Source organism: Streptomyces sp. NPDC056738 (assembly GCF_042790435.1).
Taxonomy (GTDB): domain Bacteria; phylum Actinomycetota; class Actinomycetes; order Streptomycetales; family Streptomycetaceae; genus Streptomyces.
The window spans coordinates 55,794-113,300 of sequence record NZ_JBHTZF010000021.1; the positions used below are offsets into that span (position 1 = coordinate 55,794).

Genomic DNA, 57,507 nt, shown 5'->3' on the forward strand with positions numbered 1-57,507 from the left:
TAGTAGCCGGACGAGAAGTCCACGGCCTTCCGGCGCTCGGAGCTGATGGACACCTGGTTGATGTCGAAGTCGAAGGTCTTCGCACCGGGGGCGAAGGCCTTGTTGAAGGGCACGCTCTGCCAGACGACATCGGCATAGGCATAGCCGAGCCGCTTCGCCACGGCGTAGGTCACCGCGGACTCGAAGCCCTTCCCGTTGGCGGGCTTGTCGTCCTTGAACCACGGTTCGTACGCCGGTTCGTCGGTGGCGACGGTGAGCTTGCCGGCGGTCCGCGTGCTCAACGAACCCTTGGCGCAGCTCCCGGCGGTGCTTCCGGAGGCTTTGCCGGAGGCCTCGCTCTCGGGCTGCGGGGCACAGCCGACGGCGAGGGCGAGCAGGGCGACGGTGCAGGCGGAGGCGACGGGGCGCAGGGCGCGCTGGGGTCGGTACATGGCCGGAGAGTGGCAGCGAACGAGGCCAACTGTCCAGGTCACAGCGGTAATTGTCCGCATGGTGGGAATGCGTGTTGCGGCAGTGTGAACTCCGCGGCCACAGCCGTCCCGCGCACCTGGGTCCGGTCACCGCCGAGGGCGGGGGGAATGGGGCCGGGGCCGCCGGCCGAGGGCGGGATCGGGGGCCGGCGGCCCTGCCGCCCAGGAGCCGTCATCCTGCGCGGGGCCGCCTCCAGTGGACTGCACCGGTGAAGGACGGGGGAGCGCGCGTGGGACATCAGCGTGTGCGCTCGGTTCACACGGGGCGCACGCGAGGCTTCACGCCCCGCGTGCGTCCGTGCTCGTGTTCACCACCCGCGCGCGTGCCACTCCGGCAGGTGCGGGCGCTCGGCGCCCAGCGTCGTGTCGTCGCCGTGGCCGGGGTACACCCAGGTCTCGTCCGGCAGTACGTCGAAGATCCGCGTCTCGACGTCGTGGATGAGCTGTGCGAAGGCCTCCGGGTCCTTGCGCGTGTTGCCCACACCGCCGGGGAAGAGGCAGTCGCCGGTGAACACGTGCGGGTGACCGTGGGGGTCGTCGTAGACGAGGGCGATCGAACCCGGTGTGTGCCCGACCAGGTGGCGCGCGGTGAGTTCCACGTTGCCCACCCTGACCGTGTCGCCGTCCTGGAGGGGGACGTCGGTCGGTACCGGGATGCCGTCGGCGTCGTCCCGGCCCGCGTAGGTGCGCGCGCCGGTGGCGGCCACGACCTCGGCGAGCGCCTGCCAGTGGTCGCCGTGCTGATGCGTGGTGACGACGGACGCGATGCCGTCGTCACCGATCAGGGTGAGCAGGGTCGAGGCCTCGTTCGCCGCGTCGATCAGAAGCTGCTCGTCGGTGGCCCGGCAGCGCAGCAGATACGCGTTGTTGTCCATGGGGCCGACCGCGACCTTGGAGATCATCAGGTCCTGCAGCTCGTGCACGTCGGCCGGGCCGCCGACCGTCACCGCTCCGCTGTACGTCATGACGGCAGCCTATAGCGGAGGCAGCGCCGGAAGACGGCCGCCGCGAACCGTCAGCGCGGAGCCGTCACGGCGGCCGCAGAGCCAGCCGAGCAGATCGGCCGCCGGGCCCTGGACCTCGACCGGTCCGCCCTCGGCGCCGCCGCCCGTGGTCCACGACCGGCCGTCGCCGGCGCCGAGCGTGGTGGAGGGCACGTCCTTGTGGCCGGCGAACCGCTCCGCGAGGAAGTCGATCTCCCGGTTCACGAATTCCTCCGGCAGATCCTCCAGCTCGTAGCCGATGCCCAGATCCACGTGGTGCAGGTCGACCTCGACCCAGCGCCGGAACGGCACCCGGGCCGCGGAGTCGGTGACGCCGTTGCGCAGGGCCACCGTGCGGGACCAGTCCGCGGGAGCGGCTCCCGTCGCGTCGAAGCGGGCCGCGCTCTCCCGCAGGTCGGCGAGCTGGGTCTCCAGCGGGCGCGGGGCGTCCCGCTCGATGTCGGCGTCCCGGGTGCTCGCGGAGGCGTACATGGGCCGCCCCTCCAGAACGTTCACCAGGGCGTCCGCGTTGCGGGACAGGTGGGCGAGCACATGCCCACGGCTCCAGCCCGGAAGCCGTGACGGCTCGGCCACGGCGGCGTTGTCCAGTTTGGCGACCGCGGTGAGCAGTCGTTCCGTCGCGTCACGTACAGACGCCAGGTCGCGCACATGATCCATCATGAGGTCGACCCTAGCCCCGCCACACGTTCGGGTGAAGCTGGTCGGCCGCCCCCGTAAATCGAATGCGCGTGCTATAGGCTCGACGGTGGCGTCGGGCATGCTGGATGGTCCGGGATTGTTGTGAACCAGCGAAAGCAACCGGCGCTGTCAGTGGCTCGCCCTAGTCTGAGAAGACGGGGGCCCGCGGCCCCTGTCACTTCTCTCAAGAAAGGTACGGACCGGCGTGGCCGACCGTCTCATCGTCCGTGGAGCGCGCGAGCACAACCTGAAGAATGTCTCGCTCGACCTCCCGCGCGACTCGCTCATCGTCTTCACGGGCCTGTCGGGGTCGGGCAAGTCCTCCCTCGCCTTCGACACGATCTTCGCCGAGGGCCAGCGGCGCTACGTGGAGTCCCTGTCCTCGTACGCCCGGCAGTTCCTCGGCCAGATGGACAAGCCGGACGTGGACTTCATCGAAGGTCTCTCCCCGGCCGTCTCCATCGACCAGAAGTCGACCTCGCGCAACCCGCGCTCGACGGTCGGCACCATCACGGAGGTCTACGACTACCTCCGCCTGCTCTTCGCGCGCATCGGCAAGCCGCACTGCCCCGAGTGCCGCCGTCCCATCTCGCGGCAGTCGCCGCAGGCCATCGTCGACAAGGTGCTGGAGCTTCCGGAGGGGAGCCGCTTCCAGGTCCTGTCGCCGCTGGTGCGCGAGCGCAAGGGAGAGTTCGTCGACCTCTTCGCCGACCTCCAGACCAAGGGGTACAGCCGTGCCCGGGTCGACGGCGAGACGATCCAGCTCAGCGAGCCGCCGACCCTGAAGAAGCAGGAGAAGCACACCATCGAGGTGGTCATCGACCGTCTCACGGTGAAGGACTCCGCCAAGCGCCGTCTCACCGACTCCGTGGAGACCGCCCTCGGGCTGGCCGGTGGCATGGTCGTGCTCGACTTCGTCGACCTCCCCGAGGACGACCCCGACCGCGAGCGCATGTACTCGGAGCACCTGTACTGCCCGTACGACGACCTGTCCTTCGAGGAGCTGGAGCCCCGCTCCTTCTCCTTCAACTCGCCGTTCGGCGCCTGCCCCGAGTGCACGGGCATCGGCACGCGGATGGAGGTCGACCCCGAGCTGATCGTCCCGGACGAGGACAAGTCCCTGGACGAGGGCGCCATCCACGCCTGGTCGCACGGACACACCAAGGACTACTTCGGCCGGCTGATCGGCGCCCTCGCGGACGCGCTGGGCTTCCGGACCGACATCCCGTTCGCCGGGCTGCCGCAGCGCGCCAAGAAGGCCCTGCTCTACGGCCACAAGACACAGATCGAGGTCCGCTACCGCAACCGGTACGGCCGCGAGCGCGTGTACACGACGCCCTTCGAAGGGGCCGTCCCCTTCGTCAAGCGGCGCCACAGCGAGTCCGAGAGCGACGCCAGCCGCGAGCGCTTCGAGGGCTACATGCGCGAGGTGCCCTGCCCCACCTGTGAGGGCACGCGCCTGAAGCCGCTGGTCCTCGCGGTCACGGTCATGGAGAAGTCCATCGCCGAGGTCGCCGCGATGTCCATCAGCGACTGCGCGGACTTCCTGGGGGAGCTGAAGCTCAACGCCCGCGACAAGAAGATCGCCGAGCGCGTCCTGAAGGAGGTCAACGAACGGCTGCGCTTCCTGGTCGACGTGGGCCTCGACTATCTGTCGCTGAACCGCGCGGCGGGCACCCTCTCCGGCGGTGAGGCCCAGCGCATCCGCCTGGCCACCCAGATCGGCTCCGGACTCGTCGGCGTCCTGTACGTCCTCGACGAGCCATCCATCGGTCTGCACCAGCGTGACAACCACCGGCTGATCGAGACCCTCGTCCGCCTGCGCGACATGGGCAACACGCTCATCGTCGTCGAGCACGACGAGGACACCATCAAGATCGCCGACTGGGTCGTCGACATCGGTCCCGGCGCGGGTGAGCACGGCGGCAAGGTCGTGCACAGCGGCCCCTTGAAGGAACTTCTCGGCAACACCGAGTCGATCACCGGGCAGTACCTCTCGCGCAAGCGGCAGATCCCCACCCCGGACATCCGCCGCCCCGCCGACCCGGGCCGCAGGCTCACGGTGCACGGCGCCCGCGAGAACAACCTCCGGGACATCGACGTGTCCTTCCCGCTGGGCGTCCTCACCGCCGTCACCGGTGTATCGGGTTCCGGCAAGTCGACCCTGGTCAACGACATCCTGTACACCCACCTGGCCCGCGAGCTGAACGGCGCGAGGAACGTGCCGGGGCGCCACACGCGCGTGGACGGCGACGACCTCGTCGACAAGGTCGTGCACGTCGACCAGTCGCCCATCGGCCGCACCCCCCGCTCCAACCCGGCGACGTACACCGGAGTCTTCGACCACGTCCGCAGGCTGTTCGCCGAGACCACCGAGGCGAAGGTGCGGGGCTATCTGCCCGGCCGCTTCTCCTTCAACGTCAAGGGCGGCCGCTGCGAGAACTGCTCCGGCGACGGCACCATCAAGATCGAGATGAACTTCCTGCCGGACGTGTACGTCCCCTGCGAGGTCTGCCACGGGGCGCGCTACAACCGGGAGACCCTGGAGGTCCACTACAAGGGCAAGTCCATCTCCGAGGTCCTGGACATGCCCATCGAGGAGGCGCTCGGCTTCTTCGAGGCCGTGCCCGCGATCGCCCGCCACCTCAGGACGCTCAACGACGTCGGCCTCGGCTACGTCAGGCTCGGCCAGTCCGCGCCGACGCTGTCCGGCGGCGAGGCGCAGCGCGTCAAGCTCGCCAGCGAGCTCCAGAAGCGCTCCACCGGCCGCACCGTGTACGTCCTCGACGAGCCGACCACCGGCCTGCACTTCGAGGACATCAGCAAGCTCATCACGGTGCTGTCCGGGCTGGTCGACAAGGGCAACACGGTCATCGTCATCGAGCACAACCTCGATGTCATCAAGACCGCGGACTGGGTCATCGACATGGGACCCGAGGGCGGCAACGGCGGTGGTCTCGTGATCGCCGAGGGCACGCCCGAGGAGGTCGCCGGCGTTCCGGCCAGCCACACCGGCAAGTTCCTGCGCGAGATCCTCGGCGCCGACCGGATCAGCGACGCCGCTCCCGTGAAGGCCCCGCGCAAGGCGACCGCCAAGAAGACGGTCGCCGCGGGGACGACGGCAAGGAAGACGGCCACCAAGACCGTCAACAACACGGCCACCAAGAAGGCGGCCGCGGCGAAGAAGACCGCCACGACTGCGGCCAAGAAGACCGCCACCACGGCGGCCAAGAAGGCGGCTCCCGCGAAGAAGACCACGCGGGCCCGTAAGGCCTGACCCGGCCGCTCCGGCACACCCGACCCGGTCCGGTGTGCCGGACGGGTGTGGTGCGTGCCGGACAGGTGCGGTGCCATGTCTCGACAGGCGGTGCCCCGCGGGAACTCCCCGCGGGGCACCGCCTGTCGAGGATCCGGCCTAGAGATCGCCGAGCTCGCGGGCGTACGGCGGTTCGGCTCCGGCGCGCGAGCAGGTGACCGCCGCCGCGCGGGCCGCGAAGCGCAGAAGCTCGGTCCAGCCCTTGGGACTCAGTTCCGTCAAGGCTGGCGCGGACAGGGCGTCACGGGTGGCCAGGCCGTGCAGCAGCGCCGCGTTCACGGTGTCACCGGCACCGATGGTGTCCACCACGTCCACCGGTTCGCCGGGCACGGAGTGCACCGCGCCGTCCCGGGTGAAGGCGGTGAGTCCGTCACCGCCCCGGGTGATCACTACGGCGGAGGGACCGGCCGCCAGCCATTCGCTCGGGGTGCCGCCGAGCCACCGGGCGTCCTCCTCGGACAGCTTGAGCAGGGACACCGACGGCAGCCAGCTCTTGAACCGGGCACGGTAGGCGTCCGGGTCGGGGATCAGCCCGGTGCGGATGTTCGGGTCGAGCGCGGTGAAGACGCCCCGCGCCGCGGCGGTCCGCATCAGCTCCTCGTACGCGCTCGCGCCCGGCTCCAGCACGAGCGAACAGGTCCCGAAGGACACCGCCCTAGTCCCGTCCGGGAGTTGGTCCGGGGCGGCGAAGAGACGGTCCGCCGTGCCCTCGACGTAGAAGGAGTACGCGGCCGAGCCGTCCGTGCCGATCGTGGCGACGGCCAGCGTCGTCGGCTCGCCGCCGCGCTCGACGGAGGACACGTCGACGCCCGCGGTGACGAGCCCGCCCAGGAGGGCCTCCCCGAAGGCGTCTCGGGAGACGCGGGAGCAGAAGGCCGTGGGGGAGCCGAGACGGCTGAGCGCCACCGCCGTGTTGTAGGGGCCGCCGCCCAGGCGCGGCAGCAGTCCCGCCAGGGCGCCGGAGCCCTGCGGCACCAGATCGATCAGAGCCTCACCGGCGACGACGATCACGACTCGGGTCCTTTCCTCGGTATCTCGTTCTCGGAGCCTTCGGAGCCTTCGGAGCCTTCGGAGCCTTCGGAGCCTTCGGAGCCTTCGGAGCCTTCGGAACCTTCGGAGCGTGCAGTGCGCGCGGCGCCCGCGGGGCAGCCACACGAGGTGCGGTGGACGAAGGCGCAGGGAAGCCGGACGGTGCGGCTCTCCAGGTGCGGGGACGCCAGCCGTTCCAGGAGCAGCCGGACGGCCGTGGCCCCGATCTCCTTGCTCGGCTGGGCGATCACGGTGAGCCTCGGCGTGAACAGATCCGCCCAGGAGAAGTCGTCGAAGCAGCACAGCGCCAGGTCGCCCGGCACGGACAGACCCCGGTCACGCAGGGCCCGGAGCGCGCCGACGGTCATGGCGTTGTTCGCGGTCACGAGCGCGCTCGGCGCCGCTCCGAGCGACAACAGCCGCCGGGTGGCCTCCTCGGCGGCCTCCGCGCGGGAGTCGCCGTGCGCCACGAGCCGTTCGTCGTAGGGAAGTCCGGCCTGTGCGAGGCCGTGCCGGTAGCCGGTGATCCGCTCCGAAGTGGTGCTGAGTCCGGGCAGGCCCGCCACCAGCCCGATGCGCCGGTGGCCCCGCTCGGCGAGGTGGGTCACCAGGCTCGCCATGGGGGCGGTGTTCTTGGCACACACCTGGTCGTGGCGGAAGCCGCTTCCGGCGGGCGTGTTCACGAGCCGGTCCAGGAAGACCGTCGGTACGTCGTGCTGCTCCAGGTAGCGCAGGAGCGCGTCGGGAGCCGCCGACGGCGCGATGATCATTCCGTCCACGCGCCGTTCGTGCAGCAGGCGGACGACCTTGCGCTCGTGTTCGGGGTCGTCGTGCGGATCGGCGATCAGCAGGCCGTAGCCGTGTTCCAGGGCTCCGGCCTCGACGCCCTGGAGGATCTCCGTGAAGAAGGGGTTGCTGATCGCCGACACCGCGAGCCCGATGGACCGCGTACGGGAGGTGACGAGCGAACGGGCGAGGGTGTTGTGCGTGTAGCCCAGCTCGTCGATCGCGTCGAGAACGGCCTGGCGCGTCCCGGGCAGCACCGGACGGGTGTCGTTGAGGACGTGCGAGACGGTCGCGATGGACACACCCGCCCGCCGGGCCACATCGGCCATCGTCGCCATGGCGCTCCCTCCTGGGTCCCGGATGCCCGCCTGGGAGCCGCGGGCCCGGTGCCGGCCGGTGCACAGTGTGGACGCCGGACCGCGACGCCGAACGGAACCCGCCGCTCGCGGGTGAACGTATCCCATCCACCGGCGGACGTAAACGCTTACGCATACGTTTGCGCAAGCGTTTACGTGACGAGCCGCACGGACCGGCACACAGGCCGGCACGCGGGCCGGAACACAAGCCGGAACACAGGCCGGCACGCGGGCCGGTCAACGAACCGACCCATGGATCGGCCCCGGCAACGGCGGAATGATCTGTACCGGTATGGTCGGTGTGCGGCGCCCTCGCCGTTCAGCCCCGGCGCCGTCGGCGCAGTGTCCGCCGGCACCCTCGACCAGTGGAGATGCCATGTCCGGCCGTCCGTCCGCGAGCCGTCGTACCGTCCTGCGGGGAGCGGCGCTGACCCCGGTGGCCGGGCTCGGCCTCGCCGCGTGCTCCGGCGGCGGCAGCGGAGGCGGGACTCCCGCCACGCCGACCGCTCCCGTCGTCCTCGGCGCGGCGAGTGACGTGGCCAAGGGCGGTGCCGAGCTGTACGAGGACCACAACGTCGTGGTCAGCCGTGCCGACGACGGTGCGCTCAAGGCGTTCAGCTCGATCTGCACGCACGCCGGGTGCGCCATCAACAAGCTGCAGGGCACGACCCTCGTGTGCCCGTGTCACGGCAGCGAGTTCGACGCCGAGACCGGCAAGGTGCTGCGGGCACCGGCCACCGTGCCCCTGCACCCGTTGTCCGTCGAGGAGCGTGGCGGGAACATCGTCGCGGGGCCGGGCGCCTGAGACGGGAGCGGCCGAGAGGTCACTCCCAGTCCCAGCCGATCCCGACGATCCCCGACCGCACGCGCGGCTCCACCAGGTGCACCGAGCGGTGCCGGCCGCTCAGCGGCAGTTCCTGCCGGCCGCTGCGGGGCGCGGCGGCCGAGTGCTGGGTGAAGCGGTGACAGCGCACGGGCAGCGCGTTCTCGGCGAAGTGCACCTGGAGCGCGTACTGGCCACCGGCGAAGCCGAACCCGCGGACGTACTCGCTGGACGCCCCGGCCGTGCCGTCCTCGAAGGCGTAGCGGAAGAGGAACGTCTCTCCCGCCCGCAGTCGGGTGTCGAAGAGCAGTTCCGCGACGAGCACGCCGGTGTCGCGGTGCCAGCGCACCCGTCCCGTACGGCAGTTCTCCAGCGCCCGGACCGTCGTCTGATCCGGCGCGCATCCGGGGTCGCCGTGATGGATGGCGACATAGCGGTCCACGCCGTCCTTGTGCGCGCGCACGATGTGGTGCGACTCGCGGCCCAGCAGTTCGCGACGTGCGCCTATGCGGACCCGTTCGTGATGGCCGAGGGTGTGCAGACCGCCGTCGAGGGGGGACTCCAGTTCGGCCAGCAGCCGTTCCAGGACACCGGAGGCCTCGACGAGGGAACGGTAGGAACGCCCGGTGGGCCGTTCCGGATCGGAGCGCTCCTCTGCCTCGGCCAGCAGTCTGATCAGGGACTCGTCGGGCAGTTGGAGGATCTCCTCCAGGGCCCGGACGGCTCTCAGCGACTCGGGGCGCTGGGGCCGGCGGGCGCCCTGCTGCCAGTAACTCAGGCTCGTCACCCCGACTCTGACGCCGTATCGCGACAGATGGTGCTGCACGCGCTGCAGCGGCAGCCCGCGGGCGGTGATCGCTGCGCGCAGTGCGACATGGAAGGGGCCGCCCCGCAGGGCCGTATCCAGTTCCGCCGTGGCGACGTCCGCGTGCTGTGTGCCGGTCCGCATGCAGGGGCCTTTCTGTGGATGTTCACTACGGCTGGTCAGGCCGTGAGAGCGGTTCATCGGCGCCGCCCGGTGGGCGCGCGGGGGCTGTACACGCGCGGGTTTCGCCGTTCACGCCCCGAGTTCCCCCGCATTGAAGCGTGTTGACCAAGCCCCGACAACACCTGATGCTCAACATGGCTCACCGCAGCCCCCCGGACGCGCTCCGTCCCTCCTGGCCCCCACTCGGAGGCCCGGCACCAGGTCACGGGGGTGGCCGGAAACGGCGCGTCCCCGGACCCGCACGCGCCCCGGCGCGGCGGTCGGCGCCGCGAGGTTTTCCACAGGCGTACCGGGAGCCGACCGCGGTGTCGGCCCGCGCCAGTAGGGTGTGTGACATGGCCGACCCCTCCAGCTACCGCCCCAAGCCGGGACAGATCCCGGACTCCCCAGGGGTGTACAAATTCCGCGACGAGCACCGCCGGGTGATCTACGTCGGAAAGGCGAAAAGCCTGCGTCAGCGCCTGGCGAGCTACTTCCAGGACCTGGCGAATCTCCACCCGCGCACCCGCACGATGGTCACCACGGCGGCGTCGGTGGAGTGGACGGTCGTGTCCACGGAGGTCGAGGCCCTTCAGCTCGAGTACTCCTGGATCAAGGAGTACGACCCCCGGTTCAACGTGAAGTACCGCGACGACAAGAGTTACCCCCACCTCGCGGTGACGATGAACGAGGAGTTCCCGCGCGTGCAGGTGATGCGCGGGGCCAAGAAGAAGGGCGTCCGCTACTTCGGTCCGTACGGGCACGCGTGGGCCATCCGCGACACCGTCGACCTGCTGCTGCGCGTCTTCCCGGTCCGCACCTGCTCCGCCGGAGTGTTCAAGAACGCCTCCCGCACCGGCCGGCCCTGCCTCCTCGGCTACATCGGCAAGTGCTCCGCCCCCTGTGTCGGCCGGGTCTCGCCCGAGGAGCACCGCGACCTGGCCGAGGAGTTCTGCGACTTCATGGCGGGCCGTACGGGGACGTACATCCGCCGGCTGGAACAGCAGATGACGGAAGCCGCCGAGGAGATGGAGTACGAGCGCGCGGCCCGGCTGCGCGACGACATCGAGGCGCTGCGCAAGGCCATGGAGAAGAGCGCGGTCGTCCTCGCGGACGCCACCGACGCCGACCTCATCGCCCTCGCCGAGGACGAGCTGGAAGCCGCGGTGCAGATCTTCCACGTGCGCGGCGGACGCGTGCGCGGCCAGCGCGGCTGGGTCACGGACAAGGTGGAGGCGGTCACCACGGCCGACCTCGTCGAACACGCGCTCCAGCAGCTCTACGGAGAGGAGACGGGCGACTCCGTCCCCAAGGAGGTGCTCGTCCCGGCGCTGCCCGAACCGGTGGAACCGGTCCAGGAATGGCTCACCGCGCGCCGTGGCTCGAACGTGTCCCTCCGCATACCGCAGCGCGGCGACAAGAAGGCCCTGATGGAGACCGTGCAGCGCAACGCCCTCCAGGCGCTCGCCCTGCACAAGACCCGGCGTGCCTCCGACCTGACCACGCGCTCGCGCGCCCTGGAGGAGATCGCCGAGGCGCTCGACCTGGACAGCGCGCCGCTGCGGATCGAGTGCTACGACATCTCGCACCTCCAGGGCGACGACGTGGTGGCCTCGATGGTCGTCTTCGAGGACGGGCTCCAGCGCAAGGGTGAGTACCGGCGCTTCCAGATCAAGGGCTTCGCCGGCCAGGACGACGTCCGCTCCATGCACGAGGTGATCACCCGCCGCTTCCGGCGCTATCTCGTCGAGAAGGAGAAGACCGGGGAGTGGACGGACGGCGAGGACGGCGTTCCGGGAGCCGCGGAGATCCTGGCCGACGGGATCCCGCTCTCCGGGAGCACCCTCGCGGAGGACGACGGCCGGCCCAAGCGTTTCGCCTACCCGCCGCAGCTCGTCGTCGTCGACGGCGGCCGTCCGCAGGTCGCCGCCGCCCAGCGGGCCCTGGACGAGCTGGGCATCGACGACATCGCCGTCTGCGGGCTCGCCAAGCGCCTGGAGGAGGTGTGGCTGCCCGGCGAGGACGACCCCGTGGTCCTGCCGCGCAGCAGTGAGGGCCTGTATCTGCTCCAGCGGGTCCGGGACGAGGCCCACCGCTTCGCGATCACCTACCAGCGCGCCAAGCGGGCCAAACGCTTCAGGTCGGGCCCGCTGGACGACGTGCCGGGCCTGGGCGAGTCCCGCAAGCAGGCACTGATCAAACATTTCGGCTCCGTGAAGAAGCTCCGGTCCGCGACGATCGACCAGATCTGCGAGGTCCCCGGCGTGGGGCGCAAGACGGCGGAGACCATCGCCGTGGCCCTCGCCCAGGCGGCTCCCGCGGCACCCGCCGTGAACACGGCCACTGGAGAGATCATGGAAGACGACGAACACGCGGCGCCCGAGACGACGGCGGGCCCCGCGGAGGAGCCCGTGACCGCGGGCGCCTCGGACGAGCGACGGGGGCAGGAGACATGACCGAGAACGCGCGCGAAGAGGAACGTCCGGCGCAGGGCCGGGAAGCACACAGCGAGACGAGTGAAGAACAGGCGGAGCGCGAAGCCCCGCAGGAAGTCGGAGAACAGGTGGGTACGGGCATCGAGACAGCCGGGGCGGGAACCGCCGACGCCGTCATCCCCGAGCTGGTGATCATCTCCGGCATGTCCGGAGCCGGCCGGTCCACGGCCGCCAAGTGTCTGGAGGACCTCGGCTGGTTCGTCGTCGACAACCTGCCGCCCGCCCTGATCCCCACCATGGTGGAGCTCGGCGCCCGCTCCCAGGGCAACGTGGCACGGATCGCCGTCGTCGTCGACGTACGCGGCCGGCGGTTCTTCGACAACCTCCGCGAGTCCCTCGCCGACCTGGAGTCGCGCAACGTCACGCGGCGGATCGTGTTCCTGGAGTCCTCCGACGAGGCCCTGGTGCGCCGCTTCGAGTCGGTGCGCAGGCCGCACCCCCTCCAGGGCGACGGCCGCATCGTGGACGGGATCGACGCCGAGCGCGAGCTGCTGCGCGAGCTGCGCGGCGACGCCGACCTGGTCATCGACACCTCCAGCCTGAACGTGCACGAGCTGCGCGCCAAGATGGACGCCCAGTTCGCGGGCGAGGAGGAGCCCGAGCTGCGGGCCACCGTCATGTCCTTCGGCTTCAAGTACGGCCTCCCGGTCGACGCCGACCTGGTCGTGGACATGCGCTTCCTGCCGAACCCGCACTGGGTCCCCGAGCTGCGCCCCTTCACCGGCCTGAACGAAGAGGTCTCGGCCTACGTCTTCAACCAGCCGGGCGCCAAGGAGTTCCTCGACCGCTACGCCGAGCTGCTCCAGCTCATCGCCGCCGGATACCGGCGCGAGGGCAAGCGCTATGTGACCATCGCCGTCGGCTGCACCGGCGGCAAGCACCGCTCGGTGGCCACCGCCGAGAAGCTCGCCGCCCGCCTCGCCTCCCAGGGAGTGGAGACCGTGCTCGTCCACCGGGACATGGGGCGCGAGTGACCGGACGTACTGCCCTGCGGCTGAGCCGGCTGCGCCGGGAGACCCCCGGGGACCGGGCGGGCCGGCCGGCCGCGGCGCGCGGAGCCAAGCCGCGCCGCCGCGGCGCACAGCCCAAGGTCGTCGCCCTCGGCGGCGGCATGGGGCTGTCCGCCTCGCTCGCCGCGCTGCGCCGGATCACCGGCGACCTCACGGCCGTCGTCACCGTGGCCGACGACGGCGGCTCCAGCGGGCGCCTGCGCGACGAGCTGGGCGTCCTGCCGCCCGGTGACCTGCGCAAGGCGCTGGCGGCGCTGTGCGGCGACGACGACTGGGGCCAGACCTGGGCCCGCGTCATCCAGCACCGCTTCCAGTCCAAGGGCGACCTGCACGAACACGCGGTCGGCAATCTGCTGATCGTCGCCCTGTGGGAGCAGCTCGGCGACCACGTGCAGGCGCTCGACCTGGTCGGCAAGCTGCTCGGCGCGCACGGCCGGGTGCTGCCCATGTCCGCCGTGCCCCTGGAGCTCCAGGCCCTGGTCAAGGGCCACGACCCCGACCGGCCGGAGGAGGTCGGCACCGTCCGGGGCCAGGCGAACGTGGCGCTCACCCCCGGTGAGGTCCAGTCCGTGCACGTCGTACCGCACGATCCGCCGGCCGTGCCCGAGGCCGTGGCCGCGGTCCTCGACGCGGACTGGGTGGTTCTCGGCCCCGGCTCCTGGTTCTCGTCGGTCATTCCGCATCTTCTGGTGCCCGAACTGCTGGACGCCCTGAGCCAGACCCGGGCGCGCCGGGTACTCTCCCTGAACCTCGCACCGCAGCCCGGAGAAACCGAAGGCTTCTCCCCGCAGCGTCATTTGGAGGTTTTGGGACGACACGCCCCTAAACTCGCCCTGGACGTGGTGCTGGCCGACGAGGCTGCCGTGCCCGACCGCGAGTCTCTCGCCGACGCCGCCAAGCGGTTCGGTGCCGCGGTCGAGCTGGCGCCGGTGGCCAGGCCCGATGGATCTCCGCGGCACGATCCGGAGCTGTTGGCCGCCGCGTACGACCGTATTTTTCGGATGCATGGAAGGATCGGCCCATGGCGATGACGGCAGCGGTGAAGGACGAGATCTCCCGGCTCCCCGTCACCCGGACCTGCTGCAGGAAGGCGGAGGTCTCGGCCATCCTGCGGTTCGCCGGCGGCCTCCACCTGGTGAGCGGCCGGATCGTGATCGAGGCGGAGCTGGACACCGCGATGGCGGCGCGCCGCCTGAAGCGGGACATTCTGGAGATCTTCGGCCACAGTTCCGAACTGATCGTGATGGCGCCCGGCGGACTGCGCCGCGGCTCGCGCTACGTGGTGCGCGTGGTCGCGGGCGGTGACCAGCTCGCCCGCCAGACGGGCCTCGTGGACGGGCGGGGACGCCCGATCCGCGGACTGCCGCCGCAGGTGGTCTCGGGGGCGACCTGCGACGCCGAGGCCGCCTGGCGCGGGGCCTTCCTGGCGCACGGCTCGCTCACCGAGCCCGGCCGCTCCTCGTCCCTCGAGGTGACGTGCCCGGGACCGGAGGCCGCGCTCGCGCTCGTCGGTGCCGCCCGCCGGCTCTCGATCGCGGCGAAGGCCCGCGAGGTGCGCGGCGTGGACCGGGTCGTCGTCCGCGACGGCGACGCGATCGGCGCGCTGCTCACCCGTCTCGGCGCCCACGAGTCGGTGCTGGCCTGGGAGGAGCGGCGGATGCGCCGCGAGGTCCGCGCCACGGCGAACCGGCTCGCCAACTTCGACGACGCCAACCTGCGCCGCTCGGCGCGCGCCGCCGTCGCCGCCGGAGCCCGTGTCCAGCGCGCCCTGGAGATCCTCGCGGACGAGGTGCCGGAGCACCTGGCCGCCGCCGGACGGCTGCGCATGGAGCACAAGCAGGCATCCCTGGAGGAGCTGGGCGCGCTCGCCGACCCGCCGCTGACGAAGGACGCGGTCGCGGGCCGTATCCGCCGGCTGCTGGCGATGGCCGACAAGCGGGCGCAGGACCTCGGGATCCCCGGGACGGAGTCGAGCCTGTCCGAGGAGATGGCGGACAACCTCGCCGGCTGACCCGGATCGCGGGGCGACGTGAGAGACGTGTGCGAGGTCCGGACGTGCGCGCAGGACGTGATCTGCCTGCCGGATGATCTGACAGAAGCTCAATATGCCGGTGCCGACGCCCACTTGGGAGGTCGGCACCGGCTCGTGTCGGCCCGCGAGGCACCCTTGACTTGACCTTGAAGTGTCATGAGCCTGGCATCCGTTCGCTGCTGTGGCGGACCCGTGCAAGGGGGACTCATGAGACGAAGAGCGAGCGCGATCCTCGCTACCGGCGCGCTCCTGCTGGGCGGTGCGGCCGTGGCGCCGGTCGCCCGCGCGCAGGACGGCAGTTCACCCAAGCCCGACGCGAACGCCGTGAAGGTGTTCCGCGCGGAGGTCACGAAACAGCAGGTACCCCTGCTGCTCGCGGCCGGCCAGGACAGTCACGAACTCGGCGACACGACCTGGAAGAACGGCAAGAGCACCGTCGAGGTCTACGTCACCGACCAGCAGGCCCGGAAGCTGGAGAAGCAGGGCGTCGACCTCACCGAACACACCCTCTCCGCCAAGGCGGAGAACCGCGTCGCGGACGCCGCCCAGGGGGTGTTCCGCCCGTACAGCGGGAAGGGCAACCTCCAGGAGGAGATCGTCGAGGCCGGCCGGGCGAACCCCGGCCTGACGAAGGTCGTCTCCATCGGCAAGACCCTGAACGGCCAGGACATCCTCGCGCTGAAGCTGACCAAGGGCGCCAGGAAGACCAAGGACGGCTCCAAGCCGTCGGTGCTGTACATGTCCAACCAGCACGCGCGCGAGTGGATCACGCCCGAGATGACCCGGCGGCTGATGCACTACTACCTGGACAACTACTCCACGGACAAGCGCGTCAAGAAGATCGTCGACTCCACCGAGCTGTGGTTCGTCCTGTCGGCCAACCCCGACGGCTACGACTACACCTTCAAGGACGCCGACACCCGCCAGTGGCGCAAGAACCTGCGGGACGTGAACGGCGACGGCGTCATCTCCACCGGTGACGGCGTCGACCTGAACCGCAACTTCGCCTACAAGTGGGGCTACGACGACGAGGGCTCGTCCCCCAACCCCACCAGCGAGACCTACCGGGGCGCGACTCCCGGGTCCGAGCCCGAGACCAAGGCGCTCGACGCCTTCGAGAAGCGCGTCGGCTTCACGTACGGGATCAACTACCACTCCGCCGCCGAACTGCTCCTCTACGGGGTCGGCTGGCAGGTGGCGACGCCGACCCCCGACGACGTGCTCTACAAGGCGCTCGCCGGAACTCCGGAGAAGTCCGCGATCCCGGGCTACCACCCGCAGGTCTCCTCGGAGCTCTACACCACCAACGGCGAGGCGGACGGCCACGCGGGCAACGTCAACGGCATGGCGATGTTCACCCCCGAGATGTCGACGTGTGAGACCGCCTCGGACCTCGACCCGAACGACGGCTGGAACGCCGCGGACTGCGCCTCGGTCTTCACCTTCCCGGACGACGAGAAGCTGATCGAGCAGGAATTCGAGAAGAACGTGCCGTTCGCGCTCTCCGTCGCCGAGACCGCGGCCCACCCCGACCGGCCCTCCTCCTCGGTCGGCCTCGACGCGCCCGACTTCACCCCCTCCGCCTTCACGACGTCGTACGCCCGCGGCGCGGACCAGAAGGTCTCGGTCGTCGTCCGCAAATCCGTACGCGACAAGAAGCTCAAGTACCGCGTCGACGGCGGCCGTACGCACGCCACCTCGCTCAGGCCCTGGCGGGGCGGCGAGACCTACGGCGGCACGGACAACCTCTACTTCGACGAATACCGCGCCAAGGTCGAGGACGCGGAGCCCGGCGACACGGTCGAGGTCTGGTTCACCGGCGAGACCCGGAGCGGGAAGCCCACCTCCAGCACCCACTTCACGTACACCGTGGCCCAGCGGCCGCGCGCCGACGTGCTCGTGGTCGCCGAGGAGGGCGCGGCCGCCACACAGGCGCAGACCTACGTCGACGCGCTGAAGGCCGACGGGAAGAAGGCCCTCGTCTGGGACGTCGCCACCCAGGGCGCGCCGGACGCGCTCGCCGTGCTCGGCCACTTCGGCACGGTCGTCCACTACACCGGCGCCCCGCGGCCCGGCAACGCCACCCAGCTCCAGCTCCGCGCCTACCTCAACGAGGGCGGCAAGCTGGTCGAGGCGGGCGAACTGGCCGGCGGCAGCGTCGACCTCGGCGGCGGCACCCTCTCGAACGACTTCAGCCAGTACTACCTCGGCGCCTACTCCCGTACGTCCACCCCCGGCGCCAAGGGCTTCACCGGCTCCGGCGGGCTCGGCGGAGCCGGCGGGACCCTCGGAGACGCGCCCGGCAACCCGCTGAACGCGGCCGGCACCTACGGCGTCACCTCGGACTCGCTCTCCGCTGCGCGCTACCCGCAGTTCGCCTCCAGCGCGGGAGCGGGACAGTTCAGCGGGACCGTCAACCCGTACGGGCCCTACGAGGGCTCCTACATGGCCGCCGCGGTGCACACCGACGACGCCTACAAGCGGCTGACCCGCACCATCGACCTCACCGGCGTCACCGCCGCCGACCGGCCGACGCTGCGCTCCCAGATGCTGTGGGACACCGAGCCCGGCTACGACCACGCGGTCGTCGAGGTCCACACGACCGGGGCCGACGACTGGACCACCCTCCCCGAGGCGGGCGGCGCCAGTTCGGCCGCGGTCCCGGCCGAGTGCGAGGCCGGCTTCCTCGCCCGGGAACACCCCTGGATCAAGCACTACCTGACCGTGAGCGCGGCCGGCTGCACCGCCACCGGCTCCAGCGGCCGGTGGAACAGCCTGACCGGCGCGTCCAGCGGCTGGCAGCCGGTCGCCTTCGACCTGAGCGCGTACGCCGGCAGGTCGATCGAGGTGTCGATCGGCTACATCACCGACCCGAGCACGGGCGGCCACGGTGTCCTCGTCGACAACACCGCCCTCACGGTCGGCGGCACCAGCACCGGGACCGAGGGCTTCGAGACCTCCCTCGGCCCCTGGACCGTCGCCGGTCCGCCCGCGGGCAGCCCCGCCGTTCTGCGGGACTGGGCCCGCACCGGCGAACTCTTCAAGACATATGGAGCGGTCACCACGGACGACACCGTGCTGCTGGGCTTCGGCCTGGAGCACGTCGCCACCGCGGCCGACCGCGCGGCCCTCATCGGAAAGGCACTCTCGGCACTTGAGGACTGACGGTCCGTGACAATCGCATGATCGACACGGGCGATCCGTACCCCTACTGGCGGGTACGGATCGCCCTGCCGTGTATGGCCGTGCTCGATGTCACTCCGGGGCCTTGGGGGAGGTAGGGTCGGAGGCGGTCGGGGACATCCCATACAACTCGCCGACACTTGAGTCGGCGTACCTAACGAGGAGATCGGTTCGTGACGATCCGCGTAGGCATCAACGGCTTTGGCCGCATCGGTCGTAACTACTTCCGCGCGCTGCTGGAGCAGGGTGCTGACATCGAGATCGTGGCTGTCAACGACCTGGGTGACACCGCGACCACCGCCCACCTTCTGAAGTACGACACCATTCTGGGCCGCCTCAAGGCCGAGGTGTCGCACACCGCCGACACGATCACCGTCGACGGACACACCATCAAGGTCCTGTCCGAGCGCAACCCCGCCGACATCCCGTGGGGCGAGCTGGGCGTCGACATCGTCATCGAGTCGACCGGCATCTTCACGAAGAAGGCCGACGCCGAGAAGCACATCGCCGGCGGCGCCAAGAAGGTCCTCATCTCGGCTCCGGCCAAGGACGAGGACATCACCATCGTGATGGGTGTCAACCAGGACCAGTACGACCCGGCGAACCACAACATCATCTCCAACGCCTCCTGCACCACCAACTGTGTGGCGCCGATGGCCAAGGTTCTCGACGAGAACTTCGGCATCGTCAAGGGCCTGATGACGACGGTTCACGCGTACACGAACGACCAGCGCATCCTGGACTTCCCGCACTCGGACCTGCGCCGCGCCCGCGCCGCCGCCGAGAACATCATCCCGACCACGACCGGTGCCGCGAAGGCCACCGCCCTGGTCCTCCCGCAGCTCAAGGGCAAGCTGGACGGCATCGCCATGCGCGTCCCGGTCCCGACCGGCTCGGCCACCGACCTGGTCGTGACGCTCCAGCGCGAGGTCACCAAGGACGAGGTCAACGCCGCGTTCAAGAAGGCCTCCGAGGACGGCGCGCTCAAGGGCTTCCTGGCGTACACCGAGGACCCGATCGTCTCCTCGGACATCGTCAGCGACCCGGCCTCCTGCACCTTCGACTCCTCCCTGACCATGGTCCAGGAGGGCAACACGGTGAAGATCCTCGGCTGGTACGACAACGAGTGGGGCTACTCCAACCGCCTCGTCGACCTCACGGTCTTCGTCGGCGACCAGCTCTAGTTTCCAGAGCAGGCACCTCGATGTGAGCCAGGGCTCGGGCAGCGCGACGCCGCGCTGTCCGGGCCCTGCGCCACGTAGTGACCGACCGCCCGGATCGGTCACCTCTCGCGGATCTGAAGAGCCTTCCCCAGGAGTCCCTTTCATGAAGACGATCGACGAGCTGCTCGCCGAAGGCGTGGCCGGCAAGCGGGTATTCGTCCGCGCCGACCTCAACGTGCCGCTGGCGAACGGCCTCATCACCGACGACGGCCGCATCCGCGCCGTCCTGCCCACCGTCAAGGCACTGGCCGACGCGGGCGCCAAGGTCATCGTCGCCTCGCACCTGGGCCGCCCCAAGGGCGCCCCGGACCCGGCGTTCTCCCTCCTCCAGCCCGCCGAGCGACTCGGTGAACTGCTCGGCGCGCCCGTCGCGTTCGCGCAGGACACCGTCGGCCCCGCCGCCCACGAAGCGGTCGACGGCCTGGAGCCCGGCCAGGTGGCGGTCATCGAGAACCTCCGCTTCAACGCGGGCGAGACGTCCAAGGACGACGCCGAGCGCGGCGAGTTCGCCGACCGGCTCGCCGCCCTGGCCGACGTCTACGTGGGCGACGGCTTCGGCGCCGTGCACCGCAAGCACGCCTCCGTGTACGACCTTCCGGCCCGGCTGCCGCACTACGCCGGCTACCTCATCGCCACCGAGGTCGGCGTCCTGAAGAAGCTCACCGAGGACGTCGCGCGGCCCTACGTCGTCGCGCTCGGCGGCTCCAAGGTCTCCGACAAGCTCGCCGTGATCGACCAGCTCCTCGGCAAGGCCGACCGCATCCTGATCGGCGGCGGCATGGCCTTCACCTTCCTCAAGGCCAAGGGCTACGAGGTCGGCTCCTCCCTGCTGCAGGAGGACCAGATCCCGGCCGTCACCGAGTACATGGAGCGCGCCGACAAGCTGGGCGTCGAGCTGGTGCTCCCGGTCGACGTCGTCGTCGCCCCCGGGTTCCCGGACCTCAAGGCCAAGGCGCCCACCGAGCACACCGCCGTCGACGCGGACAAGATGCCCGAGGGCCAGCTCGGCCTGGACATCGGCCCGAAGACCGGTGCCCTCTACGCAGCCAAGCTCGCCGACGCCGAGACCGTGTTCTGGAACGGTCCCATGGGCGTCTTCGAGCACCCCGACTACGCCGAGGGCACCAAGGCGGTCGCCCAGGCCCTCGTCGACTCCAAGGGCTTCACCGTCGTCGGCGGCGGAGACTCCGCCGCCGCGGTGCGCACCCTCGGTTTCGACGAGAACGCATTCGGCCACATCTCGACCGGTGGCGGCGCCTCCCTCGAATACCTCGAGGGCAAGACGCTCCCCGGCCTCGCCGCACTGGAGGACTGACCTAGATGAGCACGCGCACGCCGCTGATGGCGGGCAACTGGAAGATGAACCTCAACCACCTCGAGGCCATCGCGCACGTCCAGAAACTCGCCTTCGCCCTGGCCGACAAGGACTACGAGGCCTGCGAGGTCGCCGTCCTGCCGCCCTTCACCGACCTGCGCTCCGTGCAGACCCTGGTCGACGGCGACAAGCTCAAGATCAAGTACGGGGCCCAGGACCTGTCCGCGCAGGACTCCGGCGCCTACACCGGCGAGATCTCCGGCTCGATGCTGGCCAAGCTGAAGTGCACGTACGTGGCCGTCGGTCACTCCGAGCGCCGCCAGTACCACAACGAGACCGACGAGATCGTGAACGCCAAGGTCAAGGCCGCCTACAAGCACGGCCTGACCCCGATCCTGTGCGTGGGCGAGGAACTGGACGTCCGCGAGGCGGGCAACCACGTCTCCCACACCCTCGCCCAGGTCGAAGGCGGTCTGAAGGACCTCCCCGCCGAGCAGGCCGAGTCCGTCGTGATCGCGTACGAGCCCGTGTGGGCCATCGGCACCGGCAAGGTCTGCGGCGCCGACGACGCGCAGGAGGTCTGCGCCGCGATCCGCGCCAAGCTCGCCGAGCTGTACTCCCAGGAGCTGGCCGACAAGGTCCGCATCCAGTACGGAGGCTCCGTGAAGTCCGGCAACGTCGCCGAGATCATGGCGAAGCCCGACATCGACGGCGCTCTGGTCGGCGGCGCGTCGCTGGACGCCGACGAGTTCGTCAAGATCGTCCGGTTCCGCGACCAGTAAGTATGCGGTAGCGGCGATTCGTCGTACCCTTGCGGGGGTCTGGTGCACTCGCACCGGGCCCCCGCAGTCCATCCAGTTCCGAGGAAGTTGGTCCAGCCGTGGTTTTGGGGTTCTCGATCGCCCTGATCGTCTTCAGCCTGCTGCTGATGCTGCTCGTGCTGATGCACAAGGGGAAGGGCGGCGGCCTTTCCGACATGTTCGGTGGCGGCATGCAGTCGTCCGTCGGTGGCTCCTCGGTCGCCGAGCGCAACCTCGACCGCATCACCGTGGTGCTCGGCCTGCTCTGGTTCGTGTGCATCGTCGTGCTGGGTGTCCTGATGAAGATCAACAACTGATCGCCGATCGACATCGGTACGACAGCACAACTGCACATCTCGCAAGCACATTCCGCACGTAAGGCCCCATGTCCGGTACGCGCCTCCAGGCGCCGCCTATCATGGGGCTTGCGTCTAGGGGTGGGGATGTAACTCCAATCACTGGACGCGCGTTGGGCCTTACGTAGACTGAGGCGCTCGCAACGAAGCGACACGCCGACTCGCTTCGCGGCACCATCACGCAGGGAGTTACACCGTGGCAAGTGGCAACGCGATCCGAGGAAGCCGGGTCGGGGCGGGGCCGATGGGCGAGGCCGAGCGCGGCGAGTCCGCGCCGCGGCTGCGCATCTCCTTCTGGTGCTCCAACGGGCACGAGACGCAGCCCAGCTTCGCCAGCGACGCGCAGGTTCCCGACACCTGGGACTGCCCGCGCTGCGGCTTCCCCGCCGGACAGGACCGGGACAACCCGCCGGACCCGCCGCGCACCGAGCCCTACAAGACGCACCTCGCGTACGTGCGGGAGCGGCGCAGCGACGCGGACGGCGAGGCGATCCTCGCCGAGGCGCTCGCCAAACTGCGGGGCGAGATCTAGGAGTTGAGAACCGGCCGGGCATCCCATGGGTGTCTGGCCGGAACGGTTTCACGACGACGCCGACACCGGATCCGGCCCGTTGCCGGGTCATCGTGTGTGTCTGTCTGTCGTGTCTGCCGTGGCCGGCGCCTGCCATGCCGGCCATGTCCGGATGCCCGCGGTGCGGGCGGACCTCCCTGGCGGGGCTTCCCTGTCCCTCGTTCGCATGCCCGGGGCGAGCTGAGCCGTGCCACGCCCTGCCGTGCGGAGGCCCGCTGAAGCGGGGGAGCGGTCGGCGGGTCACGCCGATGCAGCAGTGCGGGCCGGAATTCGTGCCGGCCGCGGATGGCCGTGATCCCGTACGGACCCGGCCGCCGAGCCGCGTGGTGCGCCCTGCCCCGCCCCTGCCCCGCTCTGCGAGGCGAGCCCGGCGGTTCCCTTTCCGTGTCACCTCGCTGACACCTGGGGGCCGGCCGGACGTATCTGTTGTTGAGCCGGTGGACGCACTACGACAGCTCGTGTCCAGCCCTGATCAATTAGGTTGGGACCGGCAGCGGGGCAAGGTACGCAGCAGCACAGGCAGGAAAGAAGGCGGAAGTCCGAGATGAACGCAGAAAGCCGTACCAGGCTCAACCAGACACCCGAGTGGACCGCTCTGGCCAAGCACCGCGAGGAGCTCGCCGGCACCCATCTGCGCGACCTGTTCGCGGCCGACGCCGGACGCGGCTCCGGCTACTCGCTCCAGGTCGGCGATCTGCACGTCGACTACTCCAAGCACCTCGTCACCGACGAGACACTCCGGCTGCTGCGCGAGCTGGCCGCCGCCACGGACGTGTCCGGGCTGCGGGACGCGATGTTCCGGGGCGATCGGATCAACACGACCGAGGACCGGGCGGTGCTGCACACCGCGCTGCGGGCGCCGCGGGACGCGGTGGTCGAGGTCGACGGGGAGAACGTCGTGCCGGCCGTGCACGCGGTCCTGGACAAGATGGCGGACTTCGCCGGCCGGGTCCGTTCGGGCGAGTGGACCGGGCACACCGGCAAGCGCATCAAGAACGTCGTGAACGTCGGTATCGGCGGCTCCGACCTCGGCCCCGCGATGGCCTACGAGGTGCTGCGCTCCTTCACCGACCGCTCGCTGACGGTGCGGTTCGTGTCGAACGTGGACGGCGCCGACCTGCACGAGGCCGTGCGGGACCTGGACCCGGCCGAGACGCTGTTCATCATCGCCTCCAAGACGTTCACCACGATCGAGACGATCACCAACGCCACCTCCGCGCGTGACTGGCTCCTGACCGGTCTGAAGGCGGGTCAGGAAGCGGTCGCCAAGCACTTCGTGGCGCTGTCGACGAACGCGGAGAAGGTGTCGGACTTCGGCATCGACACGGCGAACATGTTCGAGTTCTGGGACTGGGTCGGCGGCCGCTACTCGTTCGACTCTGCGATCGGCCTGTCGCTGATGATCGCGATCGGCCCGGACCGCTTCCGCGAGATGCTGGACGGGTTCCACCTCGTCGACGAGCACTTCCGCACCGCGCCCGCCGAGGCCAACGCCCCGCTGCTGATGGGCCTGCTGGGCATCTGGTACGGCAACTTCCACGACGCCCAGTCGCACGCCGTGCTGCCGTACTCGCACTACCTGTCGAGGTTCACGGCCTATCTCCAGCAGCTCGACATGGAGTCCAACGGCAAGTCCGTCGACCGTGACGGCAACCCGGTGGAGTGGCAGACCGGACCGGTGGTGTGGGGCACGCCCGGCACCAACGGCCAGCACGCCTACTACCAGTTGATCCACCAGGGCACGAAGCTGATCCCCGCCGACTTCATCGGCTTCGCCGAGCCCGTGGCCGACCTGCTGCCGGGTCTGGTCGCCCAGCACGACCTGCTGATGGCGAACTTCTTCGCGCAGACGCAGGCGCTGGCCTTCGGCAAGACCCCGGACGAGGTCCGCGCCGAGGGCGTGCCGGAAGAGCTGGTGCCGCACAAGACGTTCGAGGGCAACCACCCGACCACCACGATCCTGGCGAAGGAGCTGACCCCGTCCGTCCTGGGCCAGTTGATCGCCCTCTACGAGCACAAGGTGTTCGTCCAGGGCGCGGTCTGGAACATCGACTCCTTCGACCAGTGGGGCGTCGAGCTCGGCAAGGTGCTCGCCAAGCGCGTCGAGCCCGCCCTGACCGAGGGCGCCGACGTCCCCGGACTGGACGAGTCGACCAAGGCCCTGGTCGCCAAGTACCGCACCCTGCGGGGTCGTTGAGCCTGATTGAGGGGAAGCGGGCGGCGGGAGTCCGCCCGCTTCCCGTAGCATCCCTGGTGATCACGATGGCGATCGTTCGGGGGAGCGGAAGTGGCCGGATCACGTGAGCGGTGGACGAGGGAAAGACTGACGGTCCGGACCTTCCTCAAACCGAGACGGATGGCGAGGGCGCTGTTCCATCCGGCGTGGATTCCCGAGCCCGTCGATCCGTCGGTGGAGCGCCTCAAGCGCGTGCGGGTCGTCGCCGGAGCGGTCGCGGCGTTCGGTGTCTACACCTTCGTGCAGCACAAGTTCGACACCACGGAGATCCTGGGAAACGTCCTGACGGCGGCCGTGGTCCTGCTGTTCATCACGCCGCTGACCGTGGGCGTGATGCTCCTCGTATGGCGGCGCACCGGCACCGTCCGGCAGTTGCGGCGCCCGCTCCTCGGCTCGCTCAAACTGCTGCTGCTGTTCATCGGCATGGCCGTGACCGCCGTACTCCTCATGCAGCTCGCGACCGCTGTCGGAGGCGTCGCGCTGGTTCCGCTGGGTTTCGTGGCGCTCTGGCTGATCGGCGTCGTCGCCTACGGGGCGGTGCAGTTGTCCGGGAACTACTTCGGTTCGGCGGCCGTGCACCGCTGTCTGCCGCCGCTGCTGGCCGCCGTGACGACCTGGCTCATGGCCATTCCCGACCTGGTCACCGGCGACCTGCACGGCCTCAGCCTCACGATGGGCGTCGTCTTCATCCTGGGCGCCCCGGTGACGGTCACCGCCATCGCGGCCCTGGAGATGAACCGACTCCGCCGCCACCACGGAATCAGACTCCGCGCCCACCCCGCGACCCTGCCGCTCCCCCGGCCCCTGCTTCCGCCGCAGGGGACGCCGTTCCCGCCGGCGAACCCGTACGCCCCGTATCCCCACGGCATCCCCCGGGGCCCGTATACCGGAGGGTGAAGCCCGAGCCTGTCAAGGCGAAGCGGGTGCCACCGCGTTCACCCTCACGACTTGTGTTCGATTTCTTCACAACAAGCGCATATCTTGTCGGTGATCTTCGGTGTGCCGGAACAACCGAGCTGATAGGGAGGGAGTTCCAGGGGGGCCTGAGAGGGTGGCCACCCCTGCGCATGGCGCCCAGGAGGTACTCACCGTATGCCCGATCAGTCCCGAACCGTGTCCGCCACGGTCAGCGATCCCGGCCTCGACCGGCTGAAGGCCGTTCTGGACGGCTGGCGCAACTCCCTGCTGGACATGGGCGGGCGCAACCGGCTGCTGAACTTCCGGCACACCAGAACGGCGACGCTGGAGATCACCACGCCGTCCGCCGGTGTTCTGCTCTCCGACCTCGCCAAGGGCTGGGACTTCGCTCCCGTCGTCGAGCAGGCGGACGCGGAACCGGTGAAACTCGATCTGGCGAAGGGCGGCTCCACCAGCGGCGCGGGAGCCGTCGCCGCGGACCGGCGGCCGAGGACCGGGCTGGTCACACAGAAGGCCACTCAGGCCTCCCTGGACAGCTCGCTGTACCAACTGCGGCAGAAGTCCGGCCAGATGTACAACGACTACGGTCTGTGGGTGCTGTGGCTCGGTGTCGGCATGCTCGACTGGAGAGAAGCCGGCGCCGACCAGGGCAGCGCGGCTCCGCTGCTCCTCGTGCCGGTCGAACTGCGCAGGGACGGCAACCGGCGCACCCGCCTCCACCTGGCCGACGACCAGGACCGCATCCACAATCCCGCGCTCGCCGTGAAGCTGGAGCGGCTCGGTGTGGACTGGAGCCGGGTCACCGCCGCGGACGTGACGGACCTGCCCGCCGTGATCTCGGCCGCCCGGTCGGCGGCGGCCGGCCAGAAGGGCTGGTCGGTGGACGAGCGGGTGGTGCTCGGACTGTTCGCCTCGCACCGGGAGGCCATGTACCAGGACCTCCAGCAGAACGAGGAACAGGTCCTCGGCCATCCGCTCGTACGGGCCGTCGCCCTCGGCCCCGACGCCGGTCTGCCCGACGACCTCATCGGGTTCGAACCGGCGGACCTGGACCGCATCGACGAGGTCCAGCTCCCCGAGCGGACCCCGCTGGTCCTCGACGCCGACGCCTCGCAGCGGCAGTGCATCGCCGCCGCCCTCGACCAGCGGTCGTTCGTGATGAGCGGCCCGCCCGGCACCGGCAAGAGCCAGACCATCACCAACATGATCGCCGCGCTCATGCACGCCGGGCGCAGCGTGCTGTTCGTCAGCGAGAAGGCCGCGGCGCTCGACGTCGTACGCAACCGGCTGCGCGGCGTGGGCCTCGGAGACTTCGTGATGGCGCTGCACAGCGGTGACACGAGCAAGAAGGCGGTGGCCACCGAACTCGCGCGGGTGCTCACCACCGAGGTCCGCGTCACCGGTGCCGCCGAGCACGAACTGGAGCGGGCCCGAGGGCTGCGCGAGGAACTGTCCGCGTACGCCGCCGCCATGAACGAGACCCGTGCTCCCCTGCAACGCACGCTGCACGACGTGCTCGGGCGCTTGGTCCTGCTGGAGCAGGCCGGCACCCCGAAACTGCCGCTGGCCGCGGAGAACGGCAAGGTCGTGCGGGGCCTGACCGCGGGCGCGCTGCAGGAACTGGCCGCCGCCTCCCGGACGATCGGCCGTGCCTGGCGCCCGGCGGCCGAAGGGGAGTCCTTCCCCTGGCGCGGACTGACCGGCACCTCACCGCACCAGGTGGTCTCCGAGGCCGCGGAAGCCCTCGACGCCCTGATGACCGCCACGGCCCGGCGCCCCTTCGCGGCGACGCAGGACGAACCCCGGTCGGTGCGCGAGGTCCGGCAGACCGTGCGCTCCCTGAGGGAGGGGCTCCCGGACCAGGAGACCTCGCCGGCGGGGGCGGCCCAGGCGGACGGAGGCCTGCCCGACGACGTGTCGGCGCAAGTGGCCCAGCTCGCGGACCTGTTCGGCCTGCCGAAGGCGGACCGCGCCGAGACCGCGTTCGCGCTGTGCGAGCTCGCCGACCTGACGAGCGGCGGCCACCGGCCGCCGCGTGGATGGTTCGACGCCGACGTCCTGCGCCGCGCGCACGCGGCGACCGCGGAGCTGCGCCGTGCCCACGACGCCGAGGCCTCGGCCCGCGGCGAGGCCGCGGACGCCTTCGGCGAACAGGTGCTCTCCTGCACCGAACTGCCGGAGCTGGTCGCCCGGTTCGCCGCTCGGCACGGTGGTCTGATGGGGCGCTTCTCGGGCCAGTACAAGGCCGACCGCGCGGCCGTGACCGCCCTCACCCGCGGCGGCGCCTGGGACAAGTCGCTGCCGGGCCGGCTGGAGCAGGCACTCGCGTGGCAGGAGGCCGCCGCCGAGCGAAACCGGCTCGTCGACGTTCACGCCGCGCTGCTCGGTCGGTACCTCCCGCGCACCCGGGAGGCCATGGCGGACCTCGACCTGGCGCTGGCCACGGCCGACCGCATCGACGTGCTGGGCCAGGACGCCGACCGCCGAGAACTGCTCGCCGGACGGCTCGCCTGCGACGCCGACACGGACCGGCTGCCGGAGCTGCTCGCCGAGAACATCCGGCACTCGCTCGCCACCTGGTGCGCCACGGTGAGCGCTCGGGCCGACCGGTGGACCCGTTCCGTCGAGGCCCTGCTCGATCTGTTCGACACCGCGCGCCGCACCCAGCTCTCGCCCGGCCTGCTGGGTCTGTTCGACCAGGCCCACCGGTCGATCGCGGTCCTCCAGGGCGACGAACAGGGCCCGGAGATCTGGCACGCCTACGTCGACGGCGTCGCCGTACTCGCCCGGCACGGCGCGGACGACCTCGTGACGAGCGCGGCCGAGCGGGGCGTCGAACCCGGCCGGCTGGCCGATGTCGTCGAACAGGCGCTGCTGCGGGCCTGGGCCGACGGTGTCCTCGCCACGGACATACGCCTGCGCAGGTCCCGCTCCGAGGACCTCGACGCGCGGGTGACCGACTTCCAGGAAGCCGACCGCCGGCTGATCGCCGCCGCGGGCGGCGCCGTCATCGAGGCCTGCAACAAGCGGCGCCCGCGCCGTTTCGCCGGGGGAGCGGGCGCCGTCATCGTCCGGGAGGCGGAGAAGAAGACCCGCCACATGCCGGTTCGGGAACTGCTCGGCAGGACCCGCGACGTCGTTCAGTCGATCAAGCCGTGCTTCATGATGAGTCCCCTGACGGTCAGCCAGTTCCTGCCGCCGGACTTCCACTTCGACGTGGTGGTCTTCGACGAGGCCTCCCAGGTCCGCCCGAGTGACGCGGTCAACTGTGTCTACCGGGGACGCACGTTGATCGTGGCCGGTGACGACAAGCAGTTGCCGCCGACCTCGTTCTTCGACTCCTCGGTCGACGACGACTCGGACGAGTACGCGCAGGACGTGCCGGACTCCTTCGAGTCGCTGCTGCATGCCTGCAAGGCCGGCGCCATGCGCGAGCTGCCGCTGACCTGGCACTACCGCAGCCGTCACGAGAACCTGATCACGTTCAGCAACCGCGAGTTCTACGGCAACTCGATGGTGACGTTCCCGGGTGCGCTGGACGAGGGCAACGACGTCGGTGTCGCCTTTCTCCAGGCCGACGGCGTGTACGACAGGGGCGGGCGGCGCGACAACCGCCTCGAAGCGGACTTCGTCGCCCGGCGCGTCCTCCACCACTTCGACACCCGCCCCGGCAGAACCCTCGGTGTCGTCGCGCTCTCCCAGGCGCAGGCGTCGGCGATCGACCAGGCCGTGCAACAGGCGAGATCGGCCCGGCCCGACCTCGACCACTGCTTCACCGAGGACCGTCTCGACGGCTTCTTCATCAAGAACCTGGAGTCCGTCCAGGGCGACGAGCGCGACGTGATGATCATGTCCGTGGGCTACGGCCCCGACGAACACGGCAAGCTGGGGCTGAACTTCGGCCCGATCAACAAGGGCGGTGGCTGGCGCCGCCTGAACGTGGCGGTGACCCGGGCCCGTCACCGTATGGAGGTCGTCTCGTCCTTCCGCGGCACCAGTCTGTCCGACAGCCCCAACGAGAGCGTGCAGTACCTGAAGCGCTATCTCGAGTACGCCGAGAACGGGCCGTCCGTCCTCGCCCGTGACCTCGTCCAGGCCGACGCCGAGCCGGAGAGCCCGTTCGAGGAGTCCGTTCTGGCCGTCCTGCGCGACTGGGGCCACCAGGTCCAGCCGCAGGTCGGCGTCGCGGGCTACCGCATCGACCTCGGCCTGCGCCACCCCGAACTGCCGGGTGCCTATGCGCTCGGCATCGAGTGCGACGGCGCCATGTACCACTCGTCCAAGGCGGCCCGTGACCGGGACCGGCTGCGTGAGCAGGTCCTGAACGGGCTCGGCTGGCGGCTCCACCGCATCTGGGGCACCGACTGGTACCGGGGTCGCGCGGCCGCTGAACTGCGGTTGCGGGAGGCGGTCGAGCAGGCGATCGCCCAGGGGCCACTCGCCCCGTCATCCCTCCCGGTGCCGGCCGCACCGTCCTCGTCCTCCGGGGAAGGGCCGTCCGCCGGGGAACGGACCGACGTACCGCACGCGCGTGCGGCGGCCGACGGCACGGGGGCACGGGCGGCCGCGCCGCCCCGGCCGCGGACGCCGGAACCCGCGGAGCCGGCGTACGAACGGGTGCCGATCGGTGGCGCCGAACGCGAGTGGAGCACCCCGTACCGGACCGCGGCGGTCGTGGTGCGGCCGGGCCACGAGCTGCACACGACGGAGGCCCGTCCGGCGCTGCGCAGGCTGCTGGCACAGGTCATCGAGATCGAGGGGCCCATCCACGAGGACCTGCTGGTGCAGCGGGCCCGCGAGGCCTGGGGCGTCGCCAGGGCGGGCAGCCGCATCCGGGACAACGTCCGGGCGGTGGCGCGCACGCTCGTCTCCTCGGGGCTCGTCGCCGTGGACGGGGCGTTCTTCGACCGGCAGGGCCATGACGTCGTCGGCGCCCGCTGTCCGGAGGACGGCGACACGGTCCGCAAGATCCTGCACATCGCCCCCGCCGAGCGGTACGTGGCGCTGTGCGAGCTGGCCGCCGAGTGTCCCGGGATGACGGAGGACGAACTGATCAAGCAGGCCTGCGAGTTCTTCGGCTGGCGCCGTACGGGCAAGGACATCCGCGACTGCCTGGCGGCCGACATCACGGAACTGCGCCGGCAGGGTCGGCTGGAGGGCGGCCGGGACCGCATCAGCTCGGCCCGCTGAGGGACGCGTCCCCCGGCCGGGCCGGGCCGAGTTCGTGAGGGCTCGGTCGGCGGGCGGGACCGTGTACGAAACGGGGGCGGCAAGGTCCATGGACCCTGCCGCCCCCGTTCAGCCGTTCGGGCCGTCCGTCGTCAGGCGGACGCCGGTGGGTACAGCGAGCGTGGCAGCTGGGACGCCGCTGGGGCGTCCAGGAGCCACAGGGTGCGGGAGCGGCCGTACGCGCCGGCGGCGGGGGCCTGGATCTCGCCCGCGCCGGACAGGGCGATGGCGGCCGCCTCGGCCTTGTCCTCGCCCGCCGCGAGCAGCCACACCTCGCGGGCGGAGCGGATCGCGGGCAGGGTCAGCGAGATCCGGGTCGGCGGCGGCTTGGGCGCGCCGTGCACGCCGACCACCGTCCGCTCCGTCTCCCGCACCGCGGGCAGCTCCGGGAAGAGCGAGGCCACGTGGGTGTCGGGGCCGACCCCCAGCATGAGCACGTCGAAGGCGGGGACCGGGCCGTGGTTCTCCGGCCCGGCGGCCTTCGCGAGCTCCGCCGCGTACGACTCCGCCGCCGCCTCGACGTCGGCGCCGTAGGGACCGTCGGACGCGGGCATCGTGTGCACCCGCGCCGGGTCCAGCGGCACCGCGTCGAGCAGGGCCGCGCGGGCCTGCGTGTCGTTGCGGTCGGGGTCGCCCTCGGGGAGGTACCGCTCGTCGCCCCACCACAGGTCCAGACGCGCCCAGTCGACGGCGTCCCGGGCGGGCGCGGACGCGAGCGCCGCGAGGAGCCCGTTGCCGTTGCGCCCGCCGGTGAGCACGATCGAGGCGGAGCCGCGCGAGGCCTGCGCGTCCACGATCTTCGTGATCAGCCGTGCCGCCGCGGCCTGGGCCATCAGTTCCTTGTCGCGGTGGACGACGAGCTGCGGAGTGTTCACTCTGCGGCCGCCTTGTCCGCCGCCTTCTTGGCGAGCGTCTCGGCCACCCCGGCGGGGGAGTCCTTGGCGACCGGGGCCGCCTTCGTGGCGGTCGCGGTACCGCCCGAGGACCCGGACCCGGCGGTGTCCGCCGGGGCGTTCAGCCGGTCCACGCCGAAGCGCAGCGCCGAGGCGTAGGTGTCGTCCGGGTCGAGGCGGCGCAGCTCCTCCGCCATCAGCTCGGCCGTGTCCCGGCGCTTGAGCGCCACGGCGCGGTCGGGCTGACCCTGGATGGACAGCGTGGCGAGGGTGCCGTCCGCGCGGTCCAGGACGATCGGGCCGCAGCTCGTGTCCAGCCGGACCGCGGTGAGGCCGGGGCCCGAGGACAGCGACCGCTTGACGGGGACCTCGAGGCGGTCCGCGAGCCACATCGCGAGCAGCTCGCAGCTCGGGTTGAACTCCTCGCCCTCCACCTCGACCGCGTCCACGTCGCAGGCGACCTGGTCCAGGGCCGCGGCCAGCATCGAGCGCCAGGGCGTGATGCGGGTCCACGACAGGTCCGTGTCGCCCGGGGTGTAGGCCTCGGCGCGGGCGTTGAGCTCCCGTACCGGGGCCTCGGCGGCGTAGGTGTCGGTCACCCGGCGCTGCGCGAGGGCGCCGAGCGGGTCCTTCGCCGGGTCGAGCGGCGCGTTCACCGGCCACCAGACGACGACGGGCGCGTCGGGCAGCAGCAGCGGCAGGACGACCGACTGGGCGTGGTTGATGACCTCGCCGTACAGGCGCAGCACCACCGTCTCGCCGGTGCCCGCCTCCGCCCCGAGCCGCACCTCGGCGTCGAGCCGCGACGTCGTGCGGTCGCGGGGGGAGCGGGAGACGCGCTTGATGACCACGAGGGTGCGCGAGGGGTGCTCGCGCGAGGCCTCGTTCGCGGCCTTCAGGGCGTCGTAGGCGTTCTCCTCGTCGGTGACGATGACGAGGGTGAGCACCATGCCGACGGCGGGCGTGCCGATGGCGCGGCGGCCCTGGACGAGGGCCTTGTTGACCTTGCTGGCCGTGGTGTCCGTGAGATCGGTCTTCATGGGCGACGCCAGCTCCGTCCGTCTCGTTCGAGCATCTCGTCGGCCTCGACGGGTCCCCAGGTGCCCGAGGGGTACTGCGCGGGCTTGCCGTGCTTGTCCCAGTACTGCTCGATCGGGTCGAGGATCTTCCAGGACAGCTCGACCTCCTCGGTGCGCGGGAAGAGGTTCGAGTCACCGAGCAGCACGTCGAGGATCAGACGCTCGTACGCCTCCGGGCTCGACTCCGTGAAGGACTCGCCGTAGGCGAAGTCCATCGAGACGTCCCGGATCTCCATGGAGGTGCCGGGCACCTTGGAACCGAAGCGGACCGTGACGCCCTCGTCGGGCTGGACGCGGAACACGATCGCGTTCTGGCCCAGCTCCTCCGTCGCCGTGTGGTCGAAGGGGGAGTGCGGGGCGCGCTGGAAGACGACCGCGATCTCGGTGACGCGGCGGCCGAGCCGCTTGCCGGTGCGCAGGTAGAACGGGACGCCCGCCCAGCGGCGGTTGTCCACCTCCACCTTGATCGCGGCGAAGGTGTCGGTCTTCGACTTGGGGTCGATACCGTCCTCCTGGAGGTAGCCGACGACCTTCTCGCCGCCCTGCCACCCCGCCGCGTACTGGCCGCGGACCGTGCTCTTGCCCAGGTCCTTCGGCAGCCTGGTCGCGCCGAGCACCTTGGTCTTCTCCGCCGCGAGCGCGTCGGCGTCGAAGGAGGAGGGCTCCTCCATCGCGGTCAGTGCCATGAGCTGGAGCAGGTGGTTCTGGATGACGTCACGGGCGGCGCCGATGCCGTCGTAGTAGCCGGCGCGGCCGCCGATGCCGATGTCCTCGGCCATCGTGATCTGGACGTGGTCGACGAACGACCGGTTCCAGATCGGCTCGAACATCGTGTTGGCGAAGCGCAGCGCCAGGATGTTCTGGACGGTCTCCTTGCCCAGGTAGTGGTCGATGCGGAAGACCTGGTCCGGGGCGAAGACCTCGTGCACGATCGCGTTGAGCTCCTCGGCCGACTTGAGGTCGTGGCCGAAGGGCTTCTCGATGACCGCGCGGCGCCAGGAGCCGCCCGACTGGTCCGCCAGCTTGTGCTTCTTGAGCTGCTGGATGACCACCGGGAACGCGGACGGCGGCACGGACAGGTAGAAGGCGAAGTTGCCGCCCGTGCCCTGGGCCTTGTCCAGCTCCTCGATGGTGGAGCGCAGCCGGTCGAAGGCGTCGTCGTCGTCGAAGGTGCCCTGGACGAAGCGCATGCCCTGGACGAGCTGCTGCCAGACCTCCTCGCGGAAGGGCGTGCGGGCGTGCTCCTTGACCGCGTCGTGGACCTCCTGGGCGAAGTCCTCGTGGGCCCACTCGCGGCGGGCGAACCCGACGAGCGAGAAGCCCGGCGGAAGGAGACCCCGGTTGGCGAGGTCGTACACCGCGGGCATCAGCTTTTTACGTGACAAATCGCCCGTGACGCCGAAGATGACCAGGCCCGACGGCCCCGCGATACGCGGGAGCCGTCGGTCTGCGGGGTCACGCAGCGGGTTGCTGCTCGACAAGGTTTCAGCCCTCCGAAGGGGCGAGGCGCTGGAGCTCCGCCTCGGTCGACTTGAGCAGGTCGTTCCAGGCGGACTCGAACTTCTCGACGCCCTCGTCCTCGAGGAGCTGGACCACGTCGTCGTAGGAGATCCCGAGCTTCTCGACGGCGTCGAGCTCGGCGCGGGAGCGCTCGTACGTGCCGGCGATGGTGTTGCCGGTGATCTGCCCGTGGTCCTCGGTGGCCTCCAGGGTGGCCTCCGGCATGGTGTTCACAGTGTTCGGCGCGACCAGCTCGTCGACGTACAGCGTGTCCTTGTACGCCGGGTCCTTGACGCCGGTCGAGGCCCACAGCGGGCGCTGCTTGTTGGCCTGCGCCCGGTCGAGGACGCCCCAGCGGTCGCCGGAGAAGACCTCTTCGTACGCCTGGTACGCGAGCCGGGCGTTGGCGACGCCCGCCTTGCCGCGGGCGGCCTTGGCCTCGGGGGTGCCCAGGGCGTCGAGCCGCTTGTCGATCTCGGTGTCCACACGGGACACGAAGAAGGACGCCACGGAGTGGATCTTCGAGAGGTCCAGGCCGCGCTCCTTGGCCTTCTCCAGGCCGGCGAGGAACGCCTCCATGACCTCGCGGTAGCGCTCCAGCGAGAAGATCAGCGTGACGTTGACGCTGATGCCGAGGCCGATGACCTCGGTGATCGCCGGCAGACCCGCCTTGGTGGCCGGGATCTTGATGAGGGTGTTGGGGCGGTCGACCAGCCAGGCGAGCTGCTTGGCCTCGGCGATGGTCGCCTCGGTGTTGTGCGCCAGGCGCGGGTCGACCTCGATCGACACACGGCCGTCCTGGCCCTCGGTGGCGTCGAAGACGGGGCGCAGGATGTCGGCGGCGTCGCGGACGTCCGCCGTGGTGATCATGCGCAGGGCCTCTTCGACCGTGACCTTGCGGGCCGCCAGCTCGGTGACCTGCTGCTCGTAGCCGTCTCCGCTGCTGATCGCCTTCTGGAAGATCGACGGGTTGGTGGTGACGCCCACGACGTGCTGCTGGTCGATCAGCTCGGCAAGGTTGCCGGACGTGATCCGCTTGCGCGACAGGTCGTCCAGCCAGATCGCGACGCCTTCCTCGGAGAGGCGCTTGAGTGCGTCTGTCATGGAAATTGCATCTCCTACGTGTCGTATGTCGGCGTCAGCGCTGGGCTGCGGCGATCGATTCCCGGGCGGCTTCCGCGACGTTCTCGGCAGTGAAACCGAATTCGCGGAAGAGCACCTTGCCGTCGGCCGAAGCACCGAAGTGCTCCAGCGAAACAATGCGTCCGGCGTCCCCGACGAACCGGTGCCAGGTGAGACCGATTCCGGCCTCGACCGAGACACGGGCCTTCACCGACGGCGGCAGGACGCTGTCCCGGTACCCCTGGTCCTGCTCGTCGAACCACTCCACACACGGCATGGACACGACCCGCGTGGGGATGCCCGCGGCCTGGAGCTGCTCACGCGCCTCGACGGCCACGTGCACCTCGGAGCCGGTGCCGATCAGGATGACCTCGGGCGCGCCGCCCTCGGCCTCGAACAGCACGTAACCGCCCTTGGCGGCGTCCTCGTTCGCCTCGTACGTCGGCACACCCTGACGGGTGAGCGCGAGACCGTGCGGGGCGCCCTTGCCGAACACCTTGGTGTAGCGCTTGAGGATCTCGCGCCAGGCGATGGCCGTCTCGTTGGCGTCCGCGGGACGGACGACGTTCAGGCCGGGGATGGCGCGCAGCGAGGCCAGGTGCTCGACCGGCTGGTGCGTCGGACCGTCCTCGCCGAGGCCGATCGAGTCGTGCGTCCACACGTACGTCACCGGCAGGTGCATCAGCGCCGACAGGCGGACCGAGTTGCGCATGTAGTCGGAGAACACCAGGAAGGTGCCGCCGTAGATGCGCGTGTTGCCGTGCAGCACGATGCCGTTCATCTCCGCGGCCATGGAGTGCTCGCGGATGCCGAAGTGGATCGTGCGGCCGTACGGGTTCGCCTCGGGCAGCGGGTTGTCCGCCGGGAGGAAGGACGACGTCTTGTCGATCGTCGTGTTGTTCGAGCCGGCGAGGTCGGCGGAGCCGCCCCACAGCTCGGGGATGACCGCGCCGAGGGCCTGCAGCACCTTGCCGGACGCGGCGCGCGTGGCGACACCCGTGCCCGCCTCGAAGACGGGGAGCTTCTCCTCCCAGCCGCTCGGCAGCTCGGTCGCCGCGATGCGGTCGTACTCCGCCGCGCGCTCCGGGTTGGCGGTACGCCAGGCGGCGTAGCCCTTGTCCCACTCGGCCTTGGCCTGGACACCCCGGTCCAGGGCCTGACGGGTGTGGGCCAGCACCTCGGCGGCGACGTCGAAGGACTTCTCCGGGTCGAAGCCGAGGACGCGCTTGGTGGCCGCGACCTCGTCGTCGCCGAGCGCCGAGCCGTGGGCGGCCTCGGTGTTCTGCGCGTTGGGGGCGGGCCAGGCGATGATCGAGCGCATCGCGATGAAGGACGGCTTGTCCGTCACCTTCTTCGCGGCCTCGATCGCGTTGTAGATGGCGTGCGGGTCGAGGTCGCCGTCCGGCTTCGGGGCGATCCGCTGCACGTGCCAGCCGTACGCCTCGTAGCGCTTGACCGTGTCCTCGGAGACCGCCGTCTCGGTGTCGCCCTCGATCGAGATGTGGTTGTCGTCCCACAGCAGGATCAGGTTGCCGAGCTGCTGGTGCCCGGCCATGGAGGAGGCCTCCGCGGAGATGCCCTCCTGGAGGCAGCCGTCACCGGCGATCGCGTAGATGAAGTGGTCGAACGGCGACTCGCCCTGCGGCGCCTCGGGGTCGAACAGACCACGCTCGTAGCGGGCGGCCATCGCCATGCCCACCGCGTTGGCGACACCCTGGCCGAGCGGACCGGTCGTGGTCTCCACGCCCGGGGTGTGCCCGTACTCGGGGTGTCCGGGGGTCCTGCTGCCCCAGGTCCTGAAGGACTTCAGGTCGTCCAGCTCCAGGCCGAAGCCGGCCAGGTAGAGCTGGGTGTAGAGGGTCAGGGACGAATGGCCGGCGGACAGCACGAAGCGGTCGCGTCCTACCCAGTCGGTGTCCGCCGGGTCGTGCCGCATCACCTTCTGGAAGAGGGTGTAGGCGGCGGGCGCCAGGCTCATGGCCGTACCGGGATGGCCGTTGCCGACCTTCTGTACGGCATCGGCGGCCAGGACGCGGGCGGTGTCCACGGCCCGCTGGTCCAGCTCGGTCCACTCGAGGTCTGTGGTGGTCGGCTTGGTGCTCACCCTGGGTCAGGGCTCCTCTCCACATGTCACACATGTCGAAATGCCGGTGCACTGGGCGCCCCGGCCGTTGTCGAGCCTACCCCCGTGAGTACGCGCGTTTTTTCGAGTCATTCCAGACTGCCGGGACTCGCCGGGATCCGCCTCCCGACTGGGTCGTTCCGTGTTCGGCACATGAATACGGAGCCGCTCGTCCGAGTGCTCAATCGAGTCTCGGTCAGCTCTTCCAGCCGCACTCCTCAACACGGGCCCACCCCCGCGAATGCCGGGGTCTGGGCAACGTCTACAGTGGCGTGGTACGCGCGGGCCTTTACGGGGATTTCATCCGGGGGCTCGCTGGGATGTCTCTGTCAGGGGTGTGCGTGACGGCCGTCGAATCCCGTCCTGCGGGTGTTCTCGGGACGAGCAGCAGCCGAGGCCAGCGGCCGTTCGGGGCCCGTCTCAAGGCGTTCGTGGCGCTGACCAAGCCGCGGATCATCGAGCTGCTGCTGATCACCACCGTTCCGGTGATGTTTCTGGCCCAGCAGGGTGTGCCCGATCTGAAGCTGGTGCTCCTCACCTGCCTGGGCGGTTATCTGTCCGCGGGCGGCGCCAACGCGCTCAACATGTACATCGACCGCGACATCGACGCCCTCATGGAGCGCACCTCGCAGCGTCCGCTCGTCACGGGGATGGTCAGCCCCCGTGAGTGCCTCGCCTTCGGCATCACGCTGGCGGTCGTGTCGACCCTGCTGTTCGGTCTGGCCGTCAACTGGCTGTCCGCCTGGCTGTCGCTCGGGGCGCTCCTCTTCTACGTCGTCGTCTACACGATGATCCTCAAACGGCGTACCTCGCAGAACATCGTGTGGGGCGGCATCGCCGGCTGTCTGCCCGTGCTCATCGGCTGGTCGTCCGTCACGAACTCCATGTCGTGGGCGCCGGTCATCCTCTTCCTCGTCATGTTCTTCTGGACGCCGCCGCACTACTGGCCGCTGTCCATGAAGGTGCGCGAGGACTACGCGCGCGTGGGCGTGCCGATGCTGCCGGTCGTCGCGAGCAACAAGGTGGTCGCCCGCCAGATCGTCATCTACAGCTGGGTGATGGTCGCGGTCTCGCTGCTGCTCACCCCGCTCGGGTACACGGGCTGGTTCTACACCGCCGTCGCGCTCGCCGCGGGCGGGTTCTGGCTGTGGGAGGCGCACGGCCTGCAGAACCGTGCCAAGGCCGAGGTCACGGGCGGCAAGCTCAAGGAGATGCGGCTGTTCCACTGGTCGATCACCTACGTGTCGATCCTCTTCGTGGCCGTCGCGGTGGACCCCTTCCTGCGCTAGGGCGCGCTGGAGCGGTCCGGAGACGTGGACGGGAGGGGTGCGTGGTCAAGGCCACGCACCCCTCCCGTCGCCGTTCGATCTACCCGTCGGTAGCATCCTGGCCATGGCAGACACCCAGCAGATCGACGAGACCCCCGGCACCGTCCAGGACCCCAAGGCCGAACGCGCCGCCGCGAAGCTCGCGCAGCGCATCACCGCCTTCTCCAAGGCGCACGGCGGGGTCGAGGCCCAGGTGGCGTACATCGGAGAGCGCGGCGCCCGCATCGTCCTCGTCGGCGAGGACGGCGGCTGGGGCGACCTCGTGGCGACGAGCTACGAGATCGCCGAGAAGGCCGTGACGAAGGCCGGCGTCACCGTCCACGAGGCGTTCGACGGCGAGTTCGCGGCCAAGGTCAAGACGGGTCCGTACGAGTGGAAGCGCATGGCCGGCATCCAGCTCGGCGGCCGGGCGAACGACTGACACGTCACCCGTCGCACGGACGGCCGACAATCGTCGGCTGTTCGCACGGGGTGTGCGCGACCAACACCTGACACCCGGCTCAGCCGTTAGGACCTGAAAAGCCACGGTCCATTCGCGGGGAGTCCGGATGATCGAAACGCCGTCCCTGGTGGACCAGTACTGCCACGGCGTACTGCGCACGGAGCTGGGCCTCGGCACGTTCGAGGCCCACCTCGCCAGGACCGAGGGGCCGCCGGCCGCGGGCACCACCCTCTTCGACACCCAGACCGGCTTCGCGGTACGACGCTGGTGCCCGCCCCTGCTCGGACTCGAACCGCACTGCACGCCCGCCCGCTATCTGGCCCGGCGCCGCGAACTCGGCGTCCTGGAGACGGGCCGCAGACTGCTGCGCGGCAGCGGCATCACCACGTATCTCGTCGACACCGGGCTGCCCGGCGATCTGACCGGGCCCGGCGAGATGGCCTCCACGGGAGGAGCCAGGGCCCACGAGATCGTCCGTCTGGAGCTCCTCGCCGAACAGGTCGCCGACACCTCGGGAACCGTCGAGGCCTTTCTCGCCAATCTCGCCGAATCCGTCCACGGGGCCGCCGCGACCGCCGTGGCCTTCACCTCCGTGGCGGGCGTGCGGCACGGGCTGGCCCTCGCGCCCGAACCGCCCGGACCCGGCGAGGTACGGGGCGCGGCGGGCCGCTGGCTCGCCGGCCGCCGGGTAGGCGGCACGCTCACCGACCCCGTCCTGCTCCGCCATCTGCTGTGGATCGCGGTCGCCTCGGGCCTGCCCCTGCAACTGCACGCGGGACTCGGCGACCCCGGACAGCGCATCGACCGCACCGACCCCGTGCTGCTCACCGACTTCGCCCGCGCCACGGCCGGCCTCGGCACCGACCTGGTCCTGCTGCACGGCTATCCCTACCAGCGGCACGCGGCCCATCTCGCGGGGGTCTTCCCGCACGTCTACGCCGATCTGGGCGCCGCCCTGGTGCGCACCGGGGCCCGGTCGGCCGCCGTCCTCGCCGAGATCCTGGAGCTGGCCCCCTTCGGCAAGCTCCTCTTCTCCAGCGGAGCGCAGGGACTCCCCGAACTCCATGTGGTCGGGGCACGCCTCTTCCGCGAGGCGCTGGCACGGGTGCTCGGCAACTGGGTCGCCGAAGGGGCCTGGTCGTTGGCGGACGCGCAGCGGGTCGCGGCCCTGATCGCGGCGGGCAACGCCCGGCGGGTGTACGGGCTGGAGTGAGCGCGGGGGCGCCCAGTGCTCCCTGCTGGACGCCGCGCGCCGATGGCGGCCCGGGAAGGGCTACGCGCGGGTGAGGGCCGACGTCGTCGCGGGACCCGGCAGATCGGTCACGGCCTCCGGGCGCTCACGCAGGGACAGCAGCACGCGCAGGACCCCGATCCACACCAGGCAGGAGCCGAGCATGTGCAGGGCGACCAGGGCCTCGGGCAGGTCCGTGAAGTACTGGACGTAGCCGAGGACGCCCTGGGACAGGAGGATCAGGAACAGGTCGCGGGTGCGCCGCAGCGGACCCTGGGGGGCGTCCACCGCCTTCAGGACGAACCACAGGGCGAAGGTCAGCGTCACGACGATCCAGGCCAGCACTGCGTGCAGCTTGGCGATGTTCTCCCAGCTCACGGGGATGCGCTCGACCTCGCTCGAATCACCCGCGTGCGGCCCGGCACCGGTGACGACCGTCCCCACCGCGATCAGCAGGACCGAGGCGGCGACCAGGAACCACACGAGCTGCTGCACCGACTTGCCGACCAGCGGACGCGGGGCCCCGTCACCCTCGCGGGTGCGCTGCCACATGAGCGCGGCGACGGTGATGAGCGCCGTGGAGAGCAGGAAGTGGGCGGCGACCGTGTACGGGTTGAGGCCGACCAGCACGACGATCCCGCCGAGGACCGCGTTGCTCATGACGATCCAGAACTGGGCCCAGCCGAGCCGGGTGAGACCGCGCCGCCACGGCTTCCGCGAGCGCGCCGCGATGATCGCCCAGCCGACGGCGGCGCACAGCACGTACGTCAGCATGCGGTTGCCGAACTCGATGGCGCCGTGGAAGCCCATCGCGCTCGTCGCCGTGAGCGAGTCGTCGGTGCACTTGGGCCAGGTCGGGCAGCCGAGGCCGGAGCCGGTGAGCCGCACGGCACCGCCGGTGACCACGATGACCACCGCCATGACGAGCGCGGAGAGGGCCGCGCGCTGCACCGTCCGCGAGGTCGGGGTCCAGCGTTCGGCGATGAAGGCGAGCGGGTTGCGCACCGCGCTGAGGGCGTCGGCTCGGGTCAGGTTCTGCACGCGCACCATCGTAGGGGCCCGCTTGTGCACGCTTTCACGAGGGTCGGCCCCTGGAGGGGAGGATTCCGTCACTCCCAGCGGAAGAACCGGCCGGCCGCGCCGAGGCCCACGACCGTCCAGACCGCCAGGATCCCCAGATCGCCCCAGGGCATCTGGGCACCGTGCTGGAGGACGTCGCGCAGCCCGTCCGAGAGCGCCGTGATGGGCAGCAGACCGAGCACGTCCTGGACACCCGCGGGGAACTTGTCCAGCGGCACGATCACCCCGCCGCCGACCAGGAGCAGCAGGAAGACGAGGTTGGCGGCGGCCAGCGTGGCCTCGGCCTTGAGCGTGCCCGCCATGAGCAGCCCGAGCCCGGAGAAGGCGGCCGTGCCGAGGACCAGCAGGAGCAGCACGGCGAACGGGTTGCCGTGCGGCGACCAGCCCAGCGCGAACGCGATCGCGGTGAGCAGGATCACCTGAAGGATCTCAGTGACCAGGACCGACAGCGTCTTCGCGGTCATCAGCCCCCAGCGGGGGAGCGGAGAGGCCGCGAGCCGCTTGAGGACGCCGTAGCGGCGCTCGAAGCCGGTGGCGATGGCCTGGCCGGTGAACGCCGTCGACATCACGGCCAGCGCCAGGATGCCGGGCGCCAGGAAGTCGACCGCCTCGCCCGGACCCGTGTCGATGATGTCGGCCGAGCTGAACAGGACCAGCAGCAGCGTCGGGATCACGACCGTGAGGAGGAGCTGCTCGCCGTTGCGGAGCAGCATCCTCGTCTCCAGCGCGGCCTGCGCGCCGATCATGCGCCGCAGCGGGGCGGCGCCGGGCCTCGGGCTGTACGTGCCGGCGGCGGTCGCGGAAACGGCCCCCTGCCGGTCGGCTCCAAGCTGTGCCTGGCTCATGAACGCAGCTCCTTGCCGGTCAATTCGAGGAAGACGTCTTCGAGGGTGTGGCGTTCGACCGAGATCTTCTCCGGCATCACGCCGTGCTGGGCGCACCAGGACGTCACGGTCGCCAGCAGCTGCGGATCGACCTTGCCGCCGATCCGGTAGGCCCCGGGCGTCAGCTCGGCCGCGGTGCAGTCCGCGGGCAGGGCCTTGAGCAGGGAGGCCACGTCCAGGCCCGGGCGGCCGGTGAAGCGCAGGGTGTTCTCGGCGCCGCCGCGGCACAGCTCCTCGGGGGAGCCTTGGGCGACGACCCGGCCGGCGTCGATGATCGCGACGTCGTCGGCGAGCTGCTCGGCCTCGTCCATGTGGTGGGTGGTGAGGATCACGGAGACACCGTCGGCGCGCAGGTCGCGGACCAGGTCCCAGGTCGCGTGCCGGGCCTGCGGGTCGAGGCCGGCGGTCGGCTCGTCGAGGAAGACCAGCTCGGGGCGGCCGACGACCGCCATGGCGAGCGCGAGGCGCTGCTGCTGGCCGCCCGAGAGCCGCCGGTAGGTCGTGCGGCCGCAGCCCTCCAGGCCGAGCCGCTCGATGAGCGCGTCCACGTCCAGGGGATGGGCGTGCAGCTTCGCGACATGGCGGAGCATCTCGTCCGCGCGGGCGCCCGAGTAGACGCCGCCGGACTGGAGCATCACGCCGATGCGGGTGTGCAGCTCGCCGGACTGTCTCGCCGGGTCGAGGCCGAGGACGCGCACCGTGCCGGAGTCCGGCTTCCGGTATCCCTCGCACGTCTCGACCGTGGTCGTCTTGCCGGCGCCGTTGGGTCCCAGTACGGCGGTGATGCCCGCCGCGGCCACCAGGTCGAGGCCGTCCACCGCGGTCTTCGTTCCGTACCGCTTCACCAGGGCCTGGACCTGGACCACGGGCTCGCTTCGCATGAGGAGCAAGTCTAGGGACGTCTCGGCGGCCCGGAACCGCCGGGGGCGGCGGCGGTCTCCACGGCCAGGTCCCGGGGCCGGTGCAAGGGAAGCCACCGCTCCGCGTACGCCACCGCGTCGGCCACCGGGAAGAGCCGCGCCCGGGCCGCGCCCACCGTCCCCCGTACGACGGGACGGTCCCGCTCGAAGTCGGAGCCCAGCTCCTCGAACATGTCGGAGGTGATCGACACCTCCCGGACCGTCTCCCAGCCCGTGGGGGAGGGCCGTCCGACCTCCACGACGGGCGAGGGGACGCGGTACTCGGCCAGGTGGAAGCTGGTGCACGCGTCGTACCCGGCGCCGAGCAGCAGGACGCGGGCGCCGCCGGCCTCCAGCCGCGCCAGCGGGCTGCGCTCACCGAGCCGGCAGTCCGGCGCGTGCCCGCCGACGACCGCGGCCGCGGCCGGGCCCAGCGCCGCGAACGAGGTCTCCGGGTGCGCGCTGCGCAGGGCGCCGGGCCAGGTGCGGACGGTCTCGGGTATCACGCCGACCCCGCGGGAGGGCGTCACGCGGGGGTCGTAGGCGGGCATGGTCGCCCGGATGGCCGACCACCACTCCTCGGGAACCGGAGGGCGGCTCCACAGCGCGGGGTCGGAGAGGTCGCCGGACTGGGTCGGGACCACCAGAGTGCCCTCGGGACCGAGCACGTCGAGCAGTCCCTGGACGACGGCCACGGCGCCGCCGTTGACCCAGCCGAGGGCGCTGAGCGAGGAGTGCACGAGCAGTGTTTCCCCTGGTCGTACGCCGAGCGTACGCAGGTCCGCGGCGAGGGTGCCGCGGGTCACGAGTGGGCCGGTCGGAGGGGGTGTCGGCATGGTCCGGGAGTCTTGCCGAGAGACCGCCCCGGCGCCACCGAATTGATCGATCAAAGATCGTTTGCCCAGGTCACCTTAGGTATACCTAAGTGATGCAGCGCACCGCCCACTCCGGAGGGTGCGGCTTGTCAGGCCCTGAGGAATTACGCAACAATGGTGTTGTGAAAAACGTTGGCGAGGCTCGGGAGACCCCCACGGGGGCCCCGCAGGAGGAACTCGCGACCGGTGAGCGCTCGACGCGCAACCGGGTCGTGCGCTCCATCCTGGACCACGGCCCGTCGACCGTCGCCGACCTGGCGGGCCGACTGGGCCTGACCCAGGCCGCCGTGCGCCGCCATCTGGACGCGCTGGTCGCCGACGACGTCGTGGAAGCACGTGAGCAGCGGGTCTACGGAGCGCGCACGCGCGGCCGCCCCGCCAAGGTGTTCGCCCTGACCGACTGCGGCCGGGACGCCTTCGACCAGTCCTACGACAAGCTCGCCGAGGACGCCCTGCGCTGGATCGCCGAGCGCGAGGGCGGGGACGAGGCGATCCTGTCCTTCGCCCGCGCCCGGATCGCCGCTCAGGCCGGGGCGTACCGCGAGGCCGTCGAGGCCGCGACCCCCGAGGAACGCACGGGAGCCCTGGCGAAGGCCCTCAGCAAGGACGGGTACGCTGCCACGGCGCGCAGCGCACCGGTCGGCGAGCAGCTCTGCCAGCACCACTGCCCGGTCGCGCATGTCGCCGAGCGGTTCCCGCAGCTCTGCGAGGCGGAGACGGAGTTCTTCTCCCAGCTTCTCGGCACACATGTCCAGCGACTGGCCACCATCGCCCACGGCGACGGGGTGTGCACGACGTTCATCCCCAAGATTTCGCACGACACTCATAACGCATCCGCAAGCACCGCCGGGAGGAACCCCGCATGACGCTCCCCATCGAGGAGACTGCCCACCCTGAGCTCGAGGGTCTGGGCACGTACGAATACGGCTGGGCCGACTCCGACGTGGCCGGTGCCTCCGCCAAGCGCGGCATCAACGAGGGCGTCGTCCGCGACATCTCCGCGAAGAAGAGCGAGCCGGAGTGGATGACCAAGCTCCGCCTCAAGGGCCTGCGCCTCTTCGAGAAGAAGCCCATGCCCAACTGGGGTTCCGACCTGTCGGGCATCGACTTCGACAACATCAAGTACTTCGTGCGCTCCACGGAGAAGCAGGCGGAGTCCTGGGAGGACCTGCCCGAGGACATCAAGAACACGTACGACAAGCTCGGCATCCCCGAGGCGGAGAAGCAGCGCCTCGTCGCCGGTGTCGCGGCCCAGTACGAGTCCGAGGTCGTCTACCACCAGATCCGTGAGGACCTGGAGGAGCAGGGCGTCATCTTCCTGGACACCGACACCGCCCTCAAGGAGCACCCGGAGCTCTTCAAGGAGTACTTCGGCACGGTCATCCCGGTCGGCGACAACAAGTTCGCGTCGCTGAACACCGCGGTGTGGTCCGGCGGCTCCTTCATCTACGTGCCGAAGGGCGTGCACGTCGAGATCCCGCTCCAGGCCTACTTCCGTATCAACACGGAGAACATGGGCCAGTTCGAGCGGACGCTGATCATCGTCGACGAGGACGCCTACGTCCACTACGTCGAGGGCTGCACGGCGCCGATCTACAAGTCGGACTCCCTGCACTCCGCGGTCGTCGAGATCATCGTGAAGAAGGGCGCCCGCTGCCGTTACACGACCATCCAGAACTGGTCGAACAACGTCTACAACCTGGTCACCAAGCGCGCCGTGGCGTACGAGGGCGCGACCATGGAGTGGATCGACGGCAACATCGGCTCCAAGGTCACCATGAAGTACCCGGCCGTCTACCTGATGGGCGAGCACGCCAAGGGCGAGACCCTGTCCATCGCCTTCGCGGGCGAGGGCCAGCACCAGGACGCCGGCTCCAAGATGGTCCACATGGCGCCGAACACCTCCTCGAACATCGTGTCGAAGTCGGTGGCGCGCGGTGGCGGCCGTACGTCCTACCGCGGTCTCGTCGAGATCGGCGAGGGCGCCCACGGCTCCAAGTCGAACGTCCTGTGCGACGCGCTGCTCGTCGACACCATCTCCCGCTCGGACACGTACCCGTACGTGGACGTCCGCGAGGACGACGTGTCCATGGGCCACGAGGCGACCGTCTCCAAGGTCTCCGAGGACCAGCTCTTCTACCTGATGAGCCGCGGTCTGACCGAGTTCGAGGCGATGGCCATGATCGTGCGCGGCTTCGTCGAGCCGATCGCCAAGGAACTGCCCATGGAATACGCCCTCGAGCTCAACCGGCTGATCGAGCTCCAGATGGAGGGCGCGGTCGGCTGACGCCGAACGCCACCCCCGTCAAGCCACTCACGTAAGAAAGCGAGCAGACCGACAGCCATGGCTGAGGCTCAGAACATCCCCGTGGGCTCCACCACCGCGGGCCAGATCGCGGTGGCCGCCGAGTCGACCGTCGCCACGCGCATGAGCGCGCCCCCGTCCTTCGACGTGGCGGACTTCCCCGTCCCCCACGGCCGCGAGGAGGAATGGCGGTTCACCCCGCTGGAGCGCCTGCGCGGGCTGCACGACGGCACCGCCGTCGCGACCGGCGAAGGCGTACGGGTCGACGTGCACGCCCCCGAGGGCGTCACCGTCGAGACGGTCGCCCGCGACGACGCGCGGATCGGCCGGGCCGGCACCCCCGTGGACCGTGTCGCCGCCCAGGCGTTCTCGGCCTTCGAGAAGGCCGGCGTCGTCACCGTCCCCAAGGAGACGGTGCTCACCGAGCCCATCCGGATCGCCGTGCACGGCGAGGGCGGTGTCGCCTACGGCCACCAGGTCATCGAGCTGGGAGCCTTCGCCGAGGCCGTCGTCGTCATCGACCACACCGGTGACGCGGTCCTGGCCGCCAACGTCGACTACGTCCTCGGCGACGGTGCCAAGCTGACCGTCGTCTCCGTCCAGGACTGGGACGACACGGCCGTCCACGTCGGCCAGCACAACGCGCTGATCGGCCGCGACGCCACCTTCAAGTCCTTCGTGGTCACCTTCGGCGGCGACGTCGTACGCCTCCACCCCCGCATCGCGTACGCGGGCACCGGCGGCGAGGCCGAGCTGTTCGGCCTGTACTTCACGGACGCCGGCCAGCACCAGGAGCACCGCCTCCTGGTCGACCACAACACCCCGCACTGCAAGTCCAACGTCATGTACAAGGGCGCGCTGCAGGGCGAGGGGGCGCACGCCGTCTGGATCGGCGACGTCCTCATCGAGGCCAAGGCCGAGGGCACGGACACCTACGAGATGAACCGCAACCTGGTTCTGACCGACGGTGCCCGCGTCGACTCCGTGCCGAACCTGGAGATCGAGACCGGTGAGATCGTCGGCGCCGGCCACGCCTCCGCGACCGGCCGCTTCGACGACGAGCAGCTCTTCTACCTGATGGCGCGCGGCATCCCGGCCGACGAGGCCCGCCGTCTGGTGGTGCGCGGCTTCTTCGCCGAACTGGTCCAGCAGATCGGTGTCGACGACATCGAAGAACGTCTTCTCGTGAAGATCGACGAGGAGCTGGAGGCGTCGCTCTGATGCCCGGCACCTTCGTGCGCGCCTGTGGGCTGAGCGAGCTGGAGGAGAACACCCCGAAGCGGGTGGAACTCGACGGCACGCCGGTCTCGGTCGTGAAGACCGAGGGGGAGGTGTTCGCGATCAACGACATCTGCTCGCACGCGAACGTCTCGCTCTCCGAGGGCGAGGTGGAGGACTGCCAGATCGAATGCTGGCTGCACGGCTCCGCGTTCGACCTCCGCACCGGCAAGCCGTCCGGCCTTCCCGCGACGCGCCCCGTCCCCGTATACCCCGTTCAGATCGAAGGGGACGACGTGCTCGTCTCCCTCAACCAGGAGTCCTGAGGCAATCCATGGCAACGCTTGAAATCCACGACCTGCACGTCACCGTCGAGGCCGACAACGCCACGAAGGAGATCCTCAAGGGCGTCGACCTGACCGTGAAGCAGGGCGAGACGCACGCCATCATGGGCCCCAACGGCTCCGGCAAGTCGACCCTCGCCTACTCGCTCGCGGGCCACCCGAAGTACACGATCACCGGCGGCACCGTCACCCTCGACGGCGAGGACGTCCTGGAGATGTCCGTCGACGAGCGCGCCCGCGCCGGCCTGTTCCTCGCGATGCAGTACCCGGTCGAGATCCCCGGCGTCTCGGTCTCCAACTTCCTGCGCACCTCCGCCACCGCCGTCCGCGGCGAGGCCCCCAAGCTGCGCACCTGGGTGAAGGAGGTCAAGGAGACCATGGAGCGCCTCTCCATGGACCCCTCCTTCGCCGAGCGCAACGTCAACGAGGGCTTCTCCGGCGGTGAGAAGAAGCGCCACGAGATCCTTCAGCTCGAGCTGCTCAAGCCGAAGATCGCGGTCCTCGACGAGACCGACTCCGGTCTGGACGTCGACGCCCTGCGCATCGTCTCCGAGGGCGTCAACCGCGTCCGCGAGACCGGCGAGGTGGGCACCCTGCTCATCACGCACTACACGCGCATCCTGCGCTACATCAAGCCCGACTTCGTCCACGTCTTCTCCGGCGGCCGCATCGTCGAGTCCGGCGGCGCCGAGCTCGCCGACAAGCTGGAGAACGAGGGTTACGAGTCGTACGCACTCGACGCGAAGGGTGGCGTATCCGCGTGACGCAGCTGCCGGGCCTCCTCGACACCGAGGCGATCCGCAAGGACTTCCCCATCCTGGATCGCCAGATCCACGACGGTAAGAAGCTGGTGTACCTGGACAACGCGGCGACCTCGCAGAAGCCGCGCCAGGTCCTGGACGCCCTGAACGAGTACTACGAGCGCTACAACGCCAACGTCCACCGCGGTGTGCATGTGCTCGCCGAGGAGGCCACGGCACTGTACGAAGGCGCGCGGGACAAGGTCGCCGCCTTCATCAACGCGCCGAGCCGCGACGAGGTGATCTTCACCAAGAACGCCTCCGAGTCGCTCAACCTCGTGGCCAACATGCTCGGTTGGGCCGATGAGCCCTACCGCGTGGACCACGAGACCGAGATCGTCATCACCGAGATGGAGCACCACTCCAACATCGTTCCGTGGCAGCTCCTGTCGCAGCGCACGGGTGCGAAGCTGAAGTGGTTCGGCCTCACCGACGACGGCCGTCTCGACCTGTCGAACATCGACGAGATCATCACGGAGAAGACGAAGATCGTCTCCTTCGTGCTGGTGTCGAACATCCTGGGCACCGTGAACCCGGTCGAGGCGATAGTGCGCCGCGCCCAGGAGGTCGGCGCCCTGGTCCTGATCGACGCGTCCCAGGCCGCGCCGCACATGCCGCTCGACGTGCAGGCCCTCCAGGCCGACTTCGTGGCCTTCACCGGCCACAAGATGTGCGGTCCGACGGGTATCGGCGTCCTGTGGGGCCGCCAGGAACTCCTGGAGGACCTCCCGCCGTTCCTCGGCGGCGGCGAGATGATCGAGACCGTGTCGATGCACTCGTCGACGTACGCTCCGGCGCCGCACAAGTTCGAGGCGGGCACCCCGCCGATCGCCCAGGCGGTCGGCCTCGGCGCGGCGATCGACTACCTGTCCTCGATCGGCATGGACAAGATCCTCGCCCACGAGCACGCGCTCACCGAGTACGCGGTGAAGCGGCTCGCGGAGGTCCCCGACCTCAGGATCATCGGCCCCACCACGGCCGAGGACCGCGGCGCGGCGATCTCGTTCACGCTCGGCGACATCCACCCGCACGACGTGGGCCAGGTTCTCGACGAGCAGGGCATCGCGGTCCGGGTCGGCCACCACTGCGCCCGTCCGGTCTGCCTGCGCTACGGAATTCCTGCGACCACGCGAGCGTCGTTCTATCTGTATTCCACGCCGTCGGAGATCGACGCTCTGGTCGACGGCCTGGAGCACGTACGGAACTTCTTCGGCTGAGGGGCTGGCTGGGAACGTGAAGCTGGATTCGATGTACCAGGAAGTCATCCTGGACCACTACAAGCACCCGCACGGGCGCGGTCTGAGGGACGGCGACGCCGAGGTGCACCACGTCAACCCCACGTGCGGTGACGAGATCACCCTGCGGGTGAAGTACGACGGCGAGCGGATCGAGGACATCTCGTACGAGGGTCAGGGCTGCTCGATCAGCCAGGCCTCGGCCTCCGTACTGAACGACCTCCTGGTCGGCAAGGACGTGTCCGACGCGCAGAAGATCCAGGAGACCTTCCTGGAACTGATGCAGTCCAAGGGCCGGATCGAGCCCGACGACGCGATGGAGGAGGTGCTGGAGGACGCGGTCGCGTTCGCCGGTGTCTCCAAGTACCCGGCCCGGGTCAAGTGCGCCCTCCTGAGCTGGATGGCGTGGAAGGACGCGACGGCCCAGGCTCTGGGCGAGAGCGCCGAGAGGAAGACGGCATGAGCGAGAACACTGTGACATCGGACGAGACCGCTGTGACCTCGGACGAGTCCGTGGTCGCGGAGGCCGCGGCCACCGCGGCACCGGGTACGAGCCTGACGGCGAAGCCGGCGTCGGAGGAAGAGGTCCGTGAGGCTCTCTACGATGTCGTCGATCCCGAGCTGGGCATCGACGTCGTCAACCTCGGCCTCATCTACGGCATTCACATCGACGACGCGAACATCGCGACGATCGACATGACGCTGACGTCCGCGGCCTGCCCGCTCACCGACGTCATCGAGGACCAGGCCAAGTCCGCCACGGACGGCCTCGTCAACGAACTGCGCATCAACTGGGTCTGGATGCCGCCGTGGGGCCCGGACAAGATCACGGACGACGGTCGCGAGCAGCTTCGCGCGCTCGGCTTCAACGTCTGATCTCTTCGCTCCGGGGCCTCGGCTCCCGAGCGGCACGGGGCGGCACCTTCGGGTGCCGCCCCGTCGCGTTTCCCCGCTGAGTGTCCGGTGCCCGGGCCGGGGGCCCACCGGCGTCGGTCTCAGGCCCAGCCCCGCACCAGACGGAACGCCGAGTCCTCCCCGTAGAGCCTGTCGCGCTCGTAACGCCCGAGGACGAGTTGGAAGTTGCGGTGCCGCAGGAAACGGCCCGGGTAGTTGACCGCCTCCAGCATGACGGCGCCCGAGCGGGAGGAGGCCCGGGGACAGAACGTGGCGTCCTCCCGGAAGAGGGCGGAGCCGTCGTCGCGGTCGGAGCGCAGGACGAAGTCGCGGTGGCGCAGGTAGGAGCCGTCGACGGTGGCGAAGGAGTAGCAGGACGACTTCGCCAGCCCGGGCACCACCTGGAAGCTGGCGGCCCGCCGGGTCGCCGCCGAACTGCTCGAGTTCACCGGGTCGAGACGGACCTGACCGTCGCTCAGATGCCAGTACCGGTCCGGGTAGTTGACCGCCTCGACGGACTTCAGCCCCGAGGCCGGGCGGGGCGCGGTGGCGGTGCCGGACGCGCCGGGCGTCCTTCCCGTGCCGGGCGACCCCCCGGAACTCCCGTCCGAGGGCCCCGGTGACGCGGAGGAGCTCGAACCGGAGTCCGGGGAGGCGGAGCGTGAAGTCCCCGCCGAGGACAGCGCGTTCTTGCCCGCGGGAGCGGTGGTCGTTCCCCCCGGGGCCGGGGCGCCGAGCAGGAAGGGGTTCGTCGTGTCGGACACGGTCCTGTTCCGCGCCCCGTTCGACGAGGCGTCGGAGGACGCCGCCTGTACGGAGACCACGGCTATGGCGGCGACGGTGACGGTGACCGCGAGCCCCGCGGCCAGCCACAGCCGGCGCATGCCCGGCAGCTTCTCCTCGTCCTCCGCCCGGACCGCCTCCCAAGGGGCCCGGGGCACGGGCACGAGATCGGCTGACACCGGGTAGGGCGTGCCGTGCGCGGTGGGGCGCCAGGGCACGATCTCCCTGGAGGGGACTGACCCGTCGGAACCGGATCCGGGCGGCACTTCAGGCATGCGCGTTCCTAGAGGGGGAGGGCGAGCGCGAGGGGTGAAGCGGGGGTGCGGAGGGCGCGGCACACGAGGCGGGGCGGTCATGGAGACCCGGTGTGCGGCTGGTGAAACAGTAGTGGAGCCGGTGACTACCGAGCGGTCGTTTCCCGTGGCCGTGCAGGTATTTACGTGCGGCTCTTTTCGGGCAATCGCCTACAGAGGATGGGGAGTTGGGCCAGGTCGGCGCCCCCCGGGCGAGGTGCGAGGGCCGCGGGTCGCGGGGCGAGGGCGGCGAGCTGAGGGGTGAGGGGCGGTCGGACGGGAGCGGCCGCGGCGGAGCGGCCTGCCGGGTGTGGACACCACGTTCGTCGAGGCAGGGTTCGTCGGCGCACAGTTCGTCGGTGCAGGGTTCGGCGGAGCAAAGTTCGTCGGTGGAAGGTTCGAGGGGGCAGGGGGCAGGGGGCGTCGGCGCAGGGTCGTCGCCACAGGGTTCCTCGCCGGGGAGCGTCCCCGCGGTGGAGGGGGTCACCGGTGTGCCTGATGGCCGGGCCTTCGTCGCCGGGGGAGACTGCCGTTCATGGCTGTCTCCCTGTACCAACTGGTCATCGACGCCCACGACCTGCCGGCGCTCGCCCGCTTCTGGTGCCAAGTCCTCGACTGGCGCGTCCTGTTCGAGGAGGACGACGAGATCGTCATCGGCTCCGACGCGCACGCGCTCCCGGGAATCTGCTTCGTGCCGGTCGGCGAGCGCAAGACCGTCAAGAACCGGCTGCACATCGATCTCACGCCGGACGACCGGGCCGCCGAGGTCGAGCGCATCCTCGCCCTCGGGGCGCGCCGGGTCGACGTGGGACAGGGCGAGGACGTCACCTGGACCGTCCTCGCCGACCCCGAGGGCAACGAGTTCTGCGTGCTGCGGCCGAAGAAGTCGCTACTCGACTGAGCCGGGCGTCCCGGGCCCGCCGGGCGTCCCGGGCGCGCCGGGTGTCCCGGGCCCGCCGGGCGCCTCCGTCACGGCGGACGCGCGGAACAGCACGTCCGCGAGGCCTTCCCGGCGGATGCGCTGGTCGATGTACAGCAGGCTGGTCACGAGCGGCATGAACACCAGGGAGAAGAGCTGGACGAAGACGCCCGCGATCGTCGAGAACACCAGGGAGCGCCCCATGCCGGGCAGCATCCGCGCGTAGATCTCGGTCACGCTCACGGGTTCCTGCGCCGAGGACAGGTCGTACGGCTGCGGGGTCGGCGCCGCGAACCGGAACGGCACGTCGATCACGATGGAGACGACGAACGTGATCACGCCGCCCAGCAGCAGGATGCCGAACGTACGCCACCAAGTGCCGCGGACCAGGCGCGCCGACCGGCGCATCGCCGTCACGGGGCCCGCGCCCTCCAGCACGGCGGCGGCCGGGGCGAAGCTGAACCGGACGAACAGCCAGACCATCAGCGGCACGGAGAGCAGCAGGAGCAGGAAGGCGATGCCGAGCGGGACGAACGGCTCGCCGTTCACGACCGCGGCCGCCATCATCGCGAAGATCATCATCATGAACAGCGCGACCGGAATCGCGATGAGCAGACCCATCAGCAGCGTCACCCCGAGCACGGACGGGGTGCGCGACCAGGCACGCTTCCACACCGCGCCGACGCGGGCCCGGCGCCCGAGCACGGCGTCGTGCAGCGTCGCCGCGGTCGAGGCCTGGATGAAGGCACTGGCCACCAGCGAGACCACCATGCTCACCAGCCACGCGGCGCCGAACGCGATCAGGACGGTGCGCAGGTCGGTCCATTCGATGGACCGGGGCGCGACGGTCATCCGGTCGAGCTGACTCTTCGTCGAGCGGTAGGCCGCGTACTCGAGACCCAAGGTCAGGGACGCCAGGACCACGATGCTCGCGAAGGTCAGCCCGAACAGCGGCTTCGCGTACCGGCGCATGGTGCCGAAGGCGCCGCCGAGGATGTGGTCCACGCCGAGCGGGGCCAGCGGGATCACACCCGGCTTGGGCGGTGGCGGAGGCAGCCAGCCCCAGCCGCCCGGGGCACCCCAGTACGGCCCCGACGGCCCTGACGGTCCCCACCCTGAACTGTCCGACATGCCCCTCGCGCTCCACGTGTTGTTGGGAATCTGTTCGACTCCGGCCCCCTTGTGATCGCGAACGATAGCTGCTGGGGCGCATGGTGCCCACGGCATATACGGGATCCATACACCTGACGCGACGGACACTTGATGCGTACACCTGTACACATCCGGTGCGGTCCATGTGTACAGTCGTACGCATGGGATACGTGCTGCTCGCCGGCGCCATCGCGGCGGAGGTCGGGGCGACGACCGCGATGAAGTACACCGAGGGCTTCAGCAGGCTGTGGCCGTCCCTGGCGACCGTCCTCGGGTACGTCGTCGCCTTCGCGCTGCTGGCGCAGACCCTCAAGACCGTGTCGGTCGGTACGGCGTACGCGATCTGGGCCGGCGTCGGCACCGCCGCCATCGCCGTGATCGGCACGCTGTTCCTCGGCGAGGGACTCACGCCCGCGAAGGCCGGCGGGATCGTGCTGATCATCGGCGGGGTCGTCCTGCTGAACCTGGGCGGGGCGCACTGATGGCCGGGGCGGGCACGGCGGACGGCCCCCGCTGATGGCGCGGCGGTACGACCCCGAGCGGCGGCAGCGGATCATCGACGCGGCGATCCGTGTCGTCGGCGCCCAGGGCATCGCCGGGCTCAGCCACCGCTCCGTCGCGGCCGAGGCCGATGTGCCGCTCGGCTCCACGACGTACCACTTCAAGACCCTCGACGAACTCATGGTCGCCGCCCTGCGCCAGGCGAACGAGGGCTTCGCCAAGGTCCTCGCCGCGCGCGGCACCCTGGAGGACACCCGCGCCGACCTCGCCGCCGAACTCGCCGGACTGATCGGCGAATGGCTGGCCGGCGACCGCACCGGTGTGGAGCTGGAGTACGAGCTGTACCTCGCCGCCCTGCGCCGACCCGCGCTGCGCCCGGTGGCCGCCGAGTGGATCGACAGCCTCGTCGGCCCCCTGAGCCTCCGCACGGACCCGGTCACCGCGCGGGCCCTCGTCGCCCTGCTCGACGGGATCTGCCTCCAGGTGCTGCTGACCGGTACGTCCTACGACGAGGAGTACGCGCGGGAGGTGTTGGCGCGGGTCCTGCGGAGCGGAGAGGGGGCCGGCGAGGGGCCGGGGCGGTGACCGGACGCCCGCTCACCGAGACGCCCCGCGTACCGGTTCGCCCGCGCGGCCCCCCTCAAGTTAGGTTGCACTCATGACCGACACGACTGCTTCTCGTACCACCGGCGCCGTCGCCGCCGGGCTCGCCACCCTCACCGCCGACGGCACTGTTCTCGACACGTGGTTCCCCGCCCCCGAACTGTCCGCCGAGCCCGGCCCGGCCGGCACCGAGCGGCTGTCCGCCGAGCGGGCCGTGGAACTCCTCGGCGAGGGAGCCGCGCAGGCCGTCGGCCCGGACGCCCGCCGCGGCGTCGAGGTGGTCGCGGTCCGTACGGTCATCGCCTCGCTGGACGACAAGCCGCTCGACGCGCACGACGCGTACCTGCGCCTGCACCTCCTCTCGCACCGCCTGGTCAAGCCGCACGGCCAGAACCTGGACGGCGTGTTCGGGCTGCTCGCCAACGTCGCCTGGACCTCGCTCGGTCCGGTCGCCGTCGACGACGTCGAGAAGGTCCGGCTGAACGCGCGCGCCGCGGGCCTGCACCTCCAGGTGACCTCCATCGACAAGTTCCCGCGCATGACGGACTACGTCGCGCCCAAGGGCGTCCGCATCGCCGACGCCGACCGGGTCCGCCTCGGCGCGCACCTCGCCGAGGGCACGACCGTCATGCACGAGGGCTTCGTGAACTTCAACGCGGGCACGCTCGGCACCTCCATGGTCGAGGGCCGCATCTCGGCCGGTGTCGTCGTCGGCAACGGCTCGGACATCGGCGGCGGCGCGTCCACCATGGGAACCCTCTCGGGCGGCGGCAACGTCCGCATCACCATCGGCGAGCGCTGCCTCGTCGGCGCGGAGGCGGGCGTCGGCATCGCTCTCGGCGACGAGTGCGTGGTCGAGGCCGGGCTGTACGTCACCGCCGGCACGCGGGTGACGATGCCCGACGGCGAGATCGTCAAGGCCCGTGACCTGTCCGGCGCTTCGAACATCCTGTTCCGCCGCAACTCGGTCACCGGCACGGTCGAGGCCCGCCCGAACAACGCGGTCTGGGGCGGCCTGAACGAGATCCTGCACAGCCACAACTGACCTTCGGCGGCCGTGACCTGCGGCCTCCTAGTCGATCACCGCTCTGACCTGCCGCTGAGCTGTCGGCAGTCGTCGACGTCGGTCACCATCGAGCGCCCTTCCACGGCCCCAGGACGGCCCGGGAGGGCGCTCGTGCGTTGAGGAAGACATGGGCCTTGTCAAGCGGTCCTGTGGCTCCCATAGCGCCGTCGCAGTGCTGCGGGCCGAGCCTGGGCGATTGCTCAAGGCCACCTACGTCCACCGTCGTTGATGTCAGACAGTGACGTCAGGTTGGATGGCCTGATGGAGCGTATAGAAGCCGAGCTGTTCACAGACGGTGGCAACGGCGCTGTGGTTCGCATGCCTGGCAGAAGATTTCCGGGGGTCCTGGTGCAAGGCGACTCCCTTCACATCCTCCGCAGCGAGGCAGCCGAGGTGGCGGAAGCATGTGAGCGAGGCGACCTGGATGGAGCTCGGGACTCCGCCGGCCTCCTCCTGGAGAACCTGGACGCTCTTCTGGTGCGGTACGAGGCAGCGTTGCGCGAGCACGAGATTCCGCGGCCGTACTGACCTGTCGGGCTATCAGCTTGGGAAGCCGAGGGCATTTGCGGCGAGTTCAGGGGCTGAGCTGGACGAATACCTGGGGTGATGGCTCGTCCGTCTCGGCCGCATTCACCGTGACTCCCCGCTGTTTCCCGCTCCATCTGGTGCGCCAGTGGTGCGGCCCTCGGCCACGGGCTCGATGACGTCGGCCCATACGCGGTCGGTCCACGGGTTGTCCTCCACACCCAGGCGTGTTGCGACAACGTCATCGAGGAAGTGCGCCCGGGCGATCTCCACCGTGTCGTCGGGCCACCACAGCGAGTCGCACTCAGTGCACAACCAGAAGCAGGACCCATCGGCTTTGAAGCGGTACTGATGGACCCAGTCCTGCTCACAGCGTGGACAGACGCGCTTGACCGACATGACCAGAAGGTACCTCGGCATGAAGCGCACGCTTTCCAACTGTGTTGATGGGGTCTTGGGCCGCGTTCGGGGACGTTCACCTGCGGTCATGCGCGGCTGGTCGGCTTGGGGGAGTGGACCTGTGGTCTCGTCTGAACGTCCGTGAACGGTCTGGGTTGTCCTGTGCCACTGGATCTCGACCGTTTGCCATCGGACTTCGACGGACGCGAGTTTGTGTC

General features: G+C 70.4%; 49 protein-coding genes (1 of these 49 cut by a window edge). 31 read left to right on the forward strand and 18 right to left on the reverse strand.

Annotation, left to right across the window (positions count from 1 at the left end):
* The 3 genes from ACFRIC_RS37465 to ACFRIC_RS37475 form a co-directional block, all read right to left on the reverse strand.
* Window positions 1–431, reverse strand: partial view of an ABC transporter substrate-binding protein gene (locus ACFRIC_RS37465; RefSeq protein WP_382795839.1) — the start only. Its footprint begins 454 nt before the window's first position; the window shows 431 of its 885 coding nt (coding positions 1–431); the start codon lies at window positions 429–431; its stop codon lies beyond the left edge, outside the window.
* 347 nt (window positions 432–778) lie between these two features.
* Window positions 779–1,435 (reverse strand): MBL fold metallo-hydrolase, encoded by a 657-nt coding sequence (locus tag ACFRIC_RS37470; RefSeq protein WP_382795841.1) that lies wholly within the window; start codon window positions 1,433–1,435, stop codon window positions 779–781.
* 9 nt (window positions 1,436–1,444) lie between these two features.
* Window positions 1,445–2,134, reverse strand: a complete 690-nt coding sequence (locus ACFRIC_RS37475; RefSeq protein ID WP_382795843.1) for a maleylpyruvate isomerase family mycothiol-dependent enzyme — start codon at window positions 2,132–2,134, stop codon at window positions 1,445–1,447.
* 223 nt (window positions 2,135–2,357) lie between these two features.
* Between ACFRIC_RS37475 and uvrA the strand changes: the two genes are divergently transcribed.
* A complete protein-coding gene (uvrA, locus tag ACFRIC_RS37480) occupies window positions 2,358–5,429 on the forward strand; it encodes an excinuclease ABC subunit UvrA (RefSeq protein ID WP_382795845.1) in 3,072 nt (1,023 codons plus the stop codon).
* 138 nt (window positions 5,430–5,567) lie between these two features.
* On the opposite strand, the gene ACFRIC_RS37485 is transcribed toward uvrA, so the two are convergent.
* On the reverse strand, window positions 5,568–6,479 hold the full coding sequence (locus tag ACFRIC_RS37485; protein ID WP_382795848.1) for a carbohydrate kinase: 912 nt from the start codon (window positions 6,477–6,479) through the stop codon (window positions 5,568–5,570).
* Window positions 6,476–7,621, reverse strand: a complete 1,146-nt coding sequence (locus ACFRIC_RS37490) for a LacI family DNA-binding transcriptional regulator (protein WP_382795850.1) — start codon at window positions 7,619–7,621, stop codon at window positions 6,476–6,478. Before ACFRIC_RS37490 ends, ACFRIC_RS37485 begins: the two co-directional genes overlap by 4 nt.
* A 394-nt stretch (window positions 7,622–8,015) precedes the next feature.
* On the opposite strand from ACFRIC_RS37490, the gene ACFRIC_RS37495 reads away from it, so the two are divergent.
* Entirely contained in the window at window positions 8,016–8,444 is a 429-nt protein-coding gene (locus tag ACFRIC_RS37495) for a Rieske (2Fe-2S) protein (RefSeq protein ID WP_382795853.1), read from the forward strand.
* A 19-nt stretch (window positions 8,445–8,463) separates the two neighbouring features.
* Here the strand turns inward: ACFRIC_RS37495 and ACFRIC_RS37500 are convergent, their stop codons facing one another.
* Window positions 8,464–9,411 carry a hypothetical protein gene (locus tag ACFRIC_RS37500; RefSeq protein ID WP_382795856.1) on the reverse strand — a complete coding sequence of 316 codons (948 nt, stop codon included), beginning with the start codon at window positions 9,409–9,411 and terminating at the stop codon, window positions 8,464–8,466.
* Window positions 9,412–9,785: 374 nt separating this feature from the next.
* Here ACFRIC_RS37500 and uvrC point away from each other — a divergent pair, with 374 nt between their 5' ends.
* From uvrC to ACFRIC_RS37565, 13 genes are all read left to right on the forward strand, one after another.
* Window positions 9,786–11,885 (forward strand): excinuclease ABC subunit UvrC, encoded by a 2,100-nt coding sequence (gene uvrC / locus ACFRIC_RS37505; protein ID WP_382795859.1) that lies wholly within the window; start codon window positions 9,786–9,788, stop codon window positions 11,883–11,885.
* Window positions 11,882–12,898, forward strand: a complete 1,017-nt coding sequence (rapZ, locus tag ACFRIC_RS37510; protein ID WP_382795861.1) for an RNase adapter RapZ — start codon at window positions 11,882–11,884, stop codon at window positions 12,896–12,898. Before uvrC ends, rapZ begins: the two co-directional genes overlap by 4 nt.
* Window positions 12,895–13,965, forward strand: coding sequence for a uridine diphosphate-N-acetylglucosamine-binding protein YvcK (gene yvcK, locus ACFRIC_RS37515; protein ID WP_382795864.1), 1,071 nt, complete (start codon window positions 12,895–12,897; stop codon window positions 13,963–13,965). Before rapZ ends, yvcK begins: the two co-directional genes overlap by 4 nt.
* Window positions 13,956–14,945, forward strand: a complete 990-nt coding sequence (gene whiA, locus ACFRIC_RS37520; protein ID WP_037624822.1) for a DNA-binding protein WhiA — start codon at window positions 13,956–13,958, stop codon at window positions 14,943–14,945. The genes yvcK and whiA overlap by 10 nt, the downstream gene beginning before the upstream one ends.
* Before the next feature lie 228 nt (window positions 14,946–15,173).
* Entirely contained in the window at window positions 15,174–18,131 is a 2,958-nt protein-coding gene (locus ACFRIC_RS37525) for a M14 family zinc carboxypeptidase (RefSeq protein ID WP_382795867.1), read from the forward strand.
* A 191-nt stretch (window positions 18,132–18,322) separates the two neighbouring features.
* Window positions 18,323–19,333 carry a type I glyceraldehyde-3-phosphate dehydrogenase gene (gene gap / locus ACFRIC_RS37530; RefSeq protein ID WP_382795869.1) on the forward strand — a complete coding sequence of 337 codons (1,011 nt, stop codon included), beginning with the start codon at window positions 18,323–18,325 and terminating at the stop codon, window positions 19,331–19,333.
* 142 nt (window positions 19,334–19,475) lie between these two features.
* Window positions 19,476–20,687, forward strand: a complete 1,212-nt coding sequence (locus tag ACFRIC_RS37535; RefSeq protein ID WP_382795872.1) for a phosphoglycerate kinase — start codon at window positions 19,476–19,478, stop codon at window positions 20,685–20,687.
* Window positions 20,688–20,692: 5 nt separating this feature from the next.
* Window positions 20,693–21,469, forward strand: a complete 777-nt coding sequence (gene tpiA / locus ACFRIC_RS37540) for a triose-phosphate isomerase (RefSeq protein ID WP_361691161.1) — start codon at window positions 20,693–20,695, stop codon at window positions 21,467–21,469.
* A gap of 98 nt (window positions 21,470–21,567) precedes the next feature.
* Entirely contained in the window at window positions 21,568–21,804 is a 237-nt protein-coding gene (gene secG / locus ACFRIC_RS37545) for a preprotein translocase subunit SecG (protein ID WP_382795875.1), read from the forward strand.
* Between the two features lie 283 nt (window positions 21,805–22,087).
* On the forward strand, window positions 22,088–22,375 hold the full coding sequence (locus ACFRIC_RS37550) for an RNA polymerase-binding protein RbpA (protein WP_004002138.1): 288 nt from the start codon (window positions 22,088–22,090) through the stop codon (window positions 22,373–22,375).
* Window positions 22,376–22,958: 583 nt separating this feature from the next.
* Complete coding sequence (pgi, locus tag ACFRIC_RS37555) at window positions 22,959–24,611, forward strand: glucose-6-phosphate isomerase (protein ID WP_382795878.1); 1,653 nt, start codon at window positions 22,959–22,961, stop codon at window positions 24,609–24,611.
* Window positions 24,612–24,701: 90 nt separating this feature from the next.
* The gene (locus ACFRIC_RS37560; RefSeq protein ID WP_382795880.1) at window positions 24,702–25,547 is read left to right on the forward strand and encodes a hypothetical protein; all 846 of its coding nucleotides are present in this window, start codon (window positions 24,702–24,704) and stop codon (window positions 25,545–25,547) included.
* Between the two features lie 195 nt (window positions 25,548–25,742).
* Window positions 25,743–30,758: a DUF3320 domain-containing protein gene (locus ACFRIC_RS37565; protein WP_382795883.1), complete on the forward strand. Its 5,016-nt coding sequence runs from the start codon at window positions 25,743–25,745 to the stop codon at window positions 30,756–30,758.
* 131 nt (window positions 30,759–30,889) lie between these two features.
* On the opposite strand, the gene pgl is transcribed toward ACFRIC_RS37565, so the two are convergent.
* From pgl to tkt, 5 genes are read right to left on the reverse strand one after another with little or no spacing between them, the layout of a single operon-like run.
* Entirely contained in the window at window positions 30,890–31,672 is a 783-nt protein-coding gene (gene pgl / locus ACFRIC_RS37570; protein WP_382795885.1) for a 6-phosphogluconolactonase, read from the reverse strand.
* Complete coding sequence (gene opcA / locus ACFRIC_RS37575; protein WP_382795888.1) at window positions 31,669–32,730, reverse strand: glucose-6-phosphate dehydrogenase assembly protein OpcA; 1,062 nt, start codon at window positions 32,728–32,730, stop codon at window positions 31,669–31,671. The genes pgl and opcA overlap by 4 nt, the downstream gene beginning before the upstream one ends.
* Window positions 32,727–34,250 carry a glucose-6-phosphate dehydrogenase gene (zwf, locus tag ACFRIC_RS37580; protein WP_369481412.1) on the reverse strand — a complete coding sequence of 508 codons (1,524 nt, stop codon included), beginning with the start codon at window positions 34,248–34,250 and terminating at the stop codon, window positions 32,727–32,729. Before zwf ends, opcA begins: the two co-directional genes overlap by 4 nt.
* Before the next feature lie 4 nt (window positions 34,251–34,254).
* Complete coding sequence (tal, locus tag ACFRIC_RS37585; protein WP_382795892.1) at window positions 34,255–35,373, reverse strand: transaldolase; 1,119 nt, start codon at window positions 35,371–35,373, stop codon at window positions 34,255–34,257.
* A gap of 34 nt (window positions 35,374–35,407) precedes the next feature.
* Entirely contained in the window at window positions 35,408–37,495 is a 2,088-nt protein-coding gene (gene tkt, locus ACFRIC_RS37590; RefSeq protein ID WP_382795895.1) for a transketolase, read from the reverse strand.
* 353 nt (window positions 37,496–37,848) lie between these two features.
* Between tkt and ACFRIC_RS37595 the strand changes: the two genes are divergently transcribed.
* The 3 genes from ACFRIC_RS37595 (at window position 37,849) to ACFRIC_RS37605 (ending at window position 40,496) form a co-directional block, all read left to right on the forward strand.
* Window positions 37,849–38,802: a heme o synthase gene (locus tag ACFRIC_RS37595; protein ID WP_382796002.1), complete on the forward strand. Its 954-nt coding sequence runs from the start codon at window positions 37,849–37,851 to the stop codon at window positions 38,800–38,802.
* A gap of 103 nt (window positions 38,803–38,905) precedes the next feature.
* Window positions 38,906–39,262: a hypothetical protein gene (locus ACFRIC_RS37600; RefSeq protein WP_382795898.1), complete on the forward strand. Its 357-nt coding sequence runs from the start codon at window positions 38,906–38,908 to the stop codon at window positions 39,260–39,262.
* Window positions 39,263–39,389: 127 nt separating this feature from the next.
* Window positions 39,390–40,496 (forward strand): amidohydrolase family protein, encoded by a 1,107-nt coding sequence (locus ACFRIC_RS37605; RefSeq protein WP_382795900.1) that lies wholly within the window; start codon window positions 39,390–39,392, stop codon window positions 40,494–40,496.
* A 60-nt stretch (window positions 40,497–40,556) separates the two neighbouring features.
* On the opposite strand, the gene ACFRIC_RS37610 is transcribed toward ACFRIC_RS37605, so the two are convergent.
* The 4 genes from ACFRIC_RS37610 to ACFRIC_RS37625 are packed head-to-tail and all read right to left on the reverse strand — an operon-like array spanning window position 40,557 to window position 44,213.
* Entirely contained in the window at window positions 40,557–41,564 is a 1,008-nt protein-coding gene (locus ACFRIC_RS37610) for a heme A synthase (protein WP_382795903.1), read from the reverse strand.
* A 59-nt stretch (window positions 41,565–41,623) separates the two neighbouring features.
* Window positions 41,624–42,439, reverse strand: a complete 816-nt coding sequence (locus ACFRIC_RS37615) for an ABC transporter permease (protein WP_382795906.1) — start codon at window positions 42,437–42,439, stop codon at window positions 41,624–41,626.
* On the reverse strand, window positions 42,436–43,359 hold the full coding sequence (locus tag ACFRIC_RS37620; RefSeq protein WP_382795909.1) for an ABC transporter ATP-binding protein: 924 nt from the start codon (window positions 43,357–43,359) through the stop codon (window positions 42,436–42,438). Before ACFRIC_RS37620 ends, ACFRIC_RS37615 begins: the two co-directional genes overlap by 4 nt.
* An 11-nt stretch (window positions 43,360–43,370) precedes the next feature.
* A complete protein-coding gene (locus ACFRIC_RS37625; RefSeq protein WP_382795912.1) occupies window positions 43,371–44,213 on the reverse strand; it encodes an aminoglycoside N(3)-acetyltransferase in 843 nt (280 codons plus the stop codon).
* A 161-nt stretch (window positions 44,214–44,374) separates the two neighbouring features.
* Between ACFRIC_RS37625 and ACFRIC_RS37630 the strand changes: the two genes are divergently transcribed.
* From ACFRIC_RS37630 to ACFRIC_RS37665, 8 genes are read left to right on the forward strand one after another with little or no spacing between them, the layout of a single operon-like run.
* Window positions 44,375–45,118, forward strand: a complete 744-nt coding sequence (locus ACFRIC_RS37630) for a helix-turn-helix transcriptional regulator (protein ID WP_382795915.1) — start codon at window positions 44,375–44,377, stop codon at window positions 45,116–45,118.
* The gene (gene sufB, locus ACFRIC_RS37635; protein ID WP_382795918.1) at window positions 45,115–46,539 is read left to right on the forward strand and encodes a Fe-S cluster assembly protein SufB; all 1,425 of its coding nucleotides are present in this window, start codon (window positions 45,115–45,117) and stop codon (window positions 46,537–46,539) included. Before ACFRIC_RS37630 ends, sufB begins: the two co-directional genes overlap by 4 nt.
* A gap of 57 nt (window positions 46,540–46,596) precedes the next feature.
* On the forward strand, window positions 46,597–47,778 hold the full coding sequence (gene sufD / locus ACFRIC_RS37640) for a Fe-S cluster assembly protein SufD (protein WP_382795921.1): 1,182 nt from the start codon (window positions 46,597–46,599) through the stop codon (window positions 47,776–47,778).
* Window positions 47,778–48,101: a bifunctional 3-phenylpropionate/cinnamic acid dioxygenase ferredoxin subunit gene (locus tag ACFRIC_RS37645; RefSeq protein ID WP_339128658.1), complete on the forward strand. Its 324-nt coding sequence runs from the start codon at window positions 47,778–47,780 to the stop codon at window positions 48,099–48,101. Before sufD ends, ACFRIC_RS37645 begins: the two co-directional genes overlap by 1 nt.
* A gap of 8 nt (window positions 48,102–48,109) precedes the next feature.
* Entirely contained in the window at window positions 48,110–48,883 is a 774-nt protein-coding gene (sufC, locus tag ACFRIC_RS37650; protein ID WP_382795924.1) for a Fe-S cluster assembly ATPase SufC, read from the forward strand.
* Complete coding sequence (locus ACFRIC_RS37655) at window positions 48,880–50,136, forward strand: cysteine desulfurase (protein WP_382795927.1); 1,257 nt, start codon at window positions 48,880–48,882, stop codon at window positions 50,134–50,136. The genes sufC and ACFRIC_RS37655 overlap by 4 nt, the downstream gene beginning before the upstream one ends.
* Window positions 50,137–50,152: 16 nt before the next feature.
* Window positions 50,153–50,617: a Fe-S cluster assembly sulfur transfer protein SufU gene (sufU, locus tag ACFRIC_RS37660; protein WP_151470345.1), complete on the forward strand. Its 465-nt coding sequence runs from the start codon at window positions 50,153–50,155 to the stop codon at window positions 50,615–50,617.
* Window positions 50,618–50,667: 50 nt separating this feature from the next.
* The gene (locus ACFRIC_RS37665; protein ID WP_382796005.1) at window positions 50,668–51,030 is read left to right on the forward strand and encodes a metal-sulfur cluster assembly factor; all 363 of its coding nucleotides are present in this window, start codon (window positions 50,668–50,670) and stop codon (window positions 51,028–51,030) included.
* A 119-nt stretch (window positions 51,031–51,149) separates the two neighbouring features.
* On the opposite strand, the gene ACFRIC_RS37670 is transcribed toward ACFRIC_RS37665, so the two are convergent.
* The gene (locus tag ACFRIC_RS37670; RefSeq protein WP_382795931.1) at window positions 51,150–52,106 is read right to left on the reverse strand and encodes an AbfB domain-containing protein; all 957 of its coding nucleotides are present in this window, start codon (window positions 52,104–52,106) and stop codon (window positions 51,150–51,152) included.
* A gap of 553 nt (window positions 52,107–52,659) precedes the next feature.
* On the opposite strand from ACFRIC_RS37670, the gene ACFRIC_RS37675 reads away from it, so the two are divergent.
* Complete coding sequence (locus tag ACFRIC_RS37675; protein ID WP_382795934.1) at window positions 52,660–53,025, forward strand: VOC family protein; 366 nt, start codon at window positions 52,660–52,662, stop codon at window positions 53,023–53,025.
* On the opposite strand, the gene ACFRIC_RS37680 is transcribed toward ACFRIC_RS37675, so the two are convergent.
* A complete protein-coding gene (locus ACFRIC_RS37680) occupies window positions 53,014–54,174 on the reverse strand; it encodes a hypothetical protein (protein WP_382795937.1) in 1,161 nt (386 codons plus the stop codon). The two genes, ACFRIC_RS37675 and ACFRIC_RS37680, sit on opposite strands and share 12 nt — an antisense overlap.
* Before the next feature lie 182 nt (window positions 54,175–54,356).
* Between ACFRIC_RS37680 and ACFRIC_RS37685 the strand changes: the two genes are divergently transcribed.
* From ACFRIC_RS37685 to ACFRIC_RS37700, 4 genes are all read left to right on the forward strand, one after another.
* Window positions 54,357–54,677: a DMT family transporter gene (locus ACFRIC_RS37685; protein WP_382795939.1), complete on the forward strand. Its 321-nt coding sequence runs from the start codon at window positions 54,357–54,359 to the stop codon at window positions 54,675–54,677.
* 34 nt (window positions 54,678–54,711) lie between these two features.
* Window positions 54,712–55,281, forward strand: coding sequence for a TetR/AcrR family transcriptional regulator (locus ACFRIC_RS37690; RefSeq protein WP_382795941.1), 570 nt, complete (start codon window positions 54,712–54,714; stop codon window positions 55,279–55,281).
* Window positions 55,282–55,354: 73 nt separating this feature from the next.
* Complete coding sequence (gene dapD, locus ACFRIC_RS37695; RefSeq protein WP_382795944.1) at window positions 55,355–56,344, forward strand: 2,3,4,5-tetrahydropyridine-2,6-dicarboxylate N-succinyltransferase; 990 nt, start codon at window positions 55,355–55,357, stop codon at window positions 56,342–56,344.
* 282 nt (window positions 56,345–56,626) lie between these two features.
* Window positions 56,627–56,893, forward strand: coding sequence for a DUF6959 family protein (locus ACFRIC_RS37700; RefSeq protein WP_382795947.1), 267 nt, complete (start codon window positions 56,627–56,629; stop codon window positions 56,891–56,893).
* 102 nt (window positions 56,894–56,995) lie between these two features.
* Here ACFRIC_RS37700 and ACFRIC_RS37705 read toward each other — a convergent pair whose 3' ends face one another.
* Entirely contained in the window at window positions 56,996–57,289 is a 294-nt protein-coding gene (locus tag ACFRIC_RS37705; protein ID WP_382795950.1) for a hypothetical protein, read from the reverse strand.
* Window positions 57,290–57,507: the final 218 nt, after the last annotated feature.

Excerpts from the sequence above, each read along its gene's own strand:
- ACFRIC_RS37645 (WP_339128658.1), top strand. The coding sequence starts at position 47,778 with ATGCCCGGCACCTTCGTGCGCGCCTGTGGGCTGAGCGAGCTGGAGGAG.
- ACFRIC_RS37685 (WP_382795939.1), top strand. The coding sequence starts at position 54,357 with ATGGGATACGTGCTGCTCGCCGGCGCCATCGCGGCGGAGGTCGGGGCG.
- ACFRIC_RS37690 (WP_382795941.1), top strand. The coding sequence starts at position 54,712 with ATGGCGCGGCGGTACGACCCCGAGCGGCGGCAGCGGATCATCGACGCG.
- sufB (WP_382795918.1), top strand. The coding sequence starts at position 45,115 with ATGACGCTCCCCATCGAGGAGACTGCCCACCCTGAGCTCGAGGGTCTG.
- ACFRIC_RS37675 (WP_382795934.1), top strand. The coding sequence starts at position 52,660 with ATGGCTGTCTCCCTGTACCAACTGGTCATCGACGCCCACGACCTGCCG.
- ACFRIC_RS37700 (WP_382795947.1), top strand. The coding sequence starts at position 56,627 with ATGGAGCGTATAGAAGCCGAGCTGTTCACAGACGGTGGCAACGGCGCT.
- ACFRIC_RS37625 (WP_382795912.1), bottom strand. The coding sequence starts at position 44,213 with ATGCCGACACCCCCTCCGACCGGCCCACTCGTGACCCGCGGCACCCTC.
- sufC (WP_382795924.1), top strand. The coding sequence starts at position 48,110 with ATGGCAACGCTTGAAATCCACGACCTGCACGTCACCGTCGAGGCCGAC.
- tpiA (WP_361691161.1), top strand. The coding sequence starts at position 20,693 with ATGAGCACGCGCACGCCGCTGATGGCGGGCAACTGGAAGATGAACCTC.
- sufD (WP_382795921.1), top strand. The coding sequence starts at position 46,597 with ATGGCTGAGGCTCAGAACATCCCCGTGGGCTCCACCACCGCGGGCCAG.
- ACFRIC_RS37605 (WP_382795900.1), top strand. The coding sequence starts at position 39,390 with ATGATCGAAACGCCGTCCCTGGTGGACCAGTACTGCCACGGCGTACTG.
- whiA (WP_037624822.1), top strand. The coding sequence starts at position 13,956 with ATGGCGATGACGGCAGCGGTGAAGGACGAGATCTCCCGGCTCCCCGTC.
- ACFRIC_RS37500 (WP_382795856.1), bottom strand. The coding sequence starts at position 9,411 with ATGCGGACCGGCACACAGCACGCGGACGTCGCCACGGCGGAACTGGAT.
- ACFRIC_RS37600 (WP_382795898.1), top strand. The coding sequence starts at position 38,906 with ATGGCAGACACCCAGCAGATCGACGAGACCCCCGGCACCGTCCAGGAC.
- uvrC (WP_382795859.1), top strand. The coding sequence starts at position 9,786 with ATGGCCGACCCCTCCAGCTACCGCCCCAAGCCGGGACAGATCCCGGAC.
- ACFRIC_RS37680 (WP_382795937.1), bottom strand. The coding sequence starts at position 54,174 with ATGTCGGACAGTTCAGGGTGGGGACCGTCAGGGCCGTCGGGGCCGTAC.
- ACFRIC_RS37565 (WP_382795883.1), top strand. The coding sequence starts at position 25,743 with ATGCCCGATCAGTCCCGAACCGTGTCCGCCACGGTCAGCGATCCCGGC.
- ACFRIC_RS37610 (WP_382795903.1), bottom strand. The coding sequence starts at position 41,564 with ATGGTGCGCGTGCAGAACCTGACCCGAGCCGACGCCCTCAGCGCGGTG.
- ACFRIC_RS37490 (WP_382795850.1), bottom strand. The coding sequence starts at position 7,621 with ATGGCGACGATGGCCGATGTGGCCCGGCGGGCGGGTGTGTCCATCGCG.
- pgi (WP_382795878.1), top strand. The coding sequence starts at position 22,959 with ATGAACGCAGAAAGCCGTACCAGGCTCAACCAGACACCCGAGTGGACC.
- ACFRIC_RS37495 (WP_382795853.1), top strand. The coding sequence starts at position 8,016 with ATGTCCGGCCGTCCGTCCGCGAGCCGTCGTACCGTCCTGCGGGGAGCG.
- rapZ (WP_382795861.1), top strand. The coding sequence starts at position 11,882 with ATGACCGAGAACGCGCGCGAAGAGGAACGTCCGGCGCAGGGCCGGGAA.
- ACFRIC_RS37550 (WP_004002138.1), top strand. The coding sequence starts at position 22,088 with ATGGGCGAGGCCGAGCGCGGCGAGTCCGCGCCGCGGCTGCGCATCTCC.
- ACFRIC_RS37615 (WP_382795906.1), bottom strand. The coding sequence starts at position 42,439 with ATGAGCCAGGCACAGCTTGGAGCCGACCGGCAGGGGGCCGTTTCCGCG.
- ACFRIC_RS37470 (WP_382795841.1), bottom strand. The coding sequence starts at position 1,435 with ATGACGTACAGCGGAGCGGTGACGGTCGGCGGCCCGGCCGACGTGCAC.
- ACFRIC_RS37475 (WP_382795843.1), bottom strand. The coding sequence starts at position 2,134 with ATGATGGATCATGTGCGCGACCTGGCGTCTGTACGTGACGCGACGGAA.
- ACFRIC_RS37535 (WP_382795872.1), top strand. The coding sequence starts at position 19,476 with ATGAAGACGATCGACGAGCTGCTCGCCGAAGGCGTGGCCGGCAAGCGG.
- ACFRIC_RS37670 (WP_382795931.1), bottom strand. The coding sequence starts at position 52,106 with ATGCCTGAAGTGCCGCCCGGATCCGGTTCCGACGGGTCAGTCCCCTCC.
- dapD (WP_382795944.1), top strand. The coding sequence starts at position 55,355 with ATGACCGACACGACTGCTTCTCGTACCACCGGCGCCGTCGCCGCCGGG.
- tal (WP_382795892.1), bottom strand. The coding sequence starts at position 35,373 with ATGACAGACGCACTCAAGCGCCTCTCCGAGGAAGGCGTCGCGATCTGG.
- ACFRIC_RS37705 (WP_382795950.1), bottom strand. The coding sequence starts at position 57,289 with ATGTCGGTCAAGCGCGTCTGTCCACGCTGTGAGCAGGACTGGGTCCAT.
- opcA (WP_382795888.1), bottom strand. The coding sequence starts at position 32,730 with ATGAAGACCGATCTCACGGACACCACGGCCAGCAAGGTCAACAAGGCC.
- ACFRIC_RS37620 (WP_382795909.1), bottom strand. The coding sequence starts at position 43,359 with ATGCGAAGCGAGCCCGTGGTCCAGGTCCAGGCCCTGGTGAAGCGGTAC.
- ACFRIC_RS37525 (WP_382795867.1), top strand. The coding sequence starts at position 15,174 with ATGAGACGAAGAGCGAGCGCGATCCTCGCTACCGGCGCGCTCCTGCTG.